Annotated in this window: 56 protein-coding genes, 2 pseudogenes and 1 riboswitch (1 of these 59 cut by a window edge); of the genes and pseudogenes, 50 read left to right on the top strand and 8 right to left on the bottom strand. The window is 35.3% G+C overall.

Features of this window, described 5'->3' with window-relative positions; genetic code table 11:
- Window positions 1–2723, top strand: the 3' portion of a protein-coding gene (locus K345_RS0109460; protein ID WP_028973947.1) for a WD40 repeat domain-containing protein. It extends 283 nt beyond the left edge of the window; only the last 2723 of its 3006 coding nucleotides appear in the window; its start codon lies beyond the left edge, outside the window; it ends in the stop codon at window positions 2721–2723.
- Window positions 2724–2727: 4 nt separating this feature from the next.
- Here K345_RS0109460 and K345_RS0109455 read toward each other — a convergent pair whose 3' ends face one another.
- Complete coding sequence (locus K345_RS0109455) at window positions 2728–4479, bottom strand: ATP-binding protein (protein ID WP_028973946.1); 1752 nt, start codon at window positions 4477–4479, stop codon at window positions 2728–2730.
- Between the two features lie 60 nt (window positions 4480–4539).
- Here K345_RS0109455 and rnhA point away from each other — a divergent pair, with 60 nt between their 5' ends.
- From rnhA to K345_RS0109405, 9 genes are all read left to right on the top strand, one after another.
- Window positions 4540–4989, top strand: a complete 450-nt coding sequence (rnhA, locus tag K345_RS0109450; protein WP_028973945.1) for a ribonuclease HI — start codon at window positions 4540–4542, stop codon at window positions 4987–4989.
- Window positions 4990–5039: 50 nt separating this feature from the next.
- Entirely contained in the window at window positions 5040–7220 is a 2181-nt protein-coding gene (locus K345_RS0109445; RefSeq protein ID WP_083963705.1) for a histidine kinase dimerization/phosphoacceptor domain -containing protein, read from the top strand.
- Between the two features lie 98 nt (window positions 7221–7318).
- Window positions 7319–7421, top strand: a riboswitch (SAM riboswitch).
- 49 nt (window positions 7422–7470) lie between these two features.
- Entirely contained in the window at window positions 7471–8298 is an 828-nt protein-coding gene (locus tag K345_RS20515; protein ID WP_211227870.1) for a MetQ/NlpA family ABC transporter substrate-binding protein, read from the top strand.
- 57 nt (window positions 8299–8355) lie between these two features.
- Complete coding sequence (locus K345_RS20510) at window positions 8356–9420, top strand: methionine ABC transporter ATP-binding protein (protein ID WP_211227869.1); 1065 nt, start codon at window positions 8356–8358, stop codon at window positions 9418–9420.
- Entirely contained in the window at window positions 9413–10078 is a 666-nt protein-coding gene (locus K345_RS0109430; protein ID WP_028973943.1) for a methionine ABC transporter permease, read from the top strand. The genes K345_RS20510 and K345_RS0109430 overlap by 8 nt, the downstream gene beginning before the upstream one ends.
- Before the next feature lie 69 nt (window positions 10079–10147).
- Window positions 10148–10684, top strand: a complete 537-nt coding sequence (locus K345_RS0109425) for a TIGR03546 family protein (RefSeq protein WP_028973942.1) — start codon at window positions 10148–10150, stop codon at window positions 10682–10684.
- Window positions 10685–10689: 5 nt separating this feature from the next.
- Window positions 10690–12813, top strand: a complete 2124-nt coding sequence (locus K345_RS0109420; protein ID WP_028973941.1) for a hypothetical protein — start codon at window positions 10690–10692, stop codon at window positions 12811–12813.
- A gap of 34 nt (window positions 12814–12847) precedes the next feature.
- Entirely contained in the window at window positions 12848–13840 is a 993-nt protein-coding gene (locus tag K345_RS0109415; RefSeq protein WP_028973940.1) for an aldo/keto reductase, read from the top strand.
- A 532-nt stretch (window positions 13841–14372) separates the two neighbouring features.
- Window positions 14373–15071, top strand: coding sequence for an HU family DNA-binding protein (locus K345_RS0109405; RefSeq protein ID WP_028973939.1), 699 nt, complete (start codon window positions 14373–14375; stop codon window positions 15069–15071).
- A gap of 471 nt (window positions 15072–15542) precedes the next feature.
- Here K345_RS0109405 and K345_RS0109400 read toward each other — a convergent pair whose 3' ends face one another.
- Both K345_RS0109400 and K345_RS0109395 read right to left on the bottom strand, forming a co-directional pair.
- Window positions 15543–16121: a hypothetical protein gene (locus K345_RS0109400; protein WP_211227868.1), complete on the bottom strand. Its 579-nt coding sequence runs from the start codon at window positions 16119–16121 to the stop codon at window positions 15543–15545.
- Window positions 16122–16182: 61 nt separating this feature from the next.
- The gene (locus tag K345_RS0109395) at window positions 16183–16713 is read right to left on the bottom strand and encodes a hypothetical protein (RefSeq protein WP_211227867.1); all 531 of its coding nucleotides are present in this window, start codon (window positions 16711–16713) and stop codon (window positions 16183–16185) included.
- A 123-nt stretch (window positions 16714–16836) separates the two neighbouring features.
- Between K345_RS0109395 and K345_RS0109390 the strand changes: the two genes are divergently transcribed.
- From K345_RS0109390 to K345_RS0109370, 5 genes are all read left to right on the top strand, one after another.
- Window positions 16837–17601, top strand: a complete 765-nt coding sequence (locus tag K345_RS0109390) for an IS4 family transposase (protein WP_028973936.1) — start codon at window positions 16837–16839, stop codon at window positions 17599–17601.
- Between the two features lie 40 nt (window positions 17602–17641).
- On the top strand, window positions 17642–17926 hold the full coding sequence (locus K345_RS23495; protein ID WP_028973935.1) for a hypothetical protein: 285 nt from the start codon (window positions 17642–17644) through the stop codon (window positions 17924–17926).
- A 164-nt stretch (window positions 17927–18090) separates the two neighbouring features.
- Window positions 18091–19461 (top strand): HNH endonuclease, encoded by a 1371-nt coding sequence (locus tag K345_RS0109380; RefSeq protein ID WP_028973934.1) that lies wholly within the window; start codon window positions 18091–18093, stop codon window positions 19459–19461.
- 166 nt (window positions 19462–19627) lie between these two features.
- The gene (locus tag K345_RS0109375; protein ID WP_211227866.1) at window positions 19628–20881 is read left to right on the top strand and encodes a hypothetical protein; all 1254 of its coding nucleotides are present in this window, start codon (window positions 19628–19630) and stop codon (window positions 20879–20881) included.
- 185 nt (window positions 20882–21066) lie between these two features.
- Complete coding sequence (locus tag K345_RS0109370) at window positions 21067–22335, top strand: hypothetical protein (protein ID WP_028973932.1); 1269 nt, start codon at window positions 21067–21069, stop codon at window positions 22333–22335.
- Between the two features lie 70 nt (window positions 22336–22405).
- Here K345_RS0109370 and K345_RS23490 read toward each other — a convergent pair.
- Window positions 22406–22570 (bottom strand): annotated as a pseudogene (locus tag K345_RS23490) (tyrosine-type recombinase/integrase); the annotation flags it as partial.
- Window positions 22571–22691: 121 nt separating this feature from the next.
- Window positions 22692–22928 (bottom strand): phage integrase N-terminal SAM-like domain-containing protein, encoded by a 237-nt coding sequence (locus K345_RS23905; protein WP_083963703.1) that lies wholly within the window; start codon window positions 22926–22928, stop codon window positions 22692–22694.
- 443 nt (window positions 22929–23371) lie between these two features.
- On the opposite strand from K345_RS23905, the gene K345_RS0109365 reads away from it, so the two are divergent.
- The 22 genes from K345_RS0109365 (at window position 23372) to K345_RS0109270 (ending at window position 41007) form a co-directional block, all read left to right on the top strand.
- A complete protein-coding gene (locus tag K345_RS0109365; protein WP_169714794.1) occupies window positions 23372–25096 on the top strand; it encodes a DUF4209 domain-containing protein in 1725 nt (574 codons plus the stop codon).
- 121 nt (window positions 25097–25217) lie between these two features.
- Window positions 25218–25583, top strand: coding sequence for an AAA family ATPase (locus tag K345_RS0109360; protein ID WP_028973930.1), 366 nt, complete (start codon window positions 25218–25220; stop codon window positions 25581–25583).
- Window positions 25565–26938, top strand: coding sequence for an AAA family ATPase (locus K345_RS0109355; protein ID WP_083963702.1), 1374 nt, complete (start codon window positions 25565–25567; stop codon window positions 26936–26938). The genes K345_RS0109360 and K345_RS0109355 overlap by 19 nt, the downstream gene beginning before the upstream one ends.
- Before the next feature lie 493 nt (window positions 26939–27431).
- Entirely contained in the window at window positions 27432–28190 is a 759-nt protein-coding gene (locus K345_RS0109350) for a class I SAM-dependent methyltransferase (protein ID WP_028973928.1), read from the top strand.
- A gap of 432 nt (window positions 28191–28622) precedes the next feature.
- Complete coding sequence (locus tag K345_RS0109345; RefSeq protein WP_028973927.1) at window positions 28623–29342, top strand: HAD family hydrolase; 720 nt, start codon at window positions 28623–28625, stop codon at window positions 29340–29342.
- Between the two features lie 112 nt (window positions 29343–29454).
- Window positions 29455–30072, top strand: coding sequence for a hypothetical protein (locus K345_RS0109340; protein WP_037571697.1), 618 nt, complete (start codon window positions 29455–29457; stop codon window positions 30070–30072).
- Window positions 30073–30093: 21 nt separating this feature from the next.
- On the top strand, window positions 30094–30339 hold the full coding sequence (locus tag K345_RS0109335; protein ID WP_028973925.1) for a hypothetical protein: 246 nt from the start codon (window positions 30094–30096) through the stop codon (window positions 30337–30339).
- 128 nt (window positions 30340–30467) lie between these two features.
- On the top strand, window positions 30468–30638 hold the full coding sequence (locus K345_RS23485) for a hypothetical protein (protein ID WP_211227864.1): 171 nt from the start codon (window positions 30468–30470) through the stop codon (window positions 30636–30638).
- A 21-nt stretch (window positions 30639–30659) separates the two neighbouring features.
- Window positions 30660–31226 (top strand): suppressor of fused domain protein, encoded by a 567-nt coding sequence (locus K345_RS20500; protein WP_211227863.1) that lies wholly within the window; start codon window positions 30660–30662, stop codon window positions 31224–31226.
- Window positions 31227–31349: 123 nt separating this feature from the next.
- Window positions 31350–32156: an SDR family NAD(P)-dependent oxidoreductase gene (locus tag K345_RS0109320; protein WP_037571695.1), complete on the top strand. Its 807-nt coding sequence runs from the start codon at window positions 31350–31352 to the stop codon at window positions 32154–32156.
- Window positions 32157–32227: 71 nt separating this feature from the next.
- Window positions 32228–32371: an integrase core domain-containing protein gene (locus K345_RS22910; RefSeq protein ID WP_169714793.1), complete on the top strand. Its 144-nt coding sequence runs from the start codon at window positions 32228–32230 to the stop codon at window positions 32369–32371.
- 109 nt (window positions 32372–32480) lie between these two features.
- Window positions 32481–33392, top strand: coding sequence for a response regulator transcription factor (locus tag K345_RS23900; protein ID WP_053228186.1), 912 nt, complete (start codon window positions 32481–32483; stop codon window positions 33390–33392).
- Window positions 33393–33490: 98 nt separating this feature from the next.
- Window positions 33491–34666, top strand: a complete 1176-nt coding sequence (locus K345_RS0109310; protein ID WP_028973923.1) for an acyltransferase family protein — start codon at window positions 33491–33493, stop codon at window positions 34664–34666.
- Window positions 34663–35307, top strand: a complete 645-nt coding sequence (locus K345_RS22335) for a hypothetical protein (RefSeq protein ID WP_053228185.1) — start codon at window positions 34663–34665, stop codon at window positions 35305–35307. Before K345_RS0109310 ends, K345_RS22335 begins: the two co-directional genes overlap by 4 nt.
- 242 nt (window positions 35308–35549) lie before the next feature.
- Window positions 35550–35783, top strand: coding sequence for a transposase (locus tag K345_RS0109300; protein ID WP_028973922.1), 234 nt, complete (start codon window positions 35550–35552; stop codon window positions 35781–35783).
- Complete coding sequence (locus K345_RS0109295) at window positions 35749–36039, top strand: hypothetical protein (RefSeq protein WP_028973921.1); 291 nt, start codon at window positions 35749–35751, stop codon at window positions 36037–36039. The genes K345_RS0109300 and K345_RS0109295 overlap by 35 nt, the downstream gene beginning before the upstream one ends.
- A 4-nt stretch (window positions 36040–36043) precedes the next feature.
- On the top strand, window positions 36044–36205 hold the full coding sequence (locus tag K345_RS23895) for a DUF6119 family protein (RefSeq protein ID WP_156888373.1): 162 nt from the start codon (window positions 36044–36046) through the stop codon (window positions 36203–36205).
- Window positions 36206–36958: 753 nt separating this feature from the next.
- Window positions 36959–37687, top strand: a complete 729-nt coding sequence (locus K345_RS0109290) for a VOC family protein (protein ID WP_028973920.1) — start codon at window positions 36959–36961, stop codon at window positions 37685–37687.
- A 111-nt stretch (window positions 37688–37798) separates the two neighbouring features.
- Window positions 37799–38428, top strand: a complete 630-nt coding sequence (locus K345_RS20490; protein WP_053228184.1) for a class I SAM-dependent methyltransferase — start codon at window positions 37799–37801, stop codon at window positions 38426–38428.
- Between the two features lie 597 nt (window positions 38429–39025).
- The gene (locus K345_RS0109280; protein WP_028973919.1) at window positions 39026–40000 is read left to right on the top strand and encodes a serine hydrolase domain-containing protein; all 975 of its coding nucleotides are present in this window, start codon (window positions 39026–39028) and stop codon (window positions 39998–40000) included.
- A gap of 196 nt (window positions 40001–40196) precedes the next feature.
- A complete protein-coding gene (locus tag K345_RS20485; protein ID WP_156888361.1) occupies window positions 40197–40394 on the top strand; it encodes a MerR family transcriptional regulator in 198 nt (65 codons plus the stop codon).
- A gap of 40 nt (window positions 40395–40434) precedes the next feature.
- Window positions 40435–41007, top strand: coding sequence for a hypothetical protein (locus tag K345_RS0109270; protein WP_028973918.1), 573 nt, complete (start codon window positions 40435–40437; stop codon window positions 41005–41007).
- A gap of 817 nt (window positions 41008–41824) precedes the next feature.
- Here K345_RS0109270 and K345_RS23585 read toward each other — a convergent pair.
- Window positions 41825–41977, bottom strand: a pseudogene (locus tag K345_RS23585) (IS30 family transposase); the annotation flags it as partial.
- A gap of 267 nt (window positions 41978–42244) precedes the next feature.
- Between K345_RS23585 and K345_RS0109265 the strand changes: the two are divergent.
- The 13 genes from K345_RS0109265 to K345_RS0109200 all read left to right on the top strand — a co-directional run bounded on the left by K345_RS0109265 (window position 42245) and on the right by K345_RS0109200 (window position 56749).
- Window positions 42245–43282 carry an NHL repeat-containing protein gene (locus K345_RS0109265; protein WP_156888360.1) on the top strand — a complete coding sequence of 346 codons (1038 nt, stop codon included), beginning with the start codon at window positions 42245–42247 and terminating at the stop codon, window positions 43280–43282.
- 1014 nt (window positions 43283–44296) lie between these two features.
- Window positions 44297–44752 carry a DUF6790 family protein gene (locus K345_RS0109260; RefSeq protein ID WP_028973916.1) on the top strand — a complete coding sequence of 152 codons (456 nt, stop codon included), beginning with the start codon at window positions 44297–44299 and terminating at the stop codon, window positions 44750–44752.
- Window positions 44753–44943: 191 nt separating this feature from the next.
- Entirely contained in the window at window positions 44944–45804 is an 861-nt protein-coding gene (locus K345_RS0109255) for a Nif3-like dinuclear metal center hexameric protein (protein ID WP_028973915.1), read from the top strand.
- Between the two features lie 670 nt (window positions 45805–46474).
- The gene (locus K345_RS22905) at window positions 46475–46654 is read left to right on the top strand and encodes a rhodanese-like domain-containing protein (protein WP_211227862.1); all 180 of its coding nucleotides are present in this window, start codon (window positions 46475–46477) and stop codon (window positions 46652–46654) included.
- A gap of 586 nt (window positions 46655–47240) precedes the next feature.
- A complete protein-coding gene (locus K345_RS0109240; RefSeq protein ID WP_028973913.1) occupies window positions 47241–47942 on the top strand; it encodes an alpha/beta hydrolase in 702 nt (233 codons plus the stop codon).
- Between the two features lie 330 nt (window positions 47943–48272).
- Window positions 48273–50567 (top strand): glycosyltransferase family 4 protein, encoded by a 2295-nt coding sequence (locus tag K345_RS20480; RefSeq protein ID WP_037571687.1) that lies wholly within the window; start codon window positions 48273–48275, stop codon window positions 50565–50567.
- Complete coding sequence (locus K345_RS0109230; RefSeq protein WP_053228182.1) at window positions 50564–52066, top strand: glycoside hydrolase family 130 protein; 1503 nt, start codon at window positions 50564–50566, stop codon at window positions 52064–52066. The genes K345_RS20480 and K345_RS0109230 overlap by 4 nt, the downstream gene beginning before the upstream one ends.
- A 69-nt stretch (window positions 52067–52135) precedes the next feature.
- Window positions 52136–52264, top strand: coding sequence for a hypothetical protein (locus K345_RS23655; RefSeq protein WP_281169312.1), 129 nt, complete (start codon window positions 52136–52138; stop codon window positions 52262–52264).
- 579 nt (window positions 52265–52843) lie between these two features.
- Window positions 52844–53014 (top strand): hypothetical protein, encoded by a 171-nt coding sequence (locus K345_RS23480; protein WP_211227861.1) that lies wholly within the window; start codon window positions 52844–52846, stop codon window positions 53012–53014.
- Between the two features lie 796 nt (window positions 53015–53810).
- Entirely contained in the window at window positions 53811–54350 is a 540-nt protein-coding gene (locus tag K345_RS0109215; protein ID WP_211227860.1) for a GNAT family N-acetyltransferase, read from the top strand.
- A gap of 164 nt (window positions 54351–54514) precedes the next feature.
- Complete coding sequence (locus tag K345_RS20475) at window positions 54515–55135, top strand: hypothetical protein (protein ID WP_053228181.1); 621 nt, start codon at window positions 54515–54517, stop codon at window positions 55133–55135.
- A 164-nt stretch (window positions 55136–55299) separates the two neighbouring features.
- On the top strand, window positions 55300–56109 hold the full coding sequence (locus tag K345_RS0109205) for a hypothetical protein (RefSeq protein WP_028973909.1): 810 nt from the start codon (window positions 55300–55302) through the stop codon (window positions 56107–56109).
- Window positions 56110–56215: 106 nt separating this feature from the next.
- A complete protein-coding gene (locus tag K345_RS0109200) occupies window positions 56216–56749 on the top strand; it encodes a DUF4240 domain-containing protein (protein ID WP_028973908.1) in 534 nt (177 codons plus the stop codon).
- A gap of 401 nt (window positions 56750–57150) precedes the next feature.
- On the opposite strand, the gene K345_RS20470 is transcribed toward K345_RS0109200, so the two are convergent.
- Window positions 57151–57345, bottom strand: coding sequence for a helix-turn-helix domain-containing protein (locus K345_RS20470; RefSeq protein ID WP_037571684.1), 195 nt, complete (start codon window positions 57343–57345; stop codon window positions 57151–57153).
- Window positions 57346–57465: 120 nt separating this feature from the next.
- Window positions 57466–57671 (bottom strand): hypothetical protein (locus K345_RS23475; protein ID WP_211227859.1); only part of this gene is annotated, 206 nt, incomplete at its 5' end.

The following is a 57671-nucleotide window of genomic DNA, read 5'->3' as shown; positions in this document are numbered from 1 at the left end:
CGATTCGTTACCAAGCTATGCGTGCCCTCGTCAATTCCGGTGTGGCCTATTATAATTTAGATAGACTTGATAAAGCGATAGAAGCCTGGGATGAGGCTGGTGAAAAATACTATAAAGATAGACACGAGGGCTTACAGACTGCATCTCTCAGGGCTATGCAAAATAAAAGTATTGCTTTGGATTTATATAAGTATGAAGGCGCTGGCGATCCTACACGGGAATTAATATTAGAAAGGTTTAAATCTTCACTAATACCTGCCATTCAAAAGGATTTACTAAGATTTTTTTACAAGATCCTTTGGATTGGGGAGGACAGAGATAATCCCGCATTAAAAGCCCTTCATATTTTACTGATAAAAAAGACCAAATCAAAGATCAAACTTGAAGACCTTCATAGGGCTTACTATCTATTAGATACAAAAGCAAAGAAAATAGTGTGCAGTGCTGTAGAAAAGCTGCATTATGAGGAATTTATTAACGTCCTGGTCGGGGGGAGTCAATTAATACGTTGTAAAGGGCATTATCCTTTTGAACGTAAATTACTGGAATCCTATCTGAACAATAGTGAACATCAGAGAATAGGGGAGGAATTGATACTCCAAAGTGAGTTGGACTGGGGATTGGAAATCCTGCAAACAATAGCTCATAGTAAGGACTTCTCTTCCTTTAAATCCCCCTATGTTCAGAAGTTATATCAATTATTTTTAAAGGAAAACATAGCTTTACCCCCCCTGAATAGTTGGAGCCTATTAACGACAGATCATTCGCCTTTGAATCATAAAGGAAACATTTCTGCCTGGTTTGTCGGTGAGGATTCCTTTCTTAGCGCTGATAGGAAAGGGGATGTTATTTTATGGTCAAAAACAGGACCAGATAAACATTTAGGACAATTGAGTGGTACACCTCGCATTGTTTGTATGATTGACGATAGTATTTATGCTGTTCTATGGAATCAAAAAGGTTTTCATCAATATATAAATGAGAATTGGGAATACGTAGAGGTTGAAGACGCTTTTCATAAATATAGTTCAGAGTATCATTTGTTAATCGGTGATAAAGGCCTCTATAAGCTTGACTCTGGTAGCTATCTCAGTGGTTTTCCTGAAGTACTGGAGATTCTTGAGGAAAGGAAAAATACCTATACCCATATCTCCTATAAAGGTATTGTGAGTGATGGGAAAAAACAGGTTGAACTGCCTTTGCCCTCTACAGCTCTTCCTCTAAAACATTGCGTTCGATCTAAGGAATATTATGTTCTGGGTAATGATGATGTGATATATGTCTTTGACCCAACATCATTATCTCTCCAATCCTCTCTTCAAATCAATGAAATGAGTCATAGCATTAATTGGGGGCAAAATCCCGAACTGTTTGGTGTTATGGGTGAACAAAAAATATTCCTTTACAATAGGGCAGGGGAATTGCTCTTTGATCATCCTGGGATCTCCTTGTATATAGGGGCAGAATACTGCTTTATCGGGGATAAAAAAGGAAAGGTCCTCAAAATGGATCATGCTGGAAACGTAATCCACGTCATGGAAGGGCATAGTGACTGGATTGTTGATATAACAGCCGATGAAGAGCAGCTATTAACCATTGGCTTAGAAGGTAGTATTCGTCAGTGGTCACTTATTGATAATAGACTTACCCATATCTGGGGTAAAATGGATTTATTAGCTATAGAATATCAAGGATCTCAACTCCACCAAATCGGGAATGGGGGGATTAAGAACTTAAACGGGGAAGGAACTTTTTACAGTCAAATTCAAGGGGTCCTGTCTGCCTATTATATTGATGAAGAATACCTCATATACGCTTCCTTGACCGGTGAACTTTTAGTCTATAAAAAAGGAAAATTCCTCTGGCGTGATAATTGTAACTCCTATGCTGAATCTTTCTGTCGTATTGATAAAAAGATATGGGTAGGATTTCATGATGGGATGTTAAGAGAATTTTCCCTGAATAATGGGGCTGTATTATGGGAATCTGCCGTACATAAGGAAGGTATCCTTGTGATCGAGAGACATCCTTCTGGACAATATATATTTACCGGAAGTAGAGATAGGGACATATCCATTGTCAATATTGAAACTAAGGATGAATTACAGAAGCTAGCCATGCATACCCAGAATATCAGCGCTCTGTGTTTTTGTGATTCCGGTAATACACTCATTAGTTCAGGAGATGATGGTCTTATTCTTAAATGGAATTGGTTGGAAGGTTCTTTGCTGGATATTATCAAAGAGAGCAAAATCCCCGTTTGGGATTTGATTGTTAATCAAGAATCAACGGTGCTCTCAGCTAGAGTGGAAGATAATGACCTAAGTTTATGGAATCTGCCCTATGGTGTTGAGATCAATAATCTTAAAGGGCATCGTTCTGTTATATCCAGTATAAAGTTCTTTCCTGATGATGGCTTTATGGTCTCAGGAAGTGCTGATAGATCTCTCAGATTCTGGAAGATGCCAGAAGGACGGGTTGTTAAAAAAATCAGCCCAGGATTAGGGGCTGTTCAATCGATCGCCATAGGTGTTAATGGCAAAAAATTAGCTGCCGCATCCGTTGATGGTCAAATAAAAGAATATGACTTAACCCCTTTCCAATTGTACAGAATGTCCCTAAATGAACTTCGGGAACGCAAATTCTCATTAGAGGCGCTGGTTCATAATGACGAACAGGATAAATTAGATTTTATAGAATTCCTTAATAATTGGATGAGTTAGATCTCTAGGATCTTTCTCCAATGAGGAGTTTTAAATCTTTTATCTCCTGTACAAGTTTTGTACGTTCCAGATTTTGGAACTTCTTGGGAATCATCTCACGGCTCGTACATTCAAGGACGGCAACCAAATTCTGAAGCTCAATCTCATAGGGGTAACTGGGTGGTATAAAGTCTTGAATGGACTGGGCCAAATCTTCTTTGGTAATGATAACATGACCTTCCATGGCTGCCTTGAATTTGGCCCGAATCAAAATAGATTCCAGATCAGCTCCGGAATAGTTATGTTTGTGCTTCTTTAACATATCCAGAGCATTGACCTTCTGGACTTTCAATTTGAGTTTTTTGATCAGGGTATAAAATAATTCTTCCAACTCCGTAGGTTGATCTGGATAAAATAAGGCTAAATGCTCTTCAGCCCGTCCCTGTCTCTTTAAGTCAATAGGAATTAAATCAGGGCGGCAAGTGATGAGAAACCAGATAATCTTACCTCTATATTCTGTATTGCCCATAAAACTGGCGATTTGAGCAAAGATCCTATTACCCGTTCCTGAGTCTCCGTCTTGATTTCTATTGCCCAAAAAAGCATCCGCTTCATCAATCATAACGCCCACTGGACTCATGGCTTTCAATATATTTAATATCTTCTCCAGGTTACTTTCTGTAACCCCTTGCCACTTACTGCGGAAGTTTTTGAGTTTAACCATGGGGATACCGATCTCCCCTGTGAAAGCGGAAACCATAAACGATTTTCCTGTACCAACCGGACCTGCAATCAGATAGCCCATTGGTAAAACATCGAGCCGTCCCTGCTTGATTGCCCTGGCTGCATCTTTAAAACGTCTTTTAACAAAGTTATGCCCGGATATCATTGATAGATCATATTCGGTTTCCATAAACTCAAGTAAACCGGCCGCTTCATTTTCAATAATGCTCTTTTTTCTTTCTTTTAAATATTCCAAATTGATTTCTTTGTCCTCCTGATAGGACTCAGAAGCTATTTGATTTAAATTCAACAGGTTTAGACCACTTGTTAAATTAGCCATCCGTTCCGGTGTTAGTCTTCCTCCCAGAATCAGCTTCTCCTGTTTTTCGAGGAACTCCAGGAATTTTTGTCTAACCTTTACATCAGGGATGGGGATATTAACCTTAACAGTTGTGGGACTAGCCACTAAGCGCGGTGCCAAATCGGCTAGATTCTCCGTTAATAGTAAAACGGAAATATCTCCATTGGTGAAAACAGGATCATGGCTCCATCTATTCAAGGTAACCAGGCAATACCGATCTTCATCACTCATTCTTCCAATATCAGAATTCGGTATGATCGTCTCTGCATAATCCATAATGAGAACAATACGGCGATTTTTATTAATATTGCTTAGAAAGTACTGTTCAAGATAATAGAACGCCTTGGTAGGATCTACATCAATGAAGACTTCCGGATCATGATTCTTGAATTTTGACTTCATGGCAAGCATATACTCATGCTCCATTTCCTCAGTACAGAAGGAAACCCCGCTGGAACGGTCATAATAAACGATGATATCCCGGTTTCCAAAAAGGACCTCTGATATATATTCCTGAATTTTAGCAAAAATGAATTCGCCTTCGTTCATCTTGTGAGGTAAAAAGTCCCGTATGTTGCCGTGTATTAAATATAGGTTCGTGGTCTTGCTTAAATACTTGTATGATAGCTCTTGAGCCCATGAAGGCAATATTTTAATGAAGGGCAGGTTCTGTTTAATTAATTGTTCCGCCATATCTTCTGAGTATAGACAGGCCATTCACACTGGTCAACTATTGTGATAGATTCTTTGTTCATGAAAGATGTCATAATATATACAGATGGTGGTTGTCGAGGAAATCCAGGTATTGGTGGATGGGCCTATGTTCTCACTATAGACGGAAAAAAATACACCGGTAGTGGGGCTGATAAGCTGACTACAAATAACAAAATGGAATTGACTGCCGTTATTGAAGCTTTGTCTTTTGTTTTAAAGAATCCAGAATGGCTGTCATATCCCATTAATATTTACACTGATAGTCAATACGTAAAGAATGGAATCACTAAGTGGATACATAATTGGATTGCCCGAGGATGGAAAACAGCCAACAAGCAACCTGTCAAGAATCGTGAATTATGGATACAGCTAAAGGATAATACGGAAAAACTTAATGTGGAATGGAATTGGGTAAAAGGCCATAGCGGTGTCGATCTGAATGAAGAATGTGATCAACTAGTGAATAAGGAAATGGATGGTCTTAATTAATTAATAACTTTCTTTATTTTTTTTTTGTATTTCATCATTTACAATTATACATGATGAAGTACTTTTTTTTTATATTCTTATATGGCTTATTAAGTATCCTGGCGATTCCTACCTGGTCAGATGTTGAAACTAGTACTTATAGGTTGCTATTTATTGCCTCATACAACTCCTCTTTTCCCACCTATTATGATCAAATCGACGGTATTAAAGAGGGCCTCGAGGGCTTCTATTATATTATGGATGTTGAGGCTTTTGATAGCAAACGCTTTGTGGGAGAGGGTAATTATCAGACATTCAAAGACAGGTTAGAGTATAAATTAAATCATAATCTTCCTTATGATGGAATTCTTACAGCTGATGATAATGCCTTACATTTTGTCATTGATAATTATGAACAAATGTTTGATAAGATCCCTGTCGTCTTTTTTGGTGTGAATAACATTGATTTTGCTTTAGAACAAAATACTAATCCCAAGATTACAGGCTTTGTTGAGTCTGTATCCATGAAGGATACCCTTAGCTTTATGAGTGGCGTTCCTAAATGGGGAGATTCTATTGTCATTATTACTGATGATACTACCAGCGGGCAGGGGGACCTTAGAACCTATCGGAATATGTCTAATGAATTCCCTGAGAACCTTATTAGCGTCTTGAATATCAGTGAGTATACATATGATGAGTTAGGTGAGTTATTAAAGGGTAATCCAGAAAATCTAAGCTATTTATTATTATCAGCTTATAGAGATAAAAACGGGAATTTTATGACTTTTCCCGAGAGTTTAGCTTTTTTAGTTAACAATAGCCATTCTCCCATCTATCACCTATGGTATCACGGTTTGGGAAAGGGTATTGTGGGGGGAAAGTTAATATCTCATAAAGATCAAGGTATGAGAGCCGCTAGAGTGATGAAACAGCTCCTTCAAAATCCTGAAATGGAAATCCCCATAGTCGAAAATAATAGTCACAATGCTTTTTATTTTGATTACAGACAATTAAAAAAGTTTCAGATATCCAATGGGGATCTTCCTCCAGATAGTAAGATTATTAATGAACCTATTAACTATTTAAAAGAATATGGCAGAATTATTCTGATTGTCGTCCTTGTTATATTGTCCCAGAGTCTTACGATTATGTTTCTTATTATAAACGTAAGACGACTGAATAATGCCAACAAAGAAATAAAGGTAAGAGAAGAAAAATTCAAAGGCCTATTTGAACATTCTCCCATGTCTCTATGGGAAGTTAATTTATCCAAAATCAAAAAACAGTTGGACATTAAAAAAACAATAGCAAACATTGATTGTTATGACTTTAGTATTATAGATGTAAATACCACTAGCTTAGCTGTATTAAAAGCTGAGAATAAGGATCTCTTAATAGAGGGATTCATTTCCTGGCTCAAGAAGGACAAAAGCAATACCTGGCTTAAAATCATCGAGACTCTCCATCAGGATAATTATCAAGTCACAGAAGAATTCTATTGTCAGACTTTTTCCGATGATTGGCGGTGGTTGAATATTAAAATATCAACGGTTCCCGGGTCTATTGATACATGGGATAGAATATTTTTATCATTTGAAGACATAACAGATAAGGTCACTGTTTTAGATGAACTACGTAAAGCCCTTGCTGATAAGGAGGTATTACTAAGAGAAGTTCATCATAGAGTAAAAAATAATCTATCCATTGTGACTTCTTTATTCAGTCTGCAAAAAGACTCTATTCAAAATGTAACTGATTTGGAAATGCTCATTCATGGATCCCAGACCATGATAATGTCTATGGCCTTTGTTCATGAATTAATAATGGATAGTGATGATTTGCAATCCCTGGATATTAAGAAGTTTCTCCTTCAGTTGACCAGTTTTATTGTAGAGACTACCAATAATAACACTGGGAATATTCATTTTGAAATCTTAGTGTCTGATAATATAACCCTCGAATTAGATAGTCTTATCCCCTTTGGATTGATCGTTAATGAGATAATAGGCTGGCTATTAAAAGGTTCATACAAGGAGAATATACCAATCAATATTAACATTAATCTTCATATTACAGATGACAAAAGATTTCTGGAAGTTAAAGAGTTTGATATCATTCCCCCTAAGGAGTTAACAGGACAATCCTCTACCATCCTTGGATATAATTTGATCAATCTCCTGGCCCTGCAGCTAAAGGGACAGATGAAGATCAATTCGGATAATGGTTTTACAGCGCAGTTAAAATTCTAAATACAAATAAAAATACTCATAAATAATTCCCCTGAGTAGTTGACCAAGTCTATGAACGTACATTACCTTTTGTATCAGCTTAGTTGAGTATATAAGCTTTCTTATCATGAGCAGTTGAGGGACTGGCCCTGTGAAGCTGCGGCAACCTGCCTTTATTGGATAAGGTGCCAAATCCTACGGATGTATTCCGGAAGATGAGAAAGAGGTCCAGTTATCCCTCTTATCTTAAATTATTTTTAGGGGGAATATTGTGAAAAATACCACCAAGTTGTTCGCTATAACCATAGCAATCCTATTCAGTCTTGCTATGGCAGGCTGTAGCAAATCAGATAAAGATTCCAAAGAAATCATCGCAGGAACGTCTCCTGGACCTTATGGACACATGTTTAAAACTGCTATTGCACCTGGTTTGGAAAAAGCAGGTTACACTGTTAAAGTTCTAGAATTTAGTGATTATGTCCAACCAAACCTGGCATTGGCTAACAAAGAGATTGATGTAAATCTATTCCAGCATAGAGTTTACTTAGATAAATTCAGTGCAGATCATAATTTGGATCTCTCAGCTATCATTACCGTACCCACAGCCGCTGTCGGTATTTATTCTAATGAATACAAATCTATTGCAGATTTACCAGACGGGGCAAAGGTCTCTATCGCAAACGATCCTACGAACTTAGCCAGGGCTTTGAAAGTCCTTCAGCAGGCTGGTCTCATTGAGATTAATCCTGATATCGATGTTACAAGAGCCTCTGAAAAGGATATAGTCAGTAATCCTAAGAATTTAGAAATCCTTCCTGTAGAAGCGGCTCAGCTTCCCCGGACTGTTGATAGTGTGGATGCTGCCGCTGTTAATGGGAATTACGCTTTGGCTGCGGGAATGTCTCTTAAAGAGGCTATTTTCATTGAAGACTTACCAGAAGAGTACAAAAACCTATTGGCTATTCGTACAGAAGATGTGGACACAGAATTGGCTAAGCTTCTGGAAGAGATTGTTAGATCTGATGACTTCCGGAAAGTTATGAATGATCCCAATGATATTTTTGAAGGATTTACCAGACCAAACTGGTGGGTTGACTAGGCCATTGATTATGATGAGAAGGGGGAGTCTTCGGGCTTCCTCTAATAGAGGTGGGATTTGATTATATTTGAAGATGTTTGTGTCAGTTATCCTTTGAAGGGCGGGGATAGCTTTATGGCGGTGAAGAACTTTAATCTAACGATTGAAGAGGGAACCTTATACGGAATTGTCGGTACCAGTGGAGCAGGTAAAAGTACTCTGATTCGAACTTTGAACCTACTAGAGCGACCTTCTTCCGGTAGTATCTATGTGGATGGTCAGGATATATCCTCTCTAGGAGGAAAAAAACTACAACAGTATCGTCGTACTACGGGAATGGTGTTTCAGCATTTTAATTTGATCAAGCGTAAGACTGTTAGGGAAAATATCCTGTTCGCTCTTAATGCGGGTGAAGCTTTTAAGACAAAAGAAGAGAAAGAGACACGCATAACAGAGTTACTGAATCTTGTTGGTTTATCAGATAAGGCCGATTCTTATCCTGCACAACTAAGTGGAGGACAACAGCAACGTGTTGGTATTGCCAGAGGACTGGCTAATAATCCTAAGCTGTTATTATGTGATGAGCCTACATCTGCATTAGATGCAGAAACAACAGAATCAATTCTAAACCTTCTCAAGTCTATCCATAGGCAGTTAAATATAACGATCTTAATCATCACCCATGAGCTGGATATTCTTAAGAAAATATGCACCCATGGGGCTGTTATGGATCAAGGATTATTGCGTGAATCAGATACGGTTTATAATCTGTTTGCCAAGGCGAAAGATCCCTATACCAAAAGCTTAGTCGCCCATAGCTTTCAAATGGATGAAAAATTCCCGATCAGTGAAGATCAGGTTCTGATTAAGTTGATATATCGGGACGCAGAAGCTAATGAACCTTCTTTTGCAGAAGCGGCTAAGAAATATTCCGTTCAAATGAATATTATCCACGGTAAGATTGATTATATCGCGGATAAGCCATTAGGTATGCTTAAGATAATGTTAATGGGGTCTGAAGAAGAGATGGTCAAATGCATCAGGTATTTCTTGGAAACTGTTAATGAAGTGATCCTGGAATCAAATAACCCATTATCACTATCTTTAAAATCATCATTACAAGGGGCCCTATATAATGAGTGAAGTATTTACATTGGAAACTATGATAGACATTAAGGATGCCCTTGCTCAGACTTCTCAAATGGTAGGTATCTCCCTGTTCTGGGCTATCATGGGAGGAATCCCTTTAGGATTAATCTTATACCTGACTTCCAGTCTATATTTTAATCCATCAAAGGTGGCTTATAATATTAGCTCCCTCATTGTTAGTATCATCCGATCTATTCCCTTTGTTATCCTATTGGTTCTCCTTTTGCCATTAACAAGATTAATAACAGGAAGCACGATTGGATCCCTAGCGGCTTCGGTTCCCTTGAGTGTGGCTTCCATAGCCTTCATTGCCAGATTAGCTGAGAATTCTTTTCAGAACGTTGAAAAAGGGGTTATAGAAGCGGCTCTGGCTTCAGGTGCTGGTAATCTGTCTATTATAAAGGATGTCCTTGTTACAGAAGCTCTTCCTTCTTTAGTTAATGACATCACTGTCACCGCTATCAGTTTAATAGGATATTCTGCCATGGCCGGTATTGTCGGAGGAGGAGGGATTGGAGACCTGGCTATAAGATTTGGTTATTACCGTTATCAGACAGGTGTTATGTTGCTTACTGTTTTCATCCTTGTGGTGTTAGTTCAGCTAATTCAATGGTTCGGTGATTTGCTGGTAAGAAAACTAAGTCACAAATAAGATCTTGCAAAAATTCCCATGGGCATTATATGTTAAGTAGACGTTTATCAGTTCTTTGTGGGAGTTATTATGTTATCCATTATTAAGAGTATCGCAAAGGTATTTGCTGCTTTGAACTCAAATAGTAAAGCCTCAGCCATTGCCCTTGCTGTTAGTTCTGCTCTTCTTTTAGCCTTTATTCCTTCTGGTAATTTGATTTGGATCATTATATTACTAATGTCTATCCTTCTGAGAGCAAATTTGGCCTTTGAGATTGTTTTTATTCTCATATTCAAGGCTTTGTATTCTCTCATAGGCGGCTCAATAGAAGGCCTGGGCTGGACCTTAATGAACGTAGACAGTATTAAGGCCACCATTTACATGCTTCTTAATATGCCTTTAGCCATATTCTTCGGTATTAATAATTCCCTTGTTATAGGCGGCTTGGCTGTTGGATTAATCTGCTGGATTCCTTTATTTATCCTTAGCTTATTCGGGTTAAAACTATTCAGAACAAAAATATCTCCAGCCATTGCTAATCTTAAGTTTGTTAAAGCTATTAAAAAACTACCCCTGATAGGAACACTGTTAAAGGCTGTCAAACAATATAATGGAATGTATAGGTAGATATGATGAAAAAGAAAACTAAGAAAGCGCCAGGATTATTCAGCAAACCAATAAATCCCAAAACATGGGAAAAGAAGTATATTGGCAAATTATACCTGCCTCAGGATATTACATTTTTAGAGTCTATTTCTAAAACTATTGATGGCAAAATCGTCATTGACGTAGAGAAGTTAGAGAAGAAAGACCGCAAGAAACTAAAAGAATTATCAAAGGTAATCAAGGCAAACCGTAAAGGAATGCGTTTATCCTTATTAATCATACTCGTTCTACTAATCGGAGGGGGCCTTTCCTGGGAGTTATTCTTTAAGAATAGAGTTATCACTAACTTATTAGAGACACAACTGGAAAAAGTATTTGAAGCCCAGGTAGATGTGGATAGACTGGATTTATCCCTCCTTCGTGCTTCCTTTACTATTGGTCATATTGGTATTGCCAATAAAAGTAAACCCATGGAGAACCTGATCGACATTTCGGATATAAAAGCCCAATTGGATAGGGACCAGCTCTTTCGGGGGAGATTTCACATTCTGGAATTGGGATTTAATAATTTGGAACGTGGCAAATCTCGGAAGAGAAGTGGAGCCCTTATCGCGGCCTCCCCTGCACAAACTCCCCTAGCTGATGGTACGACAGCAGATCCGGGGGAGAATGAAGTTGTTACTAAAGAAGAGAAATCCCATTCTTCTATGATAGATCAGATACAGAATTTAGTGGGGGATGTTGATATTTCTCAGCTTCTTAATGAGCAAATGGATAATCTGGATTCCATTGGAAAGATCAAGTCGGCGAATCAGGAAATCAATGACTCTGTTGTGTATTGGGAAGGGCAGACAAAAAGCTGGCAGAGCAAAATGAGGGCTTGGGAACAGAATGTTAAGTATATTCAGTCTTTGAACTCAGGTTCCTTTAAAGATATCAATAGTGCCCAATCCACATTCAAGAAGTTAGGTGAGATAGGGTCTTCGGCTCAATCTGACTACGAACAAGCTCAAAAGGATTACAATAAAGCCCTGGATCAATGGCAATATGGACAAAACTTATACAAAGACGTTCGAACCTCGATCCAGGATGATTACACCTATCTGCAATCCCTGCTAGGTGCGGGATCAACGGAAAAGGTTAGCTGGGCCAGTGATTACTTTGAAGAAGTTCTTGGTGCTCCCATTTCTAAGTACATATCGTGGTATAAAAAAGGGTTGGCCTTTTATAAGGAATTTACCAAGGACAGTGCTAAAGAAAGTAAAACAAAGAAAGAATCAAAATGGGTCGCCAGAAGTCTACCTACAGGTCCAGATTCTCCTCCCCGTTTTGTGTTAAAGCATCTCTATGCTTCAGGAACAGAGTCGGGAATTGATTACAATCTGGAAGTTAATGACATAACCAATAAACCTTCCCATTGGAATAAGGAACCTAATATTAATATCGAATGGGATCATAGTTCTACCGGGGCTAGCTCTGCCTATGTAGATTTGTCCGGCGCAAAAATCTCTATGGTTGCTATACCCTTTCAGGTTGGTAATTATTTAGCTCCTGTAGGAGTTGATGATGTAAAAGGTCACTTAGCTGTTGACGGGAGTATGTTAGTTCAAAGTGACAGCAATACAGGTTCTTCCGCTCTTAATATTGGTTCTTTATCTCTTAATATTCCTTCCTTAGATATAACGACTGGTGATACCGAATCGAATATAATCAATCGAGTGATTGTTAAGACCTTACAAGAGGCTAAGGATATCAATGTGGATGGAAAATTCACTGTCGATGAAGATAATACATTGGATCTGTCTGTCTCGTCCTCATTGGATTCTGTCTTTACTGATGCTATGGGTAATTTGATTAAAGAAGCTAGTGCTACAGCTCTTGATGAATTAGATAAGCAATGGGGGGACTACTTAAAAGAACCTTTAGCCATGCTTGATACGGATATGGGTGAATTAAAGAATTATGTCAATCAGATGGATTCTTATGATAATATGTTGAAGAGCTATCAAAGTTTGGCTTCCCAAAAACAAGAACAGTTACAAAAAGAAATCGAAGAACGTATAAAGAAGGAAGCAGAAAAGCGACTAAAAGATGCATCAAAAGATGCGGCAGACGCTCTTAAGAAAGGATTGGGAGGTCTGGGCTTTTAAGATATCATCATAATTTTTGACCAGGAGTTTATATTTGTACAGTCCAGCACCAGATAGGTATGACAATAAAGTATTCAATCGCTGTGGTAATAGCGGCTTAAAATTATCAGCGATCTCATTAGGGTTATGGCATAATTTTGGAGACGTTACTATATATGACAATAGCCGAGCTATGGCATTACGGGCTTTTGATCTGGGAATTACCCATTTTGATTTAGCCAATAACTATGGCCCCCCTTCAGGAAGTGCAGAACGGAATTGGGGGAGGATCTTAAAGGATGATTTGTCCGCCTATAGGGATGAATTAATCATATCTACCAAGGCAGGGTACACTATGTGGCCCGGTCCCTATGGAGATTGGGGATCCCGTAAATACCTGATTTCAAGTCTGGATCAAAGTTTAAAGCGTATGGGATTGGAATATGTAGATATCTTCTATCACCATCGCCCCGATCCTGAAACGCCTTTGGAAGAAACGATGAGAGCCCTTAGTGACATTGTTAAATCAGGAAAAGCTCTCTATGTTGGTTTGTCCAATTATTATAACCCTGAGTTGGCCCAAAAAGCTTATCAGCTCTTAAGAGAGATGGGGACTCCCTGTCTCATCCAACAAGTGAAATACAATATCTTTGACAGACGGGTGGAGCAGGAAGGTTTACTGAACTTGCAGGAGAAGGAAGATATTGGTGTGATTACCTTTTCTCCTTTGGAGAAAGGAATATTAACCAATCGGTATCTCAAGGACATTCCCCAGGATTCCCGCTTAGCTAGTGGTTCTCCTTTTTTGAAGGAACAGGATATTAACAATGATGTTCTGGAAAAAGTTAGACTGCTGAATGATATGGCGTCCCAAAGGAATCAAACCCTAGCCCAAATGGCCTTAGCCTGGAATCTATCCAAGTCCTCTGTCTGTTCCGTATTGATCGGAACGAGCAAGGTCTCCCAGGTAGAAGATTGTGTTAAAGCAACGGAAAACACTAGCTTCACAGAGGAAGAATTAAAGAAAATCGAAGATATCGTTCGCTAAATCAAGGCCGGTTTTAACCGGCCTTCTTTATACCCCTTTCATAGCTTCTACACCGCTTTCCCTTCACAAATCCTAACCGTTAAGTACTTTTGTTAAGTAAAAATCAAAAAAACATGGAAAAAACTTCAAAATTCGCAAAAAAACTTTCAAAAAACTTCTCGATATTCCGGAAACAGCTGAGAAGAAGCCTATGTAAGGGGAAGAACCAAAGCCCACAAGCCAAGGACCCAAGCATACCGGCTTTCACCCCCTCTCCTTACCCCCAGGCGTTGCCCAGGGAAATAAACAACAAAAGAAAAGGAACAAGGTGATTGTAAACTCCCAGGCTAAAGGCCACAGCCGAGGAGAACAAAGCCTAAAGTTCCGGGCTTACTAAAATTATCCAGTAAGCCGTAAGGCGAAGTATTTTGAATCAGATCAAGGAAGAAGTAAGAAGATAAAGCGCAGTGTACATCCAGTACATGAGTATTTAGCTTCTTGCTGATGACGCAGAGATGATTCAAAAGACCCAGCCGCAAGGAGAGTTATATTTATGATTAATTACTATCTACACCAAAACAAACTAGGAACAGCAAAAGAGGGTAGCCTCTTCATCGCACGAGTTAAACCAAACCTTCATGTTAACCATGATGATATGATTGGCTTGATGGCAAATAAGAACACCACCGTATCCCGACAGGACATAGTGGTTGTTATGGATCTACTAAAGGAAGTGTTAGAAGAACAATTAGTATTAGGGAATACGGTTAGTACGAACATTGGACGCTTTTATGTATCCCTGGGAGGAGGCTTTGCTTCTACTTCCGATGAATATGATTCTACGAAACATAGCCTTCGGATAAAAGCTAAACCTAACACCCAATTAGTGAGTACCGTACAAGGTAAGAGTAGCGTTACCAGAGTTCGCTATAATCCTGTGACTCCTGTTATCGATACGATCTATGATATGACAAGCCAGAGCTTTAGCTCTGATCTAGGAGCAGGATCTCTTATTGAACTTAGGGGTAACTTATTTAAGGGTGAAGATTCTGATAAGGCAGGTGTGTTCTTTGTTAATTCTGATACGGATGTTGTGACTAAGATCAGCTCTGTTTATAGGACGTTGCCTTCTAGTATTTTGCTTTCCATTCCTGAGGATTTGGAAGCGGGGAATTACAAGGTTGAGGTTCGGACTATGTCGGGATCTGTGTTGAGAACTGGATCTTATTATGATGAAGTGACTGTTATGTAGATCTCCCGTAGAACTACATAAGTTCTGATTTAAGCCCTCTTGGTTACGGCCAAGGGGGCTTTTTTATTTGTCCAGTGGAGAATTCTGTAGGTGACAGCTGTGGGGGAGGGAATTTGTCAATTGAGGAATTCTGTCATTGTCAATTGTCAGGTGGTCTGGGTGACAGGCTAAAAAGGTGTGGGTGACAGGCTAGAATGGTCTGGGTGACAGGCTAGAATGGTCTGGGTGACAGGCTAGAATGGTGTGGGTGACAGGCTGAAATTCCGTAACTGTCAATTGGGGGAGAAGGGGCAAGACATAGGTAACACTTTGGAGGTGTTTCGGTGCCCTGGATGGAGAAAAAAACTATGGATCTGAAAGAGGAACCTTAAAGTCTGTAAATATGTTGTATAATACTCGAAATCTTTGATCTAGAAGATAATGAGCTTTACACAAATTTATTTGCAGACTCAATAATGGATCACACTCATGTTAATAAGGATAACTATTCGCTTTTGTGAATACATCCATAGATTCAAAGTAACATTTTATAGACTGTTCTTTGTTACCATCAATCGTATAAAAGATCTCTATTTCTAAGCTATCATTCTTTTTTATAGAATCAGGAAAATATATTTGTACTGAATAACTACCTAAATCTGGATCTTCTGTATTATATCCATAATAATGTACACCTCCTGTTGGATTATATTTTCGGCTTTGCGGTTTATTATTAATATCGTAATAGAGTTCATAATTTTCAGGAGTATTCTCAAAATACCATATTTGGTAAAACCTCATCTCAGTTGTTCTCGACTCGATAGTCTTTTCCCCATTCCCTATCAAAACCTTAGTAATTTTAATATCAGTATTTTTCTCAATCGGCTTGTTCATATATTGAATATTAAAAGAAACATAATCTATATAATCATATATTATTCTTTTAAATAAGATGAGATTCTTCTCTGTTGAGGGGCCTGCTAGTGAAATATCCAATGCATATATTTCCTTATCCATTAAAATCGAAAAACCATTATCTAAATTAACATTCATATACGTGGTATAAGTCATAGAATCATAATATGATTTACAAGAACACAAACTCAAAATCAATGAAATAACGAATACTAGCCTAATCATTGAAGTACCAGAAATTGTTTTCTTTATACCAATCATCTTCTCCAAACACATCATGTCCATAGTAATACTCCGATATAGAACTTTTATAGACTGCCCAAGTAGCGACATCCACCATAGCATGATTAAAATTCCCTGGCCATATCTTTGATGATAACCAGCTTGGTTTATTTGTTTCATCTACATTGTAAAAGTTATAAGTTCCTGCATACTGAGGCCTTCTTTCAATCTGTCCTGTAGTCCGATTAAATACTACCTCGAGACCCTCATCACTTATATACTTAAAGTTATCGGTACCCTCACCTGATGGTCCATGAAGAATGGATGTCTCACTACTTAATAAATTAAGAGTTAGGGTTCTACCATTATCAAATACTAATTCATGATTATAATCTTTTTCTTTTAAATCCAGTAATTCTTTATCTTTATAATTGGTCAACATATTTAAGTCTTCTTGGCTTAAGTTATCGAATAGATAATGCTCACCTAAAACATATCTACCATTGAAATGGAGTGTTGTATCCATATCAGCCTTGTTTATATTTGAGATCACAGCTGTCCAAAATAAATACTAAAAAGGGTATTATAAAAACCGATCTCCAATTAAAATAAAATCGACTAAAAGATTACAATAAAAGGAAATCGGCTAATGAGCCATCAGAATACCACTTTTTCACAACTTCTTCAATTTATTCCAAGACATGATTTTGTTAAGTTAATTAAAAAGTATAAAGGAGACTTTCACTCCAAAGGATTTAGCTGTTGGAATCAATTTACTGCAATGCTGTTTGCTCAGCTTTCAGGACAAAAAGGACTTAGGGGTATTGAAAAAGGATTAGAAGTCAATAGTAGCAAGCTCTATCATATGGGATTATCCAAAGTCAAAAGATCTACACTATCCTATGCTAATAAGAACCGTGATTCTAAAATCTATGAAGAACTTTTTTATCTATTATTAAATAAACTACATAATGACCGTCACAAACATAAGTTTCGATTCAAGAATCCTCTCTATAGTATTGATGCAACCACGATAGACTTATGCTTGAATATGTTTCCTTGGGCTTCCTTTAGAAAAAAGAAAGGAGGGATTAAACTCCATGTCAAACTCAATCACTCTGGATATATTCCTTCTGTTCTAACCATGACAGATGCTAAAGAACATGAAGTAAATCAGTTAACACAAATGAAGGTTCAATCCGGTGACAGTGTAGTATTTGATAGAGGCTACAATAACTTTAAGATCTTTTCAAACTATTGTGCTAGAGGTATTTATTTTGTGACTAGGTTAAAATCCAATTCAGTCTTTGACATACTTGAAGACTATGATGTTGATCATTATGAAAATATAAATTGTGATCAGGATATACAAATGACTGGATATTCTACCTATAAGGATTGCAGAAAGTTATGATCCTGATACAAACAAGACCATACGCCTATTAACAAATCAATTGACATGGTCTGCCAAGACAATTAAGCAGAATCTTAAGATTAAAAGCTTTCTCGGTACTAGTCAAAACGCCGTCATGACACAGATCTGGATATGTATGATAACCTGTTTGTTATTAAAATATATAGCAAAAGAAGCGAATCGAAATTGGACCGTGCAATCTTTAATGGCAATAATCTCTACCTTATTATTCGTAAAACAAGATATATGGATATGGCTAAACAAGTCTAAATTAATCGATGATTTTAGTGAAAAGAATACTGTACAGTTAGGTCTTGCTTATTGAAGTGATTTATTTTGGACAGGTATGATTGTTCATGACTATTGATTTTTTTAACTTTGATTGAAGATTTGGGTATAAAATGGTGATTATTTTGTTATCTTTAGGATTTTATTTGATCACGGGAAAAGGTATGATGTAATATGTTAAATACACATAAGAGGATATTTATGGATAAATTAAATTTATATATATTTACAGAAGATGTAACACCCATTATCACATTTACCATTGATAATAACAGTTTTGTTTTTTTAGCAAAATTTGCTAGCATATTTGATATAGATTTGAGAACAAATCATGAAATTGTGCCAATAATTATTAATGACATTAGAAAAAAAGAGCTTCTTAAAATGCTTCAAGAAGCATCAAATTATTATGGAAAGAGAATCCTTAAAATATATTCCCTTCTATCTGACATTGAAGATGATAAAAAGTTTAGTTTTGCCGTTACATCAGATGAATTTGAAGAAGAACTAATTGATAATATTCAAATTCAACTGAAATTCATGAACATGGATCTTGAAGGAATTGAATTGATAGATGCTATTGAAAATTATATCAAATTAAAAGATGAAATAGATACGAAATTTCTTAGCAAATATAACATGATTCACTATGATGGAAGTAAAACTGTAAAAATTGGTGAGCAAGATAAAAAGAAAAGAGTTTGTAGGTTTTGTGGTAAATCAATTGTTAAAGGTAAATCTTTTAATAGTATAGCTCATGTAATTCCAGAATCATTAGGTAATAAAAAAATATTTTGCCACGATGAATGTGATCAATGTAATGGAGGATTAATTAAGACCTTAGAAGATTCTCTTGGAAGCTATTTGGAAGTATTTAAAACAACTTGGCATGTAAAAGGAAAAAGAGGTGTTCCAAAAATAAAGTCTAAAGATGGTAATCTTGAAATAATAAGCCTTAAAAATAACCCTCTACTAGAGAATAATGAAGAAATAAAAAACATATTATCACAAATTAGAAGCAGACCAGAAGTATTAATTTTGCAGAGGAATTCTGATGGTTCGAAAATCGATCCATTTAATATAAAATATCAATCAACTAATAAGATTAATCCTCAGGATATATATCGAGCTTTCTGTAAGATGGCTATAGAAATCGTTCCAGCTGAACTATTAAATAAGCTCGAATTTACAAACCGTTTTATTCATAAAGATGTGAAATTAACAAAACTTCCCAAAATTGCAATGACAATTCATCCCGAGCTTTTTCTCAAACATCCAGAAATTTCTTTATACTATCTAAAACAAAATGATGAGAATTTACCAAAGATTGTTATCGAAATTGAAATATGGACTTATGCATTTGTTTGTATTGTACCAACATCTGAAAATGAAATTACTGATTATCTTTCTGAAGAGAAATATAAGAAATATTTTGATACATTTTATTTCTACAAAGGACATAAATGGAATTTTGAGGATTTTTCACTAGATGAATTACGAGATTTCAATATGAATATACATTTTAATCAAGAAGATACAAGTTTAGAAAATGAAAAACACACACCATCATAATAATGGTATTTAACAATCGCATGCAACTGACAAATTTTTTGTCACCCTTTTTGAATACTCAAAAAGGTCGCCAACCCTGCGGGACAAAATTGCAACTGATGCGGGCGTTCTGTGGGATTATGAATTAGTTTTAAAAAAAAGAATGAGGTAACTTGATGATATGAAGGTGAATAGTAATATTACACATTTTTTAGATTTTCCGGAAAACAATAAACTCTATACAGAAATGTCTAGGAAATCTGTAGATTTACTATTTAATATTGAAATGTTATATAAAAATAAGAATAGATTAGACTTTGTATATCATGAACCAGATAATTTTATTCTTGAATGCAATAATTTAATACGAAATGCCATTTTTTTAGTTGAAAAAGCAAATAAGTCAAAAACAAAATACCCATGGCTAAAAGAATTTATTGATGATTTTAAGCAAAAATACCAGAACGAATTTCTATTATTGAAGAAAATCAGAGACAACTCAATGCACCAGGAGTTTTTGATTTCCGAGGGGACTATTGAATTTGGTTTATTTAGAATCATGTCACCAATAGATTACAAATTAAAAATTGGTATGGTTGATATTAAAGAAGAAAAAAATATTGATCCACAATATTTATATTCATCAACGACTTCATTCTTTCATAAAATTCTATTTCTCCATCAATATATGTTTATGGATATAAAGCATATAGCTTTAAATGAATGTTTAGGAGTAACAAGAAGGTGGCTCTGTCGAATAAAATACAATGATAACAATAAAAAAAGCAAAACTGAAGATATTGATATTTATGATTGCATTTCAAAATTTACAAGTAATTTAATTGTTGGAATCTCTAATGCATTTAAGAATGAGTATTCAATAGATGAAGAAAAGATATATTTCTGCCACTATCCAAATAAATATAACAATATCAATACAATATTAGAAATTGATTTTTATCCAGATTTTTTTTGTAAGCAATGGGTAGGAAATATAAAACCGCTGAATCTTAAATTCAACTATGAACACTGGGTCCATGAACAGTATATCGAGCGGAATAATGCTTATATGAAATTAGTCGATAATTTACCTGATGATAGAGGCCAATTATTAGAAATGATGGAATCGTATACTGATATTCAGATAGAAGATTTCAAAGAGCAAGACGAATATAATAGATACACATCATTTATAACATTTCCTCATTATTATATAAAATCTATACTTACAATTGATACCATTTTTGAAATAGATTTTTCTTTACTCTTAAACTTACAAACTATTGGGTTGAAGTACATACAAGAAATAGATGTGAAATTTGACAATGTATCTGATGAAAATATTAATAAGTATCTACAGGTTTTAGGTATTGAAATAAAAAAGTTGCATCAGAATATATTGGATGTATTTGATTCTGAAGATGAAAATAGAAATAAATAAATAATATAACCATAAAAAGGAAGAAATGATGAATACCGATTATAAAAATCCACAGAACAAAGTTTTGAACTTGACAATCCTATTGTCACAATCTGTGCTCCTCAGCTTCGCTGGCACAGATTCCGCCAATGCACGGCTTGCAAGTTAAAACGGCATTATATTTCACTAAAAAATTTAGGAGCAAAATGGATTTTATAGAATTCAAGAAAGAAATAACAAAAGGGACAGGAAAAGCTTTTTTGATGATTAAAAAGAATAAAAATTATACTCATCCTGAAATTGACAAAATAATCTTGGACGCAGCAAAGAATAATTTGTCGTATGACCCTCAATGTGAAGGTTCAAGAGCTATTTATATTAGTCATATAATATCAGAGTATAAAAATGGGAATGAAATCTCCAATCTTCTAATAAATTATTTCAAAAGAATGCGAAAGGATGATTGGGGTGCTTTTCAGGTTTTTGAATTAATGAAACTATTCTTTCTCGAAAAAAAAATTGATATTAATAAGATATATAAAAAAGCTGAATGGTATATAACTCATTATGAGGATGATGACACACCAGGAATCGAAGAATTAATTGATCTAGAGAAGGAAAAAGGATTTTTATTTATTGCTGAAGTGATCGGAAAAATAATTGAAAAGAATTCTGATTTTGTTATAAATGATTGGCCCATATTGTATTTTGAAGAAAAACATAAACTAAATGCCAATGAAGAATTAAAAGAAGAATCTAAAAAAAACAAGTATGTATTAAACTATTTGAATAATTATGAAGACAACCATATTGGGAAGTTGGAGAATCAAAAAAAAAGAAAAACAGTAGATGAAATAATCGATATCATTAATATTAGAGAAAAATCTTATCCTAGGTTTTGGTGTAAAAATGCAAATACAAAAGAATTATTAGTTTTAGCAGATTTTCTAGATTCTCTAAAAGATGAAGAAAAAATTAAAACTACAATACAATTATTGAGTGTTGCAGAATATCCAAAAAATTATCAAAATTTGTTAAAGTTTCTGGATTCAAAAGATGAGAATATTTTGAGATATACCTTAAGAGCATTATCACGCTTTAAGAATAATGAGATAAGAAATATTGCCTTAGAGTATTTAAATAAACATAATATCGAGTCATTGATAATGTTAAAAAATAATTTTTTAGAAAGCGATTGTGATCTTATATACAAGAAATTAAAGGAAATAAAGAATCCTTTTGATTTTCATGATTGGGCAAAATATATAACAGATATTTTTAAAATAAATAAAACTAAAAGATCAAAAGAAATCTTGGAATACATTTATCGTAAATTGTACTGTGGAATTTGTAGGACAGACGTTGTTAAAGCAATGATGTTTAATAATTTAATTACAGATGAGATTAAAGAAGAAACTAAATATGATTCATTTATAGAAACGAGAGAAATATTTACTACAACAAATGAAATATAACAAAGTCTTGGAGCAGAATTAGCCTCTAGTCACAGAAACTTATTGAGCATTTTCAGCACCAATTGTCTATTCAGCTTAAGACGACGTTATCAACAACTAATATACCAGTTGATTGGATTTTGCTCCAAGAGATATATGTGACTGTTCTGTTGTCGGTTATATGAGTATAAATCCTGGTAGTCGATATATTGGAGTGTCCTAGCAACTCTTGTATGGTTCGTATGTCGTACCCTGCCTAATTGTATGAACTGTTGCTTGATTAATCCTGAGGGAAATAGGGTCAACCAATCTTTGCGACCCTTTCCTCCACTCGCTGTTATTATTTGTTCTCAAAATCCAAATCCTTTAAACGTAGATTAAAGCATTCTCTTAACCGTAAACCTCCTCCATATATTGCATTGAAATGCCTGACGTTGGGTGGAAAAGGATACACTCTTTTTCAACACCAAATAGGTAAGATAGTCTTTTAATGCATTTTCTGAGAAATCATCCTCTGGGTAATCCGAAAAATACTTCAAAAAAGAATTAAGCCAATGTAGATAAGTCTTTTCAGTAGCATAGGATTTATGTTGAAACCGTAATTCCCTTTTCATTCGTTGAATATAATTGGTCCCCTCTGTGGTAATATCCGGAGGCTTAATCTCAAAAAGGTCGCTATTTACTCTTGTGAAAATGGAGATTGCCACTGTAGCTTGTTCAATCAGCCATTCTTTATAATGGATAGATAAACTTTCATAAAAGGCCTTACGGTTTTCTGTTATGCTTAGTTTAGGATTGTATGATTTGTTAAATTTTCTGACCCATGTTGAAAAGAATGGGATTTTCTGCTGTTTTATTTTCAGATTATTCTTAAGGTAGTATGGTATGGTCCTCTGAACAATGGTTTATATTGTTCATAACTATTGATTTTTTAACTTTGATTGAAGATTTGGTTATAAAATGGTGATTATTTTGTAGTTTTTAGTATTTTATTTGATCACGGGAAAAGGTGTGATGTAATATGTTATGTGTACACATAAAAGGTGAGATTGAGATAATGGGTGAAAAAAAGATTGATATCATCAAAATTCTAAATGATTCCGGAATTATTACAAAGAATGAGGCAATTGAAATTCTTTGTAAAGACGAGCGCTTATCAGATGAGAACGTAAGAATTCTTTATGATATATCAATATTTTATTACAGGATATCAGAACCTATCATTCGTCCAGAACAAAATGGATTATGGACTCTCACTGCTATTTCAGAAAATGAAAGAGATTGGCTAGAAAAATCAGTAGAAAAATTGAATGTTATAGAACTGCAAGCTCGGATATACGATATACTCTGGAATCTAGATAAGAAAAATACTATCAACATTGAATTGTGTATTAAAAAATATAAAGAGCTTGCACAAAAATTAATTGAGACAAAAGAGCCCAATGACCTAGATGTAATAAATGCACTTCAACGGGCTTTTTATCTATCTTCATTTTACAGGAGAAAAAATGAAATTATCTTTAACGATACAGTTGGAACGATAATAAATATTATTATAGATCATTCAAGTGATCCTCAATTGCAGTTATTGGAGCTATTAATAAATTACAATTTAGAAATGCCAGAGTCAATTATCAATATTGCATATAGTTGGACTAGTATTTATCAAAACAAAAAAAATATTTCCGGTATTGAAAAATCATGGGAGCTATGTCTTAAACTTTCTAATAACAATAAAAATCTTCTAGAAAAATATTTGTTTGAATATGCTGCAGCTTTAGAAAAATACTCCGAAAGTTTAAATCCCAAAATAACAAATAATTATCTTGTTGCCGCACATTGGTTAGAAAAAGCGATATTCATTCTTCAAAAAAGTTCAAATACAGTAGATGAAAGAAATCGTTTATACAACAAGATGCGGGATTTGCAGCAAGAAGGAATGAAGTACTTTGGGCAAATTCAAGAAAAGGTAGATTTAAGTGAGATTATTAATTTTACACTTGAGCAGATAAAAGAAAAGGATGTAATCGATGTAATCGTTATACTTGCTCAGTCCTTAGTTCCAGAAATTGACTATATCAAACATGACAATGACATTGAAAAATTTAATAATGAAACATTCTTCACAAGTTTTTTTGCTGGTAAGACATTTTATGATCATGAAGGAAAAATCATTACCAAGAAACATTTAATTGAAGATTCAAAAATCCTTTCAATAAAACATAAAGATAAATGGGATGTTATAATAAGACATAGTGATATTGAACGATTTTATTATACTTATGGTATAATTTTACCTGTTAAAAATTACATCTTTGAAAAATTGCATATAACTGAAACACATATTGAATCTATATGCACTAACAACCCTAATATCCCACCAGATTTTAAAGATTTATGCCTTCGTGGTATTCTGGAAGGCTTCTATGGAAATTTCATGGTTGCAATTTCGATATTGATACCAATGTTTGAAACAATTCTGAGACAGATCCTTAAAAATAATAATTCGACTGATAATAATTTCACACCACATGGAATTCAAGCATCTATTTTGTTGCAGAGTTTACTCGAAAAACAAGAAATTATAGATGCAATTGGTGAAAACAATGTAATAGATCTAAAGCTTCTCCTGCTTGAACCATCCTACTCAAATCTTAGGAATAATGTTTCTCATGGTCTCCTACCATCAGCAGGATTCTATAGTCATAAAGCTGTTTATACGTGGTGGTTATTCATTAAATTAATATTGAATAATTGGATAACAGAAAAAGAAGACACATAACAATCGCATGAACCAGATTTTCCTATGGCACAAATCCTGCTTATTCTGCTTCGCAGGCAGGATTTCCGCCATGTACGGAAAACAGGTTATGCGGGCGTTATGTTTATAAAGGAAATTCTTTATGAAAATTAAGTCCATTGAAATAAGAAAGTTTAGATCAATTGATAATTGTAAAATTGAATTTAATAATATTAATGCAATCGTTGGTCAAAATAATAGTGGAAAATCATCTATAATAAGAGCTCTAAATGCTTTTTTTAATTTTAGTGAAGAATCAAAGTATTTTTATGATGGATTGCATAACTATACAAATTCTTCAATACCCAAGATTATTATCCAATTTTCAGAAATTAGAGATATTGCTAAATACTCAGATTTTTTAAATGATAATATTCTTGAAATCCAATTTGCTTATAGCCAGTCAACGAAAAAAGCTTCTTATAAATATAAAAAAATGGTGACTTCAGAATTGCACATGAGATCCTGACATCTTCTTTACATTCTGATATTGCGTATATTTACATACCTCCAAACAGAAATTCAGATCAACTTAAATGGCAAGAGGATACGTTAATCAAACAATTAATTATTGAATATTTAAATAATGAAACCCGAAAAAGGGATACACTAACTCCCAAATTTAAAGCAGCAACAGATTATCTTAATTCTTCTGTATTTATGAAAATTACAAAGGAAATAGAAAAATACTATTCTCTAAAACATAAATTTAATTTTGATTTGTCATATGATAATGATATAAATTTTTCTAAGTTCCTTCATAATATTACTTTACATATAAAAGAAGGTTCCGTTTCGAATCTATTAGACGATTGTGGTACCGGTCTTCAAAGTCTAACGATTATAGCTTTACATCGTGTCCTTGCAAAATTAAGACATAAAAATATTATTATTGGGCTTGAGGAACCAGAAACAAATCTTCATCCACAGGCTCAAAGAGAATTAATAAATTCTATTAAGAATGATTCTGAAACATCAATTGAACAAATCGTATTCACAACACACTCTACTGTTTTAATTGATAATATTGATCACCGATGGATTTCTTTAGCAAGAAAAGAAAATGATGAAAGAAGAGGCTTTAATACAAAAATTAATAAGTTGAAACGATCTTTTTTTCAAGATCATAATATTCAAGAGTTTAATTACAATCAATTTCATTACTATCGCAATAGCGATTTTTTTTATGCAAATTATATAATTTTTGTTGAAAGTAAAAATGATGCTGAAGTTGTTAAATATTTAGCCTCATTAAATTCAATAGATTTAGATCTATATGGAATTAGTATTGTAAATATTGACGGAGTCAAAAATTTACCATATCCATTCTTCACTGTTAAAGATCTTAATCTTCCTTATATTGTAATCTTAGATAAGGATTATTTTATTCCGTACTTAAATGATGATATGGAACAAAGTCGTGATAATCAAGGATTTCCTAAATATCGTTATGAATATAAGACAAATATTTTGCTAAATGATTTGATTCCCAATGAACGAAAACAAAATGAAATCCTTGGATTATTAAGAACTAATCATAGTAAAGCTTTAGATAAGTTATCTGAACATAATATAATTTTAATGAATTACAACTTAGAAATGGATTTATTATGCTCATCCAAAGCTGTTCAAGAAATGCTGAATAAATTGAATATTACAAATGCTAGTAATAAAAATGTTCATTTTCTATTAACAGAGAGAAAAAAGGCAATAAAGAAGCTTGAAAATATTATTCATGTCCTTAAAACATTAGAAAATAGGAATTTACCCAATTCATATAAAAGAATAAAAAATATTACGGAAGAATTAGTAAAAAAAATATAAACATAACAAAGTTTTGCAGCAGTCAATCCTACTGTCATGAAACCTGCTTTTCTGTTTTGCAGGCAGGTTTCACGCCAGCTTAACGGCTTGCAGCTGAAAACGACGTTCTACGGACACTAGGAGCGAAATATTGATTTGTTTGAACCGTTTCTTTTTCAAATACAGAACATAATTAATCATACTTCGTATTATGGAGAATTTATTAAACTATAGAAAATACAACTGGAAAGTATGCTAATTTATGCTACACTTTGAATTGATATTTTTGTTCAATTATAAATTTTATAAAAAAATCAGATTAGAAAGTTTCCAATGAAATAATTGAAAATAGCGGAGGTATAGATGATGATTTTGATTAATGCTCAGTGCAGTTGGTTTAATTACTGATAGCAAATTGTACATGAAGCAATATCATATATTAGCAATAACAGCTTTAGCTATCAATCAATTGCACTTTTACCACTTGTAACAACAAAACGTAAAGGAGCATAAAATGCAAAAAGAAAAATTACTCGAATATTGGAAAAGAGAAGAGACTCGTGTTTTTCAGGGATGGGATTTCTCCTCCATAAGAAATCATATGACAGAAGGTGAACTTCCATGGAATTATCACGCTTTAGCTAAACAGTTAATCCTCCCTGATTCCAAAATACTGGATATGGGAACTGGTGGTGGGGAGTTCCTTTTAAGTTTAAATCCTTATGCTGGTAATACATTTGCAACAGAAAGTTATCTTCCTAATTTTAATTATTCTCAAAAAAAACTTAATGAATCTGGCATAAATTTATCTTATATAGAAGAGGATAAGCCTTTTCCCTATTCTGATAATTTCTTTGATGTTATTCTGAATCGTCATGAATCTTATGATGTTAATGAACTTAAAAGAGTTTTAAAAACTGGAGGAATATTTGTATCACAGCAGGTAGGCGGTAAAAATAATCTAGATTTCTCTATATGGCTACTTGGAAAAGATCCAGGAATTACAGATCATTCTTTTAACTTATCAAGGGAAGTTGAAAAATTTGAATCAGCAGGATTTACTATAATTGCAAAAGATGAATTCTTTCCTGTAACTTCATTTACAGATGTAGGGGCTTTTGTATATTTTGCCAAAATAATTGAATGGGAATTCCCTGGTTTTACTGTGAATAGTTATAAAGACAAATTATTTGAGCTTCAAAAGAAAATTCTGAAAAACGGATACTTCGAACTTGTAGAGCATCGCTTTATGATAAAAGCTATGAAAGATTAAGTATAAAAAATAGAAATTGTTGCAGGAGTAGAAATTGCTACTTCTGCACATAAAAAGAATAATAGGATACAAAATATAAAAGAAAGAAATAAAAATGAAAAAGCCGTAGAACAATCCGATGAAATTGACCGTTTTTTGGCATAGGATTGCTCTACGCTCCGCTTCGATGCAAGTCCTACGCCAACCCTTCGCTCCGCTACGGGACAAGCCGGCAAATTATCGGGGCGTTCTACCGAAAAAATCGGTACAGAAAACTTGTTTTATAGAACGGTTACTTTTTTGAAATTATAAATATATTAATCCTGCTGCGCAGGATAGAAACAAGAATTATTATTTAAATATTATAGAAAAAGTAATCGAATTATAGTTTATAAATCCACCATTTTTATGTGCTAAACACTTTGAGTAAGATATATTAATAGGAATTTTACGTTGCATAAATTAATAATTTTTGATATGGGAAATACATTGCTTGATTTTCATAATGGAAATCACACAGATCAAGAGAAAGATCTCATTGGAATAGAAAATATGTCATGCTATTTAAATAATAATTATAATATAAGTGTTTCTTCAAATAGCATTAAAGAGAATTTAATAGACAGGTGGTATTCGGATTTTTTCAAGCGAAAATCATTAATAGAATTAGATATAAATGAATATGTTTCAGAATTTTTGATATTGATTGGAAAAGATAGTATTGAAATAGATAGTTTCGAGTTAATGACTGAGTTTTATAGAGCTTATATAGACGAAGTTATTGTTAATAATGGAGCTATTCAAACTTTAAAAAAATTACATGGTAATATTAACATTGGAGTCATATCAAATTGTATATTGTTCGATGAAATATATGAACAAATATTTCTTAAAGTAGGATTAGGACGATATATAAATAAATATATCTTTAGCTATAGCAGAAAAATAAGAAAACCAGATAAAAGACTATTTAATGAAATGCTTGAATACTTCAATGTATTGCCTCATGAATCTATTATGGTGGGTGATAACATTAATGCAGATTTATTACCGGCAAAAGAATTAGGTATGCAAACAATATTATATAGTAAAAAACATTTTAAAAATGAATTCATCGATTACAGTATTAGTAATTTTGAAGAAATTCCAGCAATAATAGGAATTCTTCAATAAGAAATATGGAATGCCATTATTTGAGGAGAATTGATATTAAACCCGGTAGAACAAAGTTTTGCAGCAGCTGAAAACGACGTTAGGCAGCCTTTCAGGCAGAAGGAATTTATAAATGAGTGCTATTGGAAATAGTAATTTGAAGAATATTATTGAAATATCAGATAGAAATATAAAAAAGGCATACCAAATTATTGATGAATTACAGATCGAAAAAATATGGAAAAATCATTCAGGAAAAGCCAATTTAATAGGATCAGTAAAAACTAATCTATTAATGGATCACCTGGATATTGATTTTCATGTTTACACAAAAGAGTTTTCTATAAAAGATAGTTTTGACGCTATTGGAGAAATATCTCAGTCAACGAAAATAAAAAAAGTAAATTATATAAATATGACTGATTCTGATGATCAATGTATAGAATGGCATTTGGAATATTTGGATGATGAAAATAATATATGGCAAATCGATATAATTCATATTATGAATAATTCGAAATATGCTGGAAAATTCGAAAGGGTAGCAGATAAAATTTTTAAGAAGTTAACTGATGAAAAACGAGAAAATATACTGAAAATAAAATATGAAGCAAGTATGAGAAAAGAAAAAATTATCGGAATAAAGGTGTATCGAGCTGTAATCGATGATAATATAGATAATTATGAAGATTTCTTATTATGGGAAAAAGAAAGTCAGTCTTCAATCATTGATGAATGGGAACCAGAATAAAGATAAACTTTTGGAGAAATAATGGCAGAATCCATCATTAAATTACCATCAAATAATATTGCTATAAATGATTTTGGAAATCCAAATGGAAAAGTAATACTTATTAATCATGGAATGATTGCCAGCATAAAAGATGAAAAACTATTTCAAAAAATAATCGATAATGAGTTCCGAATAAAAGAAGAAGGCAATCATTTTTCTAAAGAAATATTGGATAAATTTATTGATGAAATAGTAATACAGGAAGAGAATAGGGGAGATGCCTAACAAATCGCTGAAACTGACCAAATCTTTGTCATGATTTTTGCCTTCGGGACGATTCGGCAGCTTAGCTCGGTGTTAGCTCCCCAATCAAGAGATTGAGCATGAAAGAAAGAATTAGGAAATTTATAAGTATGGTGCCATGGGTGGCAGGAAGCACTGCCTCTGCATCCACTCCTCCCCCTCAAATTGATGAAGATGCTTTTTGGCAACAGGTATACGACTCAAGAGCTGCATACTATGAAAAGCATATAGGTCAGTTCCCTGACGATATTTTGAAAATGGGGAATATGACCGGAGTATGACCGGGTGGAGGTCTATTCGTATTGCAGGCTGACAAAATAGGGAAAGGTTTTTGGGCATATACTACTTTTGGTATGACCAATCCCGATATGCCAGCTAGCACAATGATGGCAGATTATGAAATTGAAACCGATGAACAAGGTCGAGCAAGTAAATATTCAGGCACATTACAAAGTAAAGAACAGGCGAATAGCCCTAAAGGTTCGGCTGGTTATGGCTACGAAATGCTACTTATAGCAACAGAAAGTGCTGAATGGCCTTTATGGTTTATGCAATGGTCTGCAAATGCAGAGATTTTAAATAACGCAGGCATTCTTGATAGAGTAGAAAAATACCAGGGCCTTACTGTTCAAGATATTCAGGTCGGCGAAAAGGAATCCGTCGATGTTCTTATTGCTAAAGCGCAACATCCGCTTCCAACTGGCATTAATTTACCAAATGGAAAAATGAATCTATTGGTAGCAACAGTTATAACTGATGATGAAATGCAGTGGTCAATGGAAAATGGGCGTGAAGCATTATTGGCTAAGCTAATAGAATCTGGTGTTGGTCAAATAAGTAATCGCAATCGCAAATCAGTGCTTAAATGAGCTAACAAGTGGATGCTGTCGGACTTGTAAAAGCTCCGGCTTCGCCTCCACTTTTACAAGCCGCACAGCCAGGCGTTAGGTTGATTTTTAAATCAAAAAGCACAAATAGGAAAAATACAAAAAATGAGTAGTTTTACGGACTTTGAAAATAGTATCGCTGTTGTTACAGGTGGAGCATCAGGAATAGGTCGAGAGATTACATTCCAGTTGGTTAATATTGGCACCCACGTGGCTGTTTGTGATGTTGACGAAGTTAAATTGGAAAATGTTGTTACAGAAGCCAAAAAAATTAATCCAAATGTAAAAATAACACGACATAAATGTGACGTAGCAAAAGAAGATGAAGTTGAAATTATGGTTAAAGAAGTCGCTAAACAACATAACACTAATTCAATAAATTTGCTTTTCAACAATGCAGGTATCGTTGGCGGACGTTCGTTTATAAAAAGTAGTCAAAAGGAATGGGAAAAAACATTTAATGTTTCTTGGGTTGGTACCTATTTGTGTACTAGATATTTCTTAAAAATGCTTTTAATGTCAAAACAGGGTGTTGTGGTCAATACGTCTTCCGTAAATGCTCTGTGGGCAAGTTTAGGTCAAAAAGAATCACACAGTGCTTATTCAACGGCCAAATTTGCAGTCAGAGGATTTACGGAATCCCTAATTGTTGATTTTCAGGCTAATGCACCACACCTTTCTGCAATGCTTGTTTTACCAGGGCATATAAAAACTGGCATGCCATCACCACCAAAATCATGGCGAAACTCATTTAATGGTATAATTAAAGACTATATTCCAGTTTCTGCAGAAGACGCTGCCATAGTAATAATAAATGCAATAAAGAAAGGTGATTGGCGTGTTTTGATAGGTCAAGACGCTTATGCAATTGATAAAATAGTAAGGGAAAATCCATTTTCAATATATGATTAATTAAAACCAACATATACTGTGATAAATATATAAGAACAACCTAACAACTGCTTGAACCTGATTCGCTAGAGTTGAATATCTTCAAATCTAGCTATCATGCACAAGAACTTGCGACAAGATGGATGTGGATATACAATAACGAAAGACCTCATTTGTCTTTGGGAGGCATTACCCCTAGAATGGTTTTAAATAATTCTACAAATTACTCCTGTTAATAATGGGGGGATTACAATGCCAACTTAACAAGGTTAAAACAGGCGGATTTATTCTGATGACAAATCAGTATCTAAAATTATATACTTCCGAGGAAGGAATATTATTTTAATGTCGCAGTTTATTTTGTTTACCTATGCTATTTCTCTTATATTCGGACTTATTACCATTGGGGCATCAGGAGCTCTTGCGCTATGGACCAGGAAAAAAAGTCTGTTCCTTACGTTTTTGTTTTATTTGGCATACACATTTGATATGTTTGCAGAAATAATCCATAAGTATATACTCATTAATATTCCCTTATTGTGGGAGACACTTTCTCTTATCTGGAATCCCGTGATGATTTTTTCTCGATTTTTTCTCCTTTTTGCTATTTTGATTTCCACTCACTTTTTTTTATTTAGAGGATGTAGAAAGAGATCAGTATTTATTTATTCACTCTTTACTGCAGTGTGTTTTTTTGTCAGTCTTAAAATATATATCTACAGCGGTCAATCCGAAACTCTTGAGAATTCTATTCCTGATTACTTCTATTTTGTCCTTATTCCTATTATTTTAATAATTGGGGTAATCCATATTTACCGATCAAAACTAATTTTATCAGAATTTCTAAATCAGCTTGAATATTCATTAACAAAAAAAGTCTTTGTTAGTTTTTTAATATCCTCACCTCTTATTATTAATGATGACTTAAGTTTTCTTAAATTAAATTTCAAATTCGCCCCGCTTGTTTATACACTGATCAGCCTCCTTCTCCTTTACTGTGTTTACAGACTTTTTCTCTCTTTCAGATTCTCTTACGAGAGCAATGACCCGGCAAACAGTACCAAATTTGAGAAATACGGAATTTCTGAAAGGGAAAAAGAAATTATTCTTCTTGTTTTAAAGGGATACAGCAATAAACAGATTAGTGAAAAAATCTTTATCTCTTTATCTACTGTCAAATCCCATATCTACTCAATCTTCAAGAAAATGAATGTAAAAACACGATTTGAACTGATGCAGGCTTTCAAATCAGTCTAAAGACTGATCGTCAAAACTATAATTCAGACTAAAGTCCTATAGAGATTACTCCTTATTTTTTCACAATAATAGACATAAATTTTTAGGAGTTGATTAGAATGGAATCAATACAAACAAAACAACGATATTATTATATGGATTGGATAAGAATAGTGGCAGCGGCAGGAGTTTTCATCCTTCATGTAGCTCATATTTTTGATGACATCCCTTTTCAGATTCAAAATGCAGAAACAAATAAGCTGTTTATGATTATTGTTATTAATCTTAATTTTTGGATAATGCCGCTCTTTTTTCTCATTGCCGGAGCCGCTTCATTCCTGTCACTAAAAAAGAGAGAAAATAAACCCTATATAAGGGAAAGGGCCAAACGCTTATTAATCCCTTTTTGTACAGGACTGTTTCTTTTAGCCCTTCCGCAAGATTATGTGGAAGCTCTAAACTATAGAAAATTCTCAGGAGCTTTTAACGATTTTATCCCTTTTCATCTGAATAATATGATCACACTAATTAAAAACTCCAATATTCTTTTATCTTCCGCAATGTTTGCAGAATTTGCCCATCATGTCTGGTTTCTTGCCTTCTTATTTTTGTTCTCTCTTTTTTCTCTGCCTCTTTTCCGTTTTTTTCAGGGAAACGGAAGTAAATTTCTTAATAATCTGACAAAAAGGTTTAACAATCCGCTTTCGCTTTTCCTGCCGGTAATTCCTCTATTTCTGATTCTTTCTACACTCCGACCTCTCGACTCTACGTATAGCGGATGGCCCGCATTTTTATACTGGGGAGGATTCTTTGTTATCGGATTTATCCTTTTCTCAAAAAAGGAAATACCGGATGCAATTGAGAGATACCGGTATGTTTTTCTGATCTCAGGGATTATATCATTTCTTCTGACACTTTTTTACCTTGTAAAAACAGGATCAGATATCTTTGATCATCCTGGTTACTCGCCTTTTGATTTTACGGGTCATTTCTTATGGGCTATAACCGCTTATGCTTTTGTCCTTTCCATTATTGGAATTTGTAAAAAGAGAATGAATTTTAATAATTCCCTGCTTTCTCATCTGTCAACAGGCTTGATGCCTTTTTACCTTATTCATCTTCCGGTGGTACTAATCATCGGTTACTTTGTGGTAGAACAGCAATTAAATCTGTACTTGAAATTCGTGATTATTTTTCTTTCTTCATTTATTTTCTCAATCCTTTTGGTTGAAACAGTTATAAAAAGAATAAAGCCGATATCTTTCCTGTTCGGAATAAAGCCTGAATCGAAATGATTTTTCAAACACACATCTTCCCCCGCCCATTATACAATAATTTTTCCCTGTTGTTTGATTCGGACGTTGCCCCCTGTCGTGGGCCATTCTCTACGGGAGTTCCGTTACTTCGCAACTGTCTACAGGACTTTTATCCTGCAGGCGGTTCTAGTGATAGAAAGAGTTTTATTTCTATTAATGGACTTATCGTCCCAAAGGATAGTAAAAAAAACGGAAAATCCGAAAGAAACTACAGAAGAGTAAGGGGTAAAAAGAAAGGGGAAATTGATTGTCGATACGACCTGTTTCCAGTAGACATTCGTTATCCCAATGACATGTCATTGCTGAACGAAGCCCGTGAGAATTCAGAGAAGATAATCGATATCCTTTTTCCTTTGGATACTGAGAGTAAGGGCGATAAACCCAGGGATTACCGCTATGTGGCGCCCATGGTGATTTCATCGCTTATACGAAGAAGAGGAGGCCGAGTCACGGTGTTAGGAGAAAAGCGCTCAGGAAGAGCAGTTGAATTACCTGAGACGAAATATAAAGCACATAGAGACGATGCTGGAACGAATCTCTACAAATGCTTTTCCTTACCGAATTATACGTCAGTTTTTAGTAATCAAGGAACTGTACCGCCAGCAACGGCAGATGTTTGAGAGAAACGAGGCTTCTCATTCATAGACCGTTTATCTTGGGAAAGCTTCAATGAAGCGGGAGACCTGATATCACAGGTTAAGAATTACAAGATACGGTAGGGGCATTATCCTGAATCGGTCCATGCGGATAAGATTTATCAGAACCGTGAGAACCGGAGATTCTGTAAGGAACTGTGTATTCGCATGACAGGTAAACCACTGGCCGTCCACCAGTTGAGACCGAGGAAAATCGGGAGAAGCTTATGGCTGAAAGAAAGCAGCGCTATCAGGATGATGTAGATCGTATCGCTGTGGAAGGATGCATTGGCGTGGCAAAAAGAAAATATGGTCTGGGTTTGATAAAATCAAAGCTCAGATACAGGAGTGAAACGGAGATATTACTCTCCGTTTTTGTCATGAATCTGCATAAAATCTGTTCAGCTGAGTTGGCCGAGATATGTGATGAATATAAGATTAAGAGGAGAAGGGCTGCTTGAGAAACTTTTTCAGCAAGCCTTATTTAAAAAAGAATATAAGTCTATTGATAGTGTAATTAATGTTTCTAAGATGATTAATGAAGAAGAATATCAACCAATAAAATTGATTGATGAAGCTGAAGAAGACAACATCAAAGGTTATCTAAAAACTAACAAGGAAAATAAGGCTTCTTGGCTTGATCGTGTTAGAGAATTACTTTATATGGATGATATTGTTAACGTGTCAAATTCTTTAATTTTTTGTCAAAGCTTCTGATAGAATTTTTGTTTTCACTAATGGCTATTCATTATGTATAATTGATACTAACAAGATTGAATGGGGCTTTGGAATTAAGATTGCATTAAATATATTATCTGGAAATGAGATTAGGGGTGTTGATGTGAAGTTAAAGAATATCGAGAAAAGATTAATGAATCTGTAAAAGATAAATTTGGCTGTGACTTACTTAATATAGAATCTCTATCAATATATGGGATTGGAATTGAAAAAACGGAAAAACTTCTGAAACTTTACCTTTTTTTAGTAAAATAAGTTTATGACAAAATATAAGGGCTATAAAAAGACTTGATTTTAAAGTTGAATTATTAAGATTACCTTTTGAAGAGAATGATAATTTTGATTCATAACAAACATTTGAACCAGGCCGTTTTTTTGTCATGCTATTTGTCCGCTTCGCTCAAATGAAAATAGCCCGCCAATCCCTTCGGGCACAATCCGGCAGGTTAAATGGTCGTTATGTTGACTGAAAGTCGCCGGTAACTATTACGTAAAATTTCTCGTACTAAGAATTAAACTGACAGGGCCGTATGGGGATTGGTTGCTGCCGCTTTTGCCAGTGAGCTTTTAGAAAAATCACTTTCCAGTCAGATTCGCTTGTTCTTTATTTATCTGGGCGAACATACAAAACAGTTTTCGTCTTCTATTCCGTTTCGAACATAAAAGAAAAACTCTCCTGGGTTAGTATTGGGCTCTTCTTCGCTTGATTCAAATATTGGATTCTTTGTAGAATATAAATAAGTGAGGCTGAGTAATGTCGGTGAGCAACATAACATGCGTATCGAGACGGACTCGCCTATTGTCATGAAAAATGCTGGTCGCTGCGCTCGGCATTTTTCATGACAATTACGGCTCGCCGCTCAAGCGGTCGTTAACTGAATGTATACGGAGGAATAAATTGAATTTTGACCACGTTGTAATACATGCTAATGATACCAGTCAGGTTTATGGTCTAAAGGAAATATTAGTTGATGCTGGAATTCCTTATGAGCCATCGTGGGGGAAAAAGTCAAAAGGCTTTCAAATATCAAATATTTGGATCGGTAATCAGTATTTTGAAATTGTAGATATTCTCCATAGTGAAAATCAATGGCAACCAAATTGGGCAAAACGGCATGCCGATGGTGATAGAGGGAGCTATTGTATTTTTCTTAAGACTACTCTTCCTGTAGATGAGGTATATCAACGGTTAAAAGCTGCTGGGTTTTCGATAAGTGAGCCTGAACGAACTTCGTTTAAGTGGTTCTTTAAGCTTTTTCAGAAAAAACTGCCTTGGCGGTTTTCACTTACTTCTAAGATACCCGGAACTGAAATAGAATTAGGCTTTATTGAATATGACAAGGGTGCTGAATCAAAATTTGCCCCATTCATGGTTCCAAATAGCTCAGAAAATGGCATTAATTCAATATCTCAAGCGAAAGTATTAAGCACGAAACTAGACTTGGCGAGAGCTTGGTTAGGCAAGGCACAGGAAGCGCTAGGTGAGCCTATTAGTTTGTCCGTCGGGGAAAAAACTGAGGACGTTGCCTTATTGCTAGAGGTTGAAGTTACAGAAGACGTGGAGTTTAGCGCGGTTTCAGTTTTTGATGTTTTGCTTCAACCTAAATCAGTTAACAAGCCATTTTAATTGACTCGGAAAAAGCCTCTCCCAATTAAATAGGGGCGTTATGTTGACGAATTTTGCAAACTACTATTTCTTTCTCCTGCATCCTGAAAGGTAATTTGATAGATTTTTAATATGGAAAAAGACGAACAACGAGATCGCTGGAATCAGTATTACAAAGAGGACAGTACTTCTGCACAAGATTTTTGGATTGAGAAATTTGTAAAGTATTTTTCCAATCAAAAAGCAAATTCAGTTTTGGATATTGGTTGTGGTGCTGCAGGTAAAGTTCCGTTTTACAAAAGACAAAACTGGGCTATATCATTGATAGATTATTCGTCTATTGCAATTGAACTCGTTCAGGAAAAATATCCCAATGTTGATTCAAAAATCGTTGATATTAGAAATGGCTTACCTTTCCCCGATGAACACTTCTCAATTGTCATTGCAGATCTTTCGCTGCATTATTTTTCAGAAAGAAAAACAAAAGAAATCCTGAAAGAAATCAAAAGAGTTTTATCGTCAGATGGATTGTTCTTAGCTCGAGTAAATTCGAATGGCGACATAAATCATGACGCTGGCAAAGGAATTGAAATAGAGCCAGGCTTTTTTGAATATGAAGGTCGGCAGAAACGTTTTTTCACAGAAGAATTGGTGTTTGATTTTTTTAATTCCGATTTTGAAATACTTCATCATGCAGAAATTAGTATAGATCGTTATTCATTAAGGAAATGGGCGTGGGAAATTGTTGCGAACTGTCGCTGAGAAGATATCCAAAAAATAGAATGAATTCCTATGAATACGATCAAAAACTATTCGAAATAAAATCTTAATGCTGTACCAAAATGGAATAGAAAAGTTTCGCACGCCCATTTTAAGAAAAATTTGAGCACGCGTAAGAAACTGTGCCAAAGACTGTATAACCGCGAAGGTACTTTTTTCGGTTGAGCCAAAAAAGGTTTTTGCGAAAACAAATGAGCTGCTTACTTCTACATGACAAGTGCAATGGAGTTGAAGAAAATACAATGTTGATTTTTCCAATAGTATTGAAAAGAAATATTCACTGAATACATAATTTAAGACAGGGCAGGATAACAATCATTTCGAGCAGTCAAGGCCTGTGTCATGGTTTTTGAGCGAGAAGGCGAGTGTGCGTTTTAAGGAAACCAATGAAAAAAGTCATTTAAGTTCCATCGACGCAAAAACACACGCCATACTTTCGCTTCGCTCCAGCACGGCTTTGCAGCTCAAATGGTCATTATACCCACAAAAGGTAATCATTGCGATAAATTTTAAAAATTAATTTTACAGTTAAAAAACAATTATTTATCCTTTTCATATCAAAACATTAGAAGGAATATCGTGAATAAAGAAGAAATTGATAAATTAATAAATATCATTAAAACTCAATATGATAATATAACTGGAATAATTATTGATAAAAATAACGACATAGAGTTTGAATATTATAATAATGATTATTGTGATGTTGATACATTTCATATTGCATCTGTTACAAAAAGTCTTATTTCCATCTTAATTGGCATTGCAATTGATAAAGGTGGCATCAAAAGTATCGATCAAAAAGTTTTAGAGTTCTTCCCTGAGTATAAATTAAAAAGAGGAGAAAAAACGATACAAGAAATCACAATAAGAAATTTATTGACAATGACGGCACCTTACAAATTCAAGTCTGAACCATATACAAAAGTATATTCAAGTGAAGACTGGACAACAGCTGCGCTTGATCTATTGGGAGGAAAAGGGAATATTGGAGAATTTAAATATACAACTGTAGGACTTCAGATCTTATCGGGAATACTGGTTAATGCAACTGGTCAACCTCTTGTGGAATTTATTAATGAAAACCTTTTTAGTCCTCTAGCTATTAATAAAACACAAAATAAAAAGATAAATAATAAAGAAGAACATATTGGATTTCTAAAAGATAAAAAGGTTATGGGTTGGGTTGTAGATCCCAAAGGAACTAATACCGCTGGATGGGGTCTGTCTCTCTCAACTCTAGATCTGTTAAAAGTCGGAAAATTATACTTAAACGATGGAAAATGGAAGGATAAGCAGATCGTTTCATCTGAATGGATTAAAGAAAGTACAAAAGAACATAGCAGATGGGAAGATAAACCATATGGTTATTTATGGTGGATTCTTAAGGGATTTGGAGAAAATTGCTTTGCAGCAATTGGTGACGGAGGAAATATTATTTTCATACATCCAGAAAAAAAAATAGTTATTGCAATAACTTCGAGCTTTATGCCTAGAGCAAAAGATAGAATCGAACTGATAGAAAAAATAATATATCCGTTACTGAAAGTTTAAAATGAAATCGCAGTAGAACAATCGCATGAACCAGATTTTCCTATGGCAAACAGGTTATGCGGGCATTCTAAAGATTGATGAAATGTTTATCGCCTCCTGATAGGAGAATAAATATAGGTATGAATCTACAGTGGAAGAGAACCTTTGGTTTAGAAATTGTTTTGGTAGTATAAATGATGGAAATAGTAGGAAGATAATGACTATAAAAATCTTATCAGAAAAGACAAAACTCCCAATTCCAACGATACGCTATTATGACAAACTTGGTTTATTCCCAGAACTTTCTAGAGATTATTCTGATTATGGAAGTTTTTCAACTAATGATTTTAAATGGGTGATATTTATAGATAGACTAAAAGATACTGGTATGAAAATCAAAGATATTGTACATTAGAAATTAAAATACGGAACCGAAAAATTTAATTATTTACCTGTTGATTTTTCTATCTCTTTTAAGTTGTAACAATCAAGTAAGACAAACTAATGCTCAAGGATTAATAAAAGCTGATAATATGGAATTACCTGAAATAACTTATGATTTCCCTGAAAATAAATCGAATCCATTTGATATGTCTTCTGATGATAGATTTTTTATTAATGCTTCTGGTTTTACAAATTTAACAGATGACTTGGACGATTTTAATATTGATACTTTGGGGGCAAAAATCCCAATGGGATACAAGACTATTATCATGTGTCAGAAGATTTGTTTTGTTCATGATGGAAAGACCTTAAAGACATGGGATTATGAAATAATTAATGATTTAAAAAGTGAGATCAATGGTCGATACTATCTTTATTCCAACAAAAAGAGAAAAACATTTCTGACTGATTGGAATAGAGATGTTGAATCATATTCTGTTTTGAGAAGTAACAAAGATGCAAGCATATACTCTTATTTGTGGGAGTCCTATGATGAAGCAGAACAATATGCAAAAGAAATCTCAGAAAAAGAAGATATTACGGTAATGATTTCATTGGTGATTAATAGTATTTCATGGCATTAAAAACCGCACATAAATGATAGGAAAAGTTATACCGCAGCCGTATAATTTAAGAGAAAATGGTATGTGTTAGGGATACAAAGCCGCTAAGGATGGACACAGGTAAAACCCTTTGCATGAAAATGGCCTGAAATAATCATACCCGCACTCCTTATTCTGACAGCAGTTTCGTGTTATCCCATGCAGGTAATCGCCACAAGTAATAAATTTCTCTCCAACACTCTCAATGCGTTGAAGTCGGAATTTTCCGTAATCCGTTGAATACTTAAGTTCATAGTCTGAACAGAAAATCCGGTGAAGTTCATTCCGGCCACGAGGGATATATTGTGATTCTGAAATAGAAATATTTGCAAAGGCCACATAACAAGGCGTTCGAGACAGATCTTTTCTTTGGCACGGTATTTTACGTCAAGCCTTTGCTCAACCCGTTGTTATGTGCACGTATTAAGAAAAAGAATATTTAATGGTTGGAAATGTAAAAGCGAATGCGATTTTTGTTAACATCAAATTCAAATATAAAGAGGAAATTTAGTATGGCCTTCAATGAAGAAGTGAAAAGAAAAATCTGAAGCTTGATTCCACAAGAATGAATACTAGTATCAGAATTCAAGATCAAGGAAATTTCATTAAAGATTATGTGCTTTCAGGAAACTATTGTAATTAGAAAAAAGAGAAGGGCAGGTTATTCAATCAAAGAAAATGGGAAACGGAATTTATGATTTGTTCAAAAGTGAACTGAATTGATTATTGAGAAAAGTGCAATTAATAAAAGACTAAAAAGGAAGCGGCACCTGAATTCAACCACCAAGTGCAACGAAATTTATCCATCTTCACAATAAACCTCCAGAGGTGTTTTGAATCCATGTCGTTTTCTGGGCCTTGAATTCAGGCGGTGAGCGATCCAGTTGCATCGGTTTTGATCGATATCTTTCATGAGCATCTTCTTGGGTACATACTGCCTAATCAATCCGTGCCATTATCCAGGGTGAGGGTTCTTCAATTTCTTGATGATTACAAAACATGATTTTCTTTCAACCAGCGCATCAACAGCTGTTTTGTGAAGAAGCCAGATAATAATCCATTCGATTTTGTTCTCATTTCATTTTTCAAGAGTGCTATTTCTAATAACATGGTTTCTTGTTGACTTTTTAATGCATTTAAACTAAACATACGTCACTCGAATGAATCGATTATTTTGGACACAAAAAATCCATTTTAAATAATTTGTTTATTCATCGTTGTGAGGTTTACTATTATGCTCAAACAGAAAAGAAGCTCAATCATCCTTAAGTTTTTTTCCTCTGTCTCTATTCTTTTTGTATTTTCTTGTACTAATCCTTCTGGCCCAGAAACGACTGTAGCTAAACCAGAAACAACTGTAGCTATACCAGAAACAACTGTAGCTAAATGGGTAGAGGTGGGTAATGCCGGATTTAGTGCTGGCATGGCACCCCATACATCCCTAGCTTTCGACTCATCTGACAACCCCTATGTGGCTTATCAGGATTCCGGGAACAGCTATAAAGCCACGGTGATGATGTTTGATGGAAGCTCTTGGGTAAAGGTGGGTAATGCCGGATTTAGTGCTGGAGGGGCAAACTATACATCCCTAGCTTTTGACTCATCTGACAATCCCTATGTGGCTTATCAGGATTACGGGAACAGCGACAAAGCCACGGTGATGATGTTTGATGGAAGCTCTTGGGTAAATGTAGGTAATGCCGGATTTAGTGCTGGAGCGGCACCCAATACATCCTTCGCTTTCGACTCATCTGACACCCCCTATGTGGCTTATCTGGATAGGGATTCCGGGAACAGCAGCAAAGTCATGGTGATGATGTTTGATGGAAGCTCTTGGGTAGATGTGGGTAGTGCTGGAGAGGCAGCCGATACATCCCTAGCTTTCGACTCATCTGACACCCCCTATGTGGCTTATCGGGATTCCGGGAACAGCTACAAAGCCACTGTGGTGATGCTTGAGGGAAGCTCTTGGGTTAATGAGGGTAATGCCGGATTTAGTGCTGGAAAGGTAGCCAATATATCCCTCGCTTTCGATTCATCTGACACCCCCTATGTGGCTTATTTTGATTACGAGAACAGCGACAAAGTCACGGTGATGATGTTTGATGGAAGCTCTTGGGTAAATGTAGGTAATGCCGGATTTAGTGCTGGAAGGGCAGAATATATATCCCTCGCTTTCGACTCATCTGACACCCCCTATGTTGCTTATAAGGATTCCGGGAACAGCGGCAAAGTCACGGTGATGAAATACGAATAGATGAAATCTTTTCCTTGAATAGAGAGGAAACAAACCATAGATTTTAAACTTTTATGTCAAGTATTACTCAGGCTTGCAGTTATAAGTCCGAAATGGACCAGGAATTCTCTCTTTTTACTAAGGTGTGTTTAGTCCGATTAATATTTCGGCTTTTTCACAAAACGGCTGGTTGGCATGCGCTCTTGCTCTTATACAGCAAGGCCTTGTTCGCCTTTGATGGTATCACATCACTTATAGAGCTGTATCTACAGCTGTTTTACGATGAAATCCAGCAAGCGCTCTATTTGGAAATTCATCTGAATCACAAGTACTAATACTAGTCTTGGAGCTGGATTTAATACTATGTCTCGATTTTTCGCTGCTTTTTGTACAAATGAACCGTGTTATACTGCTTAGGAAATCAGCTATACAGTCATTTGCGTGTAATTTGTTACTTATCTACAAAGTCGTGAAGAAATAATGTTGTGTGCATGTAAAAATTCATGTAACTCAAAATTTCATACAAGAAATTACCGCACTGCGTCTTTCAATGATTTTTGCTTTTATGATTAAAAAATGATCTCAGCTCAAAACACAAAATGAGAATTCACAAATTCAATCTGTAATAATGAATTTCAAATAATAAAATTCCCACAGAAAAAATAGAATAAAAAACTTAGACACCAGTTGCAGAAAATATGAAGTCATCTTTAATGAACTCCATCTAACTAAAGAAAATAGGGAAAGGAATTTATGATTTGTTTAAAAGTTAACTGTGATGATTATTGAAGAAAAGTTCAATTTATAAAATCCTAAAAAAGGAAGAGGCTCATAACAAATGAAAACGTCGTATATCCGCGAAACGTTATATCGTATATGCCTGGAACGCTAAATGCAATTTGTTAAAAGAAAAACTAATGTGATATGAATTTAGTTAAATTCTATTCTGCCAAAAGTTTTTTCGATAATATCCAATACTTATTTTTTGTTGATTCTATTTGCTGAAAAATTTAGAATGATAATATTGGAGGGGCAGTGTTTTATTTAATTTCCACATGTATAGCCTGTTTAGTTGGAATTATATATTATTTTCTTGACTTAGAAAAGATTTCTATAATTCATAGTTTATTGCTCTGGAATCTAGTAGTCGGTATTGGTTTTTTTGGAATCTTCAATTTTGTAGGACATGCTATTAAGTCTGAATTAGTCGCAAAAAAAATTGGATGGATATCTAATGGATTTCAAAAAGAGTTGGGATTTGTTTCTTTAGGAATAGGAATCAATGGAATCTTATGTTATTGGTTTAGAGATGGGTTATGGATTGGAACAATTATTATAACAACCATTTTTCTTGTTGGAGCCGGATTTCTTCATATATCAGAAATGAAAAACAAAGGAAATTTTAATGTTGGGAATACGATAATAGTAATTCCAGATTTTTTAATTCCATTACTTTTGGTTGCATTATTTATCATAGATTCTTCAATTTAATTAAGAATAATTCGTGAAATCACAAACTGCATCTAACAGCGTCTATATGCTCCGCTTCGCTTCGGGCTACGCCACATTTGCCTACGGCAAACATCATATAAATGCGAAACGTTATGTACAATTTAATTTACGGCTTCGACACCGGTTTTCAGGCCGTCCATGGCCTGAAAAACTTTTTATGAGGATAGAAAATGAAAATTGAACAAATTGTTCAAAAGCTAGATACAGAATTTGATATTCAAAACCACTCAGAAGATTTAGTTGAATGGGCTGTCACTAATGAAAACAAAGAGTATATAAATCCTGATTTCTTAGATAAAAAGACGGCTCTTTTTTCAAGAAATTCAGAAAGTATTGATAAGGTTTACACTGTTGTTTTTATTACTGAAGAAATCGTTAATGCTATATCAAAAGAATCTAATTGCTTGATCATCACACATCATCATTTTGATTACTTTGAAGATGAACGGGGATTACAGGCCATAAGTTCTGATTATTTGGAAAGGCTTAGGCAATCGAATAATTCAATATACGTAGCTCATGCACCCTTGGATACTCATAAGAAATATGGAACGTCAATTTCTTTGGCTAATCTTTGTAAGATCGAAGCCGTAGAATATTTTTATGATTACTTCGGAGCACCAACAGCATTAATAGGAACAATTAAAAAACAAAGTTTTGACCATTTTTCATCGCTTGTTCAATCAAAGATAGAAAGGCCGTTTCTTACAAAAGTTCAACATAAAGAATATGTCAAAAAGATAGCTGTTGTCGCCGGTGGAGGAGATGATCCTGAAATCTTGCAAACAGCATTTGATAAAGGCTGCGATACGTTTCTTACAGGAACAGTTGAACATCGCTGGGATTCTCCTCCTTTTCAGGATGCAAATAAAAGATTTCATGAACTAAATAAAGCTTTAAAATTGAATCTAATAGGTGGTACTCATTTCGGGACAGAAAGACCTGCAATGATTAAATTCACTGAGTTTATCAAAAACCTTGGTTTGGATTGTGATTATTGCGAAGATTATAGTTTATTGAATGTGGAATAAAGCACCCACGCCATTGTACAATCCTAATACAATGGCTTTTTCTAACCGCAAGATCCGTAAATTAAACTGTACATAACAGCGAATACCTGGTTCCGCTTCGCTGCACCCAAATTGCCCTTCGGGCAACTTTAGGTATTCGCGAAACGTTATTGGCAATAAGCGCCTAAGCATATATTTTACAAGGAAGAGTCTGACATTCATGTCAGATAAAGAGAATATGAAGATATTGAAAAGAAATTTTATGATCTCTTCAATAAGAAATCAAAAGTTTATAGAAGTGATATTACAATTGTTTGAGATCGCAAGATAACAAAGATTTGCTACGGATTTGCCTATGTCACAATTATTCCGCCAAATACGGCAAACCGCAGAAATCGGCGTTAAAATTACGACGTTTTTACGTGATATGCTGTATAATAAATTAAGCAAAACAGGTGGCTGCAAATGCTGTCACCATTTTCAACTTCGCATATTCGCGGAACGTTAGGCGAAAGAATATCCTGAGTAAGGTAGTAGTTTAACCATATACCAACATTATTCAGATTAATATATTGAGATTGATTGAAGCAGGCTTATATGAAGCAGATTGAATTTTATGAAGCAAAGCTTAAGTTTGAGACCGATTCTTGGGACTTGAATCAGATGATAATTAATAATGACGAAGTTGTACGTGACCTATTGCTATGGTATCGGATGTAATGCATCTACCAAGGGTGCTTTGAACCTATCAAGGCTTGGGTATAATGTTAAGGAATTACTAGGAGGGCTTGATTGGTGGAAAAGAGATGGATACCCAACGGAAGGTGAAGATGGGAAAGATAGAAAAGCAATCAGTTGTGGTTGCGATTAAGTTTATCATAAGCTTCCGGATATTCCTTCGCCTAACAGAGAATAGGTGGTTCCGCTTCGCTTCACCCAAATTGGCCTATTCTCGGAACGTTATAGTCAATAGCCAAATTACATTGAGAAAACTTAAAGCCAATAAAAGCCAACCTACATTAGACCAAAAAATATATGCTATTGGTAATAAATAAATGAAAATAATATTACAATTTGTAATAGGCGAAATCGATATAAGATTAGGAATGTTGATGAAGGCTTCGGATGGTTAGAATAAATTAATCGGCTTTTCTTGGCTGATACATATATAGCAAAGGTAAAAGTTAACCGTGAATCATTTATTACAGATGCGGTTACTGCCTATAACAGCGAATATGCGGTTCTGGCCAAAGGCCATCACCCAAGCTGCAAATGTATTGCCGGTAACTAAAACGCGAATTTTAACAAATCGCTGTAGCTGAACTGGCTATTGTCACAGTTCAGCTGAGCTCGTCGTTAGGCACACGCCTCCGGTGGGGAGGATTGACTGACGGTTAGATTATAATAAAATAGATAATTTAATTTGTTAAATTATAAATTAAATAATAGGAATTTATATGAATATTAAATCAGTAGAAATTAGTAATATCCCTGCATTAATATATGGGGATAGTGCAGATAAGATATTTATTTTTGTACATGGGCGTTACTCAAATAAAGAAAGTGCAGAAAGCTTCTCAGAAATAGTTACAAAAAATGGTTACCAAGTTCTTAGTTTTGATTTACCTGAACATGGTGAAAGAAAAAATGAAGAATATTCTTGCAATTTAAAAAATGGAGTACATGATTTAAAAATAATTTATGATTCAATAAAAGAAAAATATAAAGAATTATCTTTATTTGCTTGTAGCCTTGGTGCATATTTTAGTTTAGTGGCATATTCAGAAATATTATTTAAGAAATGTCTATTTCTTTCACCAATTCTTAATATGGAAAGATTAATTCAAAATATGATGAAATGGTCAAATATTAATGAAGAAAAATTAGAAGAAGAAAAAGAGATTGATACATCATTTGGTGAGAAGCTTTCATGGGAATATTACAATTATGTAAAAGAACATCCAATTAAAAAATGGAATAGTCCAACATCAATTTTGTATGGAGAAAGTGATAATTTGACTGAGATAGATATTTTAAACACATTCGCCAAAAAATACGATTGTCACGTTGAAATCATGAAAAATGGAGAACATTATTTCCATACTCCTGAGCAACTAAAATTCTTGAATTCTTGGATTACTAAACAAAAATATGAATAAAAATTGCCTAACAAACAGTTGGAGCAGATTTGGCTATGTCACGGTTCTTGCATACGCAAGAACACGCGCCATTTGACGCCAAACAGCTCAACTGAGTCGTTATGTGTACAAAAAAGATATTTTGATAAAAAAAAACGAGATTTGGAATCATAATATTTAAATTTGCTCATTGACCTTTGTCTCAGTATATTCTAATTAACACTTGCTTTGCTTTGCTTTGCTTTGTGTATAAGAAGCTAAGCATTACACAACATGCTTAATACTTTCGCCAGTTAAAACTTAACAATACACTTTCTTTATTAAGAAGAAGTACCATTATAAGGAAAAACTGTGCGTGAGAATTTCGAAATTAAAAAAATTGCCTTTATCGGAGATTACCTTCCAAGAAAATGCGGTATTGCCACGTTTACAAACGATTTATGCAAATCTGTATCACGGGCCTATCCAAAGACAAAATGTTTGGTTGTTCCGGTTAATGATACCCCCGATGGTTATGTATACCCCCGGGAAGTGCGTTTCGAAATCCTGGAACAGGATTTATCAGCTTATCTCCGGGCCGCCGACTTCTTGAATATTACTGATGTGGATCTGGTTTGTGTGCAGCACGAATTCGGGATATATGGTGGAGATGAAGGGAGCCATATTCTGGCAATGATGCACACCCTGCAGATTCCCATTGTTACTACATTGCATACCATCCTTGAAAAGCCTAATCCCATTCAATTAAAGGTCATGGGCGAAATTATCCGCCTGTCTACACGGCTCATTGTCATGTCAGAAAAGGGAAAGGGCCTGCTGATCAAACACTACCAGGCTCCGGAAAGCAAAATAAGCATGATTCCTCACGGAATACCGGACATACCCTTTGCTGACCCCAATTATTTCAAGGAGGAGTTTGGTGTTGCCGGTAAACAGGTCATACTGACCTTTGGCCTTCTGTCTCCCAACAAGGGTATCGAATTTGCCCTGGAGGCCATGCCGGAGATTCTAAAGGATTTTCCCGAAACCGTTTTTATCGTGGTGGGGCAAACCCATCCGCATTTATTAAAGCAAGTCGGAGAGCAGTACCGGGTTTCCCTGGAACTGTTGGCAAATACGCTGAATATCCAAAAGAATGTGGTGTTCTTCAATCGATTTGTTGAGCTGGATGAACTTACCCGATTTATCGGCGCTGCTGATATTTACCTGACCCCCTACTTAACAGAGACCCAGATTACTTCGGGGACCCTTGCCTATGCCTATGGCACAGGTAATGCGGTGGTATCGACTCCCTACTGGCATGCCAAAGAATTGCTTGATCAGGAAAGAGGCAGACTGGTTCCCTTTCGAGATTCCGGGGCTATAGCGGGAGCGGTAATCGAATTGTTCAGGGATTCTTCTCTACGCCACAAAATCCGCAAAGAGGCGTATACCCGTGGCCGCGGGATGATCTGGAGTGTGGTCGCCCGTATGTATATGGATGCGTTCCGGGAAGCCGGACTGAGTCATGGTTCAAACCGGGAGAAATCCCCCCTGATAGCCACTCTGGACACATCTCCTGATCTGCTGCCTGTGCTTAAATTAGACCATCTGTACCTCATGAGCGACTCCACAGGAATCTTCCAGCATGCCTCCTTCGGAGTTCCCAATTTTGCCGAAGGGTATTGTACCGATGATAATGCCCGGGCCTTTATTCTTACTCTTCTCCTGCAGCGGTCCGGCCGTAGTACAGAAAGAAGTAATCAGCTGGCTGCGGTATATGCCGCATTTATGAGTTACGCCTACAATCATAAAACAGGACGCTTTCGCAATTTTATGAGTTTCAACCGTGATTGGATTAACGAGCCAGGTTCTGAGGATTGTCACGGACAGGCCATCTGGGCCCTGGGCATGAGCCTCGGCCATCATAGGCACAAACGCTATCAGCCTTTGGCTGCCAGTCTCTTTGAAGCTGCGCTTCCTGTGGTCGCTGATTTTAAATCTCCCCGGGCCTGGGCCTTTGCTCTTCTCGGCATCGATGAATATCTGAAGCAGTTCAACGGTGACAGACGCACCGAGCAGATGAGAGAACATCTAGTGATGAAACTGATCCAGCGCTTTCATGATGCCTCAGCTACAGACTGGGTTTGGTTTGAAGACAAAGTCACCTACGCCAATGCTAAATTATCCCATGCCCTTATCCTCAGCGGACGGGTGATGAAGAACAACGAAGCCCTGGAGATCGGACTCAAAACCCTCTCCTGGCTTTTGTCTATTCAGACTTCATCGCAGGGAATATTCCAGGCTATCGGTACAAACGGATTCTATGAAAAAGGTAAGAAAAAGGCCAGCTTCGATCAGCAGCCAATAGAGGTTCAGGCGACCATATCTGCCTGTATTGAAGCCTTTAATAGTACCGGTGAAATGAGCTGGGCTCAGGAAGCAAGAAGGATATTCGACTGGTTTCAGGGGCGAAACGATCTGGGACTGGGTATGTACGACCCGGAAAGCGGGGGCTGCAGAGATGGACTTCATTCCGACCGGGTGAGCCAGAATCAAGGGGCGGAATCCTCTTTGGCATTCCTGCTCTCTCTTGAAGAAATGTATATTCTTCAGGGAAAACTGGCCAGCTTTAAAACAGACTCAAAGAGGAAATCAATCAAATGAAAAAAACATTTGGAAGGAAAATAAAAGATTACGGACCTTTGTCGGAGCTTTTGGCCCGGCGAACGGGCCCCATTCTGCTTCCCGACAGGTCACATGTCTTGATCAGGGCCTTTTCAGCGGGAAACAAGACCATCACCCGTAATATCATTAAAAGGGTACTGTCTTTATCCGATGCTGAGACCGACAAAAAGCTGGAAGAAGTACTCAAGGAATTCAAGGACAGGCACCCGGATATTGAAAAGACATTTAACAGCCGATATAGGGAGATCCTTGACTATACCCGGCAGGAACTGGACATACCCGATAGACGAAAAATGCTCATCGGCGCCTATTTCTGCCACGAGTATTCTCCCGAATCTGCAGCACTTTTGAATCCCTCCATTATTCTTCACCCCAACCAGGAAGATCTGGACCCCGGTGCTATCAGGTTCATTCTCAGTTTGAGAGCCATTGGAGAAGGGCATATCTCATCCATAACCTTCCGCGAGGGGGTAATCGATGCCCTTGGTGAAATATCCCTGGTTCCTCACGGTCCCTTTATCAGTGAGCCGGAATATTTGCCCTATTACAGGTACAAGAAGGATCTTTTTACCCGAAAGCTGGAAGAAGCGGGATTCCATAACCATTTCTGCCGGAGAGTGATGGATTCACTGCCTGATTATTTTACCATGTCCGAGCTCCAGATCCTGCTTAAAGAAAAGCGCAAATCTATGAGTGATATGGATACCCTTGCTGACAGATCGATCCACGGAATCCTGCTCCTTGCAAAATCCAATTATGAAGTACGCTTTGATTCCAACAGCCCCGTCTCACAGCGAATTCTCTTTCCCGAGGGACCGACTCAAAGTAACGGGATAGAAGACGCCCGTTTTGTCCGGTTTATCAATGATGACGGTAGTTATACTTATTATGCCACCTATACCGCCTATGATGGAAAGATAACTATGCCCCAGTTGCTAGAAACTGAAGATTTTATCCATTTCAAGTTTTCCACCCTGAACGGTCCGGCAGTCCAGAACAAGGGGATGGCCCTGTTCCCTCAAAAAATCGGGGGAAAATATGCCATGCTGTCACGGCAGGATGATGAAAATATTTTGTTGATGTTTTCTTCCAATATTCATTTCTGGCAGACCCCGAAACTGCTGTTAAAACCTTTCGCGGATTGGGAGCTTGTAAAGATTGGAACCTGTAGTTCTCCCATTCAGACAAAAGCAGGATGGCTGGTAATGACCCATGGAGTGGGGGCCATGAGAAAATATTGTCTCGGCGCATTTCTGCTGGATCTCAAAGATCCTTCCAGGGTTATCGGTCGCCTGAGATCCCCCCTCTTATCACCTAATGAAACAGAGCGGGATGGCTATGTCCCTAACGTTATCTATTCCTGCGGCTCCCTGATTCATAATCATAATCTGATTATTCCCTATGCCATGAGCGACTATGCAACCAGTTTTGCCAGTGTAAATGTAGAGAAATGTTTAGAGTCAATGAGACCTATATAAATTTTATGGAGGATATTATGAGTGAGAAAACCCCCTGATTAATTTTCTTGAGGGAAAGCACTTCTGGGTATGGATTGTGGTCTATCTTTTGATAACTGGAGCCATTTTCGGTATTTCCAGACTGGTGCTTTATTACTGGGAATGGTTCCCTGGATCGGCGGGATTGCTATGGGCAATCATTCAGTATTCCCGGCATAAAAGAAGAAAAATAATGATTCAGATGACGATTCATAGGAGATGAAGGAATAAAGGGAGTATTGAGAAACAGATCATGTTTCCTACTGGAATTGCTCCATGAAATAGAATTATACTAAAAGATAGTCTACTGGTTATCTGTACTTAGAAATATTGATTATTACGCTCAAAATGAATCAGAAAAAATGTTTCATTCCGTTTCGTTTTAAAGGAAAACTTCCCTTGGAATGGAAACATATAATCCATAACTACAAATATTATGAACTCCCTTCCTCCTGGGCTGTAAATAAGTTTTAAGGGTGTTATATATTGGCTTAACGGGACTGGATACTTAATTATACTGGCCAGGAATGATGGTATTTGCTTCAGCAAATAAAAAAAGAGAATTCAGGTGGGTTAGTGAAACTTCGAAAGGCTCCCAGTGGTAGAAGGGCGTTGGAGAAAAGAAAATCTCTATACGGACTTGAGCTTTTGGGGTAGAATCGCCACATAACAAATCGCTGAAACTGACCAAATCTTTGTCATGCTTTTTGCCTTCGGGATGATTTGGCAGCTTAGCTCGGCGTTAAATGAATGGCAGTCATGACGAGTAACGAGTTAAAACTGCTTGAGTATTTGGTGGGACATTTCCAATCAGGAAATATTAGTCCAGATAACCCATCGACACACTTGCCTTATTCAAAGATATTGGCAGAGTTAGAATTTCTTAATGATGATCGAACTCCCGGCGATATCTTAACCAGCATGCGATGAGCAGCCTGGCTGAGTGGCTTTATGAGAATAATCTTCCCGCTATAACCGACAGTATATGGACTTTAAGTGGCAGCGAGGTGAGATTCGAAAGGCTTGTAGTATTGATTGGAACGCTGAGCTAGAAAAATTGGGTGCGTTTCCGCTTGAGGGAGATTTTGAGCTCCCTGAAGAAGTTCCTAAGTCTTTGACTGAGGGGGCAAAGAAATCCATTACTATAACCGCATACGAACGGAATCCAGCCGCTAGGAATGGATGTATCAAAGAACATGGAATCTCGTGCGAGGTATGTGAATTTAATTTCGAGGCCTGTATGCCCAAATTGTCACACAATGCTGCATAGCAAGGGCAATATAAGTATTGAGCAGCTGTAAAATAAAGCATTGCAGCGGACAAGCCGATGAATGCGGTGTTCTACTGACACTAGAGGCAAAATATTAATTATTATGGATAATTTATTTTTTCTGAATCGGATCAAAATATAATCCTCCTTTGGAAGAGGAAGACATATGGGGCATATCAAATTCATACTAGAAAGAACAAGAACAGAAAAGATGTTCTGAATTGATATATTGGATTATTATGAAAGAAATGTTGTGGGGTAATATTGACTTCTCCATCTGAGGATGTGGAAGAAGTATCACTCAATTCACAAGCAAGTATTAGTATTTTGATAGGACAACTATAAATTTACTATAGTAAGCATTTTTTAATACTAAAATAAATCAAATTTGAGGATAAAATGAGCTGCGAAACACTATTTTCAGAATATCCATGTCTGATTTCCAACCGATTAACTTTGAAAAAAATTGAAGAATCTGACATTGAAGACCTTTTTAGTATTTATAGTAATGAAAATGTATTTAAATTACGACCAGGGAAAGCTAAAAAGAATATTGATACAGTTAAAAATATGATTGGGCATTTTGAAAGAGATTTTAATAAGAAAAAAATGATATTTCTAGGAATTTATCAAAATTTTGCAAATAAGAAATTAGTCGGGATTGCTGAAATTTTTGATATAAACAAGAAAGTGAATTCTCTGACAATTGGTTATACTCTAAATGAGAAATTTTGGGGAGAAGGTTATGCTACAGAATCAACTAAGCTTATAGTCAGTTTCCTTTTCAACAAAATCAAAATTAATAGAATTCAGGCATTTGTTATGCCTCAAAATGTTAAATCTAAGAAGGTTCTAATAAGAAATAATTTTTTATTAGAAGGAACTTTAAGATCAAGTGAATTTTGGCTTGGTAAAGGAGTTGTTGATTTAGAGGTTTATTCTATATTAAAAAGTGATTTTACGAATAATGAAAAACGAAGTAGAACAATCGAATGAACAGTGACAGCGTCTATTGTCAGGGTATCTGCTGCTTCACTTTGTTTTGAAGCAAATACCCCGCCAATTCCTTTCGCTTCGCTACAGGATCGAGTTTGCACGTTATTCGGGCGTTAGACACACGCCTTCGGTGGGCGAAGAAATAATTTTTTTATGAGGTTTATATGTTTAGTGTAGATCATATTATGATTGAAACAAGAACTCCAGAAATTGATGCAAATACCATGGTTAAAGACCTTCAATTACCATATGCGTGGCCATTAATGGTAAAAAATGAATATTCCAGCATTGGTGTTAATTTGGGTACGTTTAATATAGAATTTATTGATTTTAAGATCAGGTTTGGTAAACCATCAACACATTCTACGGGATTAAGTGGAATTGCATTTACTTCAAAAAATACAATAGAAGAAGATTATAAATATTTTGAGGAAAAAAAGATTAAATACCGAGTTGGTGAAAATATTGAGGCCCATACAACAATAACATTAAATGAAGATTTGATATTTCCAACATTTTTTCTAGTAAAATATAAATTCAATACAGATGGATGGAAAAAGAGATTAAATGAGGAGTTTGTTAAAGCAAATGGAGGAAAATACAATATTAGTAAAGTGGAATCCATAATAATTAATAAAAAAGATGTGTTTAACGAAACATTTGATAATTGTTCAATACAATTTAATCAAAACAATTCAGAGAATGAAATTGTATTAAGATCATTAAGTATTGAAAATAAACCAAAAATCATCCATTTTGATAATTTTGAAATAAAAATTGTCTAACAACTGGATCAACCTGTCATTTTCTTTGTCACGTTTTGTGCTAACTCGCTTTGCTCGTCTCACGCACAAATCAGGTCAAACCGTTACGCGGCGCGAAAATGCAGATTATCCAAATGTTATGTTTCAAAGGCTGAATTCTAAATAACAAAAGGAAATACAGAATTATGAAGCGATTATTATTAATAAATATTTACCTATTTATATTTATAGGGATAATTTTCTCACAAAAAAGCAATAGAGAAATAATGAATATATATGGGGATGTTCGTGAAATGACATTTTCGTCCTATGATGTTTATGCCAATACTACCAAAAAGAAACTAGATGCAACAACTTTTCGATTTAATCAAGATGGATACTTAATTGAAACTATTTACAAAGATAGAAATGATGAAATTTGGAGTTGGACACAATTCATACGCGATGAGACCAATTTGATATCGGATGAATTTGATTTAAATGAAAATGGAATTAGAACAAAACATTATTTATATGAATATATTTATGATGAAAAATTATTGATATCTTCAATCAAAAAAAATGAAAAAAATGAAATCGTTGAAAAAATAGAATATCAGTATGATAGTAACAATTTGCTAATAGCAGAAATAAAGACTAATTCAAAAGATGAAATAAAATTTGAAAAAGAATATATATATAATGCTAAAGGAATTTTAATACAAGAAATTAGTAAATCCTCTCATTTTTTTACCAGTGAATTATTTAAACTTTCTGATGAGGGTATTGAAATTGGTAAATTTTATCTTGATGAAGATAACAATATACTATCGGAATATACTTACTATTTTAATGAATATGGTTTTCAAATTGGGCTTGATAGATTAGAGAAAAAAACGGGAGAGATTTTTAGCTCAAATTATGAATTGGATGAATATGGAAATATTATTAAAGTTTTTTCTCCAACTCAATATTCAACAAAAATAGTTGAATATAACTATATATATGGGGAATAACTTTTAAATGCTAATGGAAATATAACCAACGCGTGCAACTGACAACCGCTTCGCGGACCAATTTTGCAGCTGATACGGGCGTTATATGTAAATTGGGGGGAGAGATATGATTGAAAATGAATTTTGGGATTTAATTCAAAAATCAAAATTGAATTTTGGAGATAATCTAGCAGGTCGTGTCAAATATCTCAAAGAAACTTTGAAAGAGATGCCTGAAGCAGATATCTTTGATTTTGAAGAATGCCTTCGTAAGAAAATTATTGAGTGTGATAATTTCAAAGTAATGGCTGCAGCTAAAATCATTGACGGCTACGTTTCTGATGATTCATATATTTATTTTCGCTGTTGGTTAATTGGTAAGGGTAAGCAAATATTTGATGAAGCAATAATCGACCCTGACTCGCTCTCTACTGCAATTGGCGCTGATGAATTATGTGACTTTGAAGAATTACTGTATATTGCAACACAAGCTTTTTCAGAAAAAGTCGGCAAAGAAGAAGACGAGACATTTCCAAGGAATGCGTGCATTTCAAAAGGTTTAGATTATGACTTTGGCGCACCTCCTACTAAAGGAGATGATTGGGATGAGGATGATCTTCCCACAACTTATCCCAAACTCTGGACTGTAATAAACGGGTAAACACATAACAAAAAAATGCAGGAACCTACCTTCGTTCTGTCAAATTTGGTTGGCCGCTGATGTAGGCGTTATATGTACACTGGGTACACTTTAGGCACATCGTTTACACTTTTCTAGCAGGGAAATTTCCCTCGAGGAGAAGACTGTGCCATGGAAGGAGATGTCTAAGATGGAGCAAAAGGCGGTAAATACATCAGCGCTTCAAACTACATTAGGTTTTAGGGTATCAAATATGAGATATCTTGGTTCTACCTTCGTTCTCTTCTTGTGCCCTTTGATTAAACTATTTCTTTTGAGGATAGCGTTTAGCGTGGATTCACTGGGATATTCATTTTGGGAAATTCAACTTCTAGTAAGAATAAAAGCATCTCAGCGCCCCATCGCGGTTTTTTTTCCTAATCTTAATAATCTCTTTTTTCGATTCGAGAATCTGTTTCATTGGCAACTCTTTTAGGGGCTTTTGAAAGTTCTGCCAAACCAGGATCATCATAGGAATCATAACGCTTAATGTATGTGTAAACAGTTGGCCTACTAATCCCAAAGACTTCCGCTAAGGCTGTGCTGATTTCAAAGGGAAATTCAGAATGGGAAACCATCAGTACTGTTATCCACTTACTATAGCTGATATGTTTTTACAGCAAAAGGTATGCATAGTGCCAATTTAATGGCTGTGTAGAAGTTTTGTATGCGTGCACAGTTTTCTTTCAGGAACATCACTACCTTAATGATGCCTTCAATAGCAGCGACAATGGCACCCGGCCGGGTTGAAGTAGGCAATCAGCTTGGCGATGCCCTTCCCAATAATAGTGTTGCGCACCCATTCGATAATAAAAAGGATCTCCTTTGCCAATGGTTGGCTCATTATGTCTGTATCGTACTGGAACTTTTCCAGTAGTATTTCGAATTATTTTTGGAATACGGG

This window comes from Spirochaeta cellobiosiphila DSM 17781 (genome assembly GCF_000426705.1).
Classification (GTDB): domain Bacteria; phylum Spirochaetota; class Spirochaetia; order DSM-17781; family DSM-17781; genus Spirochaeta_E; species Spirochaeta_E cellobiosiphila.
The sequence above is the reverse complement of the archived record's forward strand: the minus strand, read 5'-3'. Positions and strand labels throughout refer to the sequence as shown.

Excerpts from the sequence above, each read along its gene's own strand:
- K345_RS0109455 (WP_028973946.1), bottom strand. The coding sequence starts at position 4,479 with ATGGCGGAACAATTAATTAAACAGAACCTGCCCTTCATTAAAATATTG.
- K345_RS0109395 (WP_211227867.1), bottom strand. The coding sequence starts at position 16,713 with ATGGATACAACACTCCATTTCAATGGTAGATATGTTTTAGGTGAGCAT.
- K345_RS0109390 (WP_028973936.1), top strand. The coding sequence starts at position 16,837 with ATGAGCCATCAGAATACCACTTTTTCACAACTTCTTCAATTTATTCCA.
- K345_RS20490 (WP_053228184.1), top strand. The coding sequence starts at position 37,799 with ATGGAAAAAGACGAACAACGAGATCGCTGGAATCAGTATTACAAAGAG.
- K345_RS0109230 (WP_053228182.1), top strand. The coding sequence starts at position 50,564 with ATGAAAAAAACATTTGGAAGGAAAATAAAAGATTACGGACCTTTGTCG.
- K345_RS0109400 (WP_211227868.1), bottom strand. The coding sequence starts at position 16,121 with ATGACTTATACCACGTATATGAATGTTAATTTAGATAATGGTTTTTCG.
- K345_RS0109310 (WP_028973923.1), top strand. The coding sequence starts at position 33,491 with ATGGAATCAATACAAACAAAACAACGATATTATTATATGGATTGGATA.
- K345_RS23905 (WP_083963703.1), bottom strand. The coding sequence starts at position 22,928 with ATGAAAAGGGAATTACGGTTTCAACATAAATCCTATGCTACTGAAAAG.
- K345_RS0109445 (WP_083963705.1), top strand. The coding sequence starts at position 5,040 with ATGATGAAGTACTTTTTTTTTATATTCTTATATGGCTTATTAAGTATC.
- K345_RS20485 (WP_156888361.1), top strand. The coding sequence starts at position 40,197 with ATGACTATAAAAATCTTATCAGAAAAGACAAAACTCCCAATTCCAACG.
- K345_RS20475 (WP_053228181.1), top strand. The coding sequence starts at position 54,515 with ATGTTTAGTGTAGATCATATTATGATTGAAACAAGAACTCCAGAAATT.
- K345_RS0109425 (WP_028973942.1), top strand. The coding sequence starts at position 10,148 with ATGTTATCCATTATTAAGAGTATCGCAAAGGTATTTGCTGCTTTGAAC.
- K345_RS0109300 (WP_028973922.1), top strand. The coding sequence starts at position 35,550 with ATGGCTGAAAGAAAGCAGCGCTATCAGGATGATGTAGATCGTATCGCT.
- K345_RS0109370 (WP_028973932.1), top strand. The coding sequence starts at position 21,067 with ATGGATTTTATAGAATTCAAGAAAGAAATAACAAAAGGGACAGGAAAA.
- K345_RS20470 (WP_037571684.1), bottom strand. The coding sequence starts at position 57,345 with ATGGTTTCCCATTCTGAATTTCCCTTTGAAATCAGCACAGCCTTAGCG.
- K345_RS0109205 (WP_028973909.1), top strand. The coding sequence starts at position 55,300 with ATGAAGCGATTATTATTAATAAATATTTACCTATTTATATTTATAGGG.
- K345_RS23655 (WP_281169312.1), top strand. The coding sequence starts at position 52,136 with ATGGATTGTGGTCTATCTTTTGATAACTGGAGCCATTTTCGGTATTTC.
- K345_RS0109255 (WP_028973915.1), top strand. The coding sequence starts at position 44,944 with ATGAAAATTGAACAAATTGTTCAAAAGCTAGATACAGAATTTGATATT.
- K345_RS22335 (WP_053228185.1), top strand. The coding sequence starts at position 34,663 with ATGATTTTTCAAACACACATCTTCCCCCGCCCATTATACAATAATTTT.
- K345_RS0109420 (WP_028973941.1), top strand. The coding sequence starts at position 10,690 with ATGAAAAAGAAAACTAAGAAAGCGCCAGGATTATTCAGCAAACCAATA.
- K345_RS0109335 (WP_028973925.1), top strand. The coding sequence starts at position 30,094 with ATGGCAGAATCCATCATTAAATTACCATCAAATAATATTGCTATAAAT.
- K345_RS0109200 (WP_028973908.1), top strand. The coding sequence starts at position 56,216 with ATGATTGAAAATGAATTTTGGGATTTAATTCAAAAATCAAAATTGAAT.
- K345_RS0109350 (WP_028973928.1), top strand. The coding sequence starts at position 27,432 with ATGCAAAAAGAAAAATTACTCGAATATTGGAAAAGAGAAGAGACTCGT.
- K345_RS0109380 (WP_028973934.1), top strand. The coding sequence starts at position 18,091 with ATGGATAAATTAAATTTATATATATTTACAGAAGATGTAACACCCATT.
- K345_RS0109240 (WP_028973913.1), top strand. The coding sequence starts at position 47,241 with ATGAATATTAAATCAGTAGAAATTAGTAATATCCCTGCATTAATATAT.
- K345_RS0109320 (WP_037571695.1), top strand. The coding sequence starts at position 31,350 with ATGAGTAGTTTTACGGACTTTGAAAATAGTATCGCTGTTGTTACAGGT.
- K345_RS0109405 (WP_028973939.1), top strand. The coding sequence starts at position 14,373 with ATGATTAATTACTATCTACACCAAAACAAACTAGGAACAGCAAAAGAG.
- K345_RS23485 (WP_211227864.1), top strand. The coding sequence starts at position 30,468 with ATGGTGCCATGGGTGGCAGGAAGCACTGCCTCTGCATCCACTCCTCCC.
- K345_RS0109430 (WP_028973943.1), top strand. The coding sequence starts at position 9,413 with ATGAGTGAAGTATTTACATTGGAAACTATGATAGACATTAAGGATGCC.
- rnhA (WP_028973945.1), top strand. The coding sequence starts at position 4,540 with ATGAAAGATGTCATAATATATACAGATGGTGGTTGTCGAGGAAATCCA.
- K345_RS23900 (WP_053228186.1), top strand. The coding sequence starts at position 32,481 with ATGTCGCAGTTTATTTTGTTTACCTATGCTATTTCTCTTATATTCGGA.
- K345_RS0109360 (WP_028973930.1), top strand. The coding sequence starts at position 25,218 with ATGAAAATTAAGTCCATTGAAATAAGAAAGTTTAGATCAATTGATAAT.
- K345_RS23480 (WP_211227861.1), top strand. The coding sequence starts at position 52,844 with ATGACGAGTAACGAGTTAAAACTGCTTGAGTATTTGGTGGGACATTTC.
- K345_RS0109295 (WP_028973921.1), top strand. The coding sequence starts at position 35,749 with ATGAATATAAGATTAAGAGGAGAAGGGCTGCTTGAGAAACTTTTTCAG.
- K345_RS0109340 (WP_037571697.1), top strand. The coding sequence starts at position 29,455 with ATGAGTGCTATTGGAAATAGTAATTTGAAGAATATTATTGAAATATCA.
- K345_RS0109365 (WP_169714794.1), top strand. The coding sequence starts at position 23,372 with ATGGGTGAAAAAAAGATTGATATCATCAAAATTCTAAATGATTCCGGA.